The 43,462-nt window shown below is 58.3% G+C and carries 40 protein-coding genes, 1 tRNA gene and 1 pseudogene (1 of these 42 only partly in view); 23 read left to right on the top strand and 19 right to left on the bottom strand.

Features of this window, described 5'->3' with window-relative positions; translation table 11 throughout:
- The 6 genes from BLT54_RS14625 to BLT54_RS14600 all read right to left on the bottom strand — a co-directional run.
- Positions 1-722 (bottom strand): AMP-binding protein (locus tag BLT54_RS14625; protein WP_143026828.1); only part of this gene is annotated, 722 nt, incomplete at its 3' end.
- A gap of 92 nt (positions 723-814) precedes the next feature.
- On the bottom strand, positions 815-1,564 hold the full coding sequence (locus BLT54_RS14620; protein ID WP_074646033.1) for an ABC transporter ATP-binding protein: 750 nt from the start codon (positions 1,562-1,564) through the stop codon (positions 815-817).
- Positions 1,565-1,575: 11 nt separating this feature from the next.
- Positions 1,576-2,337: an ABC transporter ATP-binding protein gene (locus BLT54_RS14615; protein WP_074646032.1), complete on the bottom strand. Its 762-nt coding sequence runs from the start codon at positions 2,335-2,337 to the stop codon at positions 1,576-1,578.
- 2 nt (positions 2,338-2,339) lie between these two features.
- Positions 2,340-3,569, bottom strand: coding sequence for a branched-chain amino acid ABC transporter permease (locus tag BLT54_RS14610; protein WP_074646031.1), 1,230 nt, complete (start codon positions 3,567-3,569; stop codon positions 2,340-2,342).
- A 4-nt stretch (positions 3,570-3,573) separates the two neighbouring features.
- Positions 3,574-4,605, bottom strand: coding sequence for a branched-chain amino acid ABC transporter permease (locus tag BLT54_RS14605; RefSeq protein ID WP_074646030.1), 1,032 nt, complete (start codon positions 4,603-4,605; stop codon positions 3,574-3,576).
- 173 nt (positions 4,606-4,778) lie between these two features.
- A complete protein-coding gene (locus BLT54_RS14600; protein WP_074646029.1) occupies positions 4,779-6,131 on the bottom strand; it encodes a substrate-binding protein in 1,353 nt (450 codons plus the stop codon).
- Positions 6,132-6,424: 293 nt separating this feature from the next.
- Here BLT54_RS14600 and BLT54_RS14595 point away from each other — a divergent pair, with 293 nt between their 5' ends.
- The 12 genes from BLT54_RS14595 (at position 6,425) to BLT54_RS14535 (ending at position 20,458) form a co-directional block, all read left to right on the top strand.
- Positions 6,425-7,777, top strand: coding sequence for a helix-turn-helix domain-containing protein (locus BLT54_RS14595; protein WP_074646028.1), 1,353 nt, complete (start codon positions 6,425-6,427; stop codon positions 7,775-7,777).
- A gap of 278 nt (positions 7,778-8,055) precedes the next feature.
- Positions 8,056-8,451, top strand: coding sequence for a response regulator transcription factor (locus BLT54_RS14585; protein WP_074646026.1), 396 nt, complete (start codon positions 8,056-8,058; stop codon positions 8,449-8,451).
- Positions 8,444-8,848 (top strand): hypothetical protein, encoded by a 405-nt coding sequence (locus BLT54_RS22590; RefSeq protein WP_074646025.1) that lies wholly within the window; start codon positions 8,444-8,446, stop codon positions 8,846-8,848. The genes BLT54_RS14585 and BLT54_RS22590 overlap by 8 nt, the downstream gene beginning before the upstream one ends.
- Positions 8,849-11,548 (top strand): ATP-binding protein, encoded by a 2,700-nt coding sequence (locus BLT54_RS14575; protein WP_074646024.1) that lies wholly within the window; start codon positions 8,849-8,851, stop codon positions 11,546-11,548.
- 122 nt (positions 11,549-11,670) lie between these two features.
- A complete protein-coding gene (locus BLT54_RS14570) occupies positions 11,671-12,831 on the top strand; it encodes a FliM/FliN family flagellar motor switch protein (RefSeq protein ID WP_074646023.1) in 1,161 nt (386 codons plus the stop codon).
- A gap of 71 nt (positions 12,832-12,902) precedes the next feature.
- Positions 12,903-13,238: a TraR/DksA family transcriptional regulator gene (locus BLT54_RS14565; protein WP_074646049.1), complete on the top strand. Its 336-nt coding sequence runs from the start codon at positions 12,903-12,905 to the stop codon at positions 13,236-13,238.
- Between the two features lie 89 nt (positions 13,239-13,327).
- A complete protein-coding gene (locus BLT54_RS14560) occupies positions 13,328-13,519 on the top strand; it encodes a hypothetical protein (RefSeq protein ID WP_074646022.1) in 192 nt (63 codons plus the stop codon).
- Between the two features lie 38 nt (positions 13,520-13,557).
- Entirely contained in the window at positions 13,558-13,782 is a 225-nt protein-coding gene (locus BLT54_RS14555; protein ID WP_074646021.1) for a hypothetical protein, read from the top strand.
- A gap of 242 nt (positions 13,783-14,024) precedes the next feature.
- The gene (locus BLT54_RS14550; protein ID WP_074646020.1) at positions 14,025-16,109 is read left to right on the top strand and encodes an enoyl-CoA hydratase-related protein; all 2,085 of its coding nucleotides are present in this window, start codon (positions 14,025-14,027) and stop codon (positions 16,107-16,109) included.
- A 463-nt stretch (positions 16,110-16,572) separates the two neighbouring features.
- Entirely contained in the window at positions 16,573-17,571 is a 999-nt protein-coding gene (locus BLT54_RS14545; RefSeq protein WP_074646019.1) for an XdhC family protein, read from the top strand.
- Entirely contained in the window at positions 17,568-18,539 is a 972-nt protein-coding gene (locus BLT54_RS14540) for a molybdopterin-binding protein (protein WP_074646018.1), read from the top strand. Before BLT54_RS14545 ends, BLT54_RS14540 begins: the two co-directional genes overlap by 4 nt.
- A gap of 236 nt (positions 18,540-18,775) precedes the next feature.
- On the top strand, positions 18,776-20,458 hold the full coding sequence (locus tag BLT54_RS14535) for a putative transporter (RefSeq protein ID WP_074646017.1): 1,683 nt from the start codon (positions 18,776-18,778) through the stop codon (positions 20,456-20,458).
- On the opposite strand, the gene BLT54_RS14530 is transcribed toward BLT54_RS14535, so the two are convergent.
- On the bottom strand, positions 20,455-21,063 hold the full coding sequence (locus tag BLT54_RS14530; RefSeq protein ID WP_074646016.1) for an SAM-dependent methyltransferase: 609 nt from the start codon (positions 21,061-21,063) through the stop codon (positions 20,455-20,457). The genes BLT54_RS14535 and BLT54_RS14530 overlap by 4 nt on opposite strands.
- A 78-nt stretch (positions 21,064-21,141) precedes the next feature.
- A complete protein-coding gene (gene infC, locus BLT54_RS14525) occupies positions 21,142-21,636 on the bottom strand; it encodes a translation initiation factor IF-3 (RefSeq protein ID WP_226946198.1) in 495 nt (164 codons plus the stop codon).
- 268 nt (positions 21,637-21,904) lie between these two features.
- On the opposite strand from infC, the gene BLT54_RS22215 reads away from it, so the two are divergent.
- A complete protein-coding gene (locus BLT54_RS22215; RefSeq protein WP_074646014.1) occupies positions 21,905-22,675 on the top strand; it encodes a hypothetical protein in 771 nt (256 codons plus the stop codon).
- 140 nt (positions 22,676-22,815) lie between these two features.
- Here BLT54_RS22215 and BLT54_RS14515 read toward each other — a convergent pair whose 3' ends face one another.
- The 5 genes from BLT54_RS14515 to BLT54_RS14495 form a co-directional block, all read right to left on the bottom strand.
- A complete protein-coding gene (locus tag BLT54_RS14515; protein WP_245708010.1) occupies positions 22,816-23,709 on the bottom strand; it encodes a ferredoxin--NADP reductase in 894 nt (297 codons plus the stop codon).
- Positions 23,710-23,801: 92 nt separating this feature from the next.
- On the bottom strand, positions 23,802-24,176 hold the full coding sequence (locus tag BLT54_RS14510; protein WP_074646013.1) for a DUF934 domain-containing protein: 375 nt from the start codon (positions 24,174-24,176) through the stop codon (positions 23,802-23,804).
- Complete coding sequence (locus BLT54_RS14505; RefSeq protein WP_074646012.1) at positions 24,173-24,940, bottom strand: phosphoadenylyl-sulfate reductase; 768 nt, start codon at positions 24,938-24,940, stop codon at positions 24,173-24,175. The genes BLT54_RS14510 and BLT54_RS14505 overlap by 4 nt, the downstream gene beginning before the upstream one ends.
- The gene (locus BLT54_RS14500) at positions 24,930-26,600 is read right to left on the bottom strand and encodes a nitrite/sulfite reductase (RefSeq protein ID WP_074646011.1); all 1,671 of its coding nucleotides are present in this window, start codon (positions 26,598-26,600) and stop codon (positions 24,930-24,932) included. Before BLT54_RS14500 ends, BLT54_RS14505 begins: the two co-directional genes overlap by 11 nt.
- Positions 26,593-26,904: a DUF2849 domain-containing protein gene (locus tag BLT54_RS14495; RefSeq protein WP_074646010.1), complete on the bottom strand. Its 312-nt coding sequence runs from the start codon at positions 26,902-26,904 to the stop codon at positions 26,593-26,595. Before BLT54_RS14495 ends, BLT54_RS14500 begins: the two co-directional genes overlap by 8 nt.
- A gap of 173 nt (positions 26,905-27,077) precedes the next feature.
- Between BLT54_RS14495 and BLT54_RS14490 the strand changes: the two genes are divergently transcribed.
- The gene (locus tag BLT54_RS14490; protein WP_074646009.1) at positions 27,078-27,539 is read left to right on the top strand and encodes an Lrp/AsnC family transcriptional regulator; all 462 of its coding nucleotides are present in this window, start codon (positions 27,078-27,080) and stop codon (positions 27,537-27,539) included.
- A gap of 66 nt (positions 27,540-27,605) precedes the next feature.
- Here the strand turns inward: BLT54_RS14490 and trpE are convergent, their stop codons facing one another.
- The 3 genes from trpE to BLT54_RS14475 all read right to left on the bottom strand — a co-directional run bounded on the left by trpE (position 27,606) and on the right by BLT54_RS14475 (position 32,318).
- Positions 27,606-29,120, bottom strand: coding sequence for an anthranilate synthase component I (gene trpE / locus BLT54_RS14485; RefSeq protein ID WP_074646008.1), 1,515 nt, complete (start codon positions 29,118-29,120; stop codon positions 27,606-27,608).
- Between the two features lie 53 nt (positions 29,121-29,173).
- Positions 29,174-31,039: a SurA N-terminal domain-containing protein gene (locus BLT54_RS14480; RefSeq protein ID WP_074646007.1), complete on the bottom strand. Its 1,866-nt coding sequence runs from the start codon at positions 31,037-31,039 to the stop codon at positions 29,174-29,176.
- A gap of 88 nt (positions 31,040-31,127) precedes the next feature.
- Entirely contained in the window at positions 31,128-32,318 is a 1,191-nt protein-coding gene (locus tag BLT54_RS14475; protein WP_074646006.1) for an aminotransferase, read from the bottom strand.
- A 342-nt stretch (positions 32,319-32,660) separates the two neighbouring features.
- On the opposite strand from BLT54_RS14475, the gene BLT54_RS14470 reads away from it, so the two are divergent.
- On the top strand, positions 32,661-32,948 hold the full coding sequence (locus BLT54_RS14470) for a hypothetical protein (RefSeq protein WP_074646005.1): 288 nt from the start codon (positions 32,661-32,663) through the stop codon (positions 32,946-32,948).
- A 13-nt stretch (positions 32,949-32,961) separates the two neighbouring features.
- Here BLT54_RS14470 and gpt read toward each other — a convergent pair whose 3' ends face one another.
- Both gpt and fabI read right to left on the bottom strand, forming a co-directional pair.
- Positions 32,962-33,465 (bottom strand): xanthine phosphoribosyltransferase, encoded by a 504-nt coding sequence (gpt, locus tag BLT54_RS14465; protein ID WP_074646004.1) that lies wholly within the window; start codon positions 33,463-33,465, stop codon positions 32,962-32,964.
- 209 nt (positions 33,466-33,674) lie between these two features.
- Positions 33,675-34,478, bottom strand: coding sequence for an enoyl-ACP reductase FabI (gene fabI, locus BLT54_RS14460; RefSeq protein ID WP_074646003.1), 804 nt, complete (start codon positions 34,476-34,478; stop codon positions 33,675-33,677).
- Positions 34,479-34,681: 203 nt separating this feature from the next.
- Here fabI and pdxH point away from each other — a divergent pair, with 203 nt between their 5' ends.
- From pdxH to BLT54_RS14415, 8 genes are all read left to right on the top strand, one after another.
- Positions 34,682-35,287 (top strand): pyridoxamine 5'-phosphate oxidase, encoded by a 606-nt coding sequence (pdxH, locus tag BLT54_RS14455; protein WP_074646002.1) that lies wholly within the window; start codon positions 34,682-34,684, stop codon positions 35,285-35,287.
- 169 nt (positions 35,288-35,456) lie between these two features.
- Positions 35,457-36,008 (top strand): cold-shock protein, encoded by a 552-nt coding sequence (locus BLT54_RS14450; protein WP_009573467.1) that lies wholly within the window; start codon positions 35,457-35,459, stop codon positions 36,006-36,008.
- Between the two features lie 43 nt (positions 36,009-36,051).
- Positions 36,052-36,510 (top strand): DUF192 domain-containing protein, encoded by a 459-nt coding sequence (locus BLT54_RS14445; protein ID WP_074646001.1) that lies wholly within the window; start codon positions 36,052-36,054, stop codon positions 36,508-36,510.
- A 94-nt stretch (positions 36,511-36,604) separates the two neighbouring features.
- A tRNA-Pro gene (locus tag BLT54_RS14440) sits at positions 36,605-36,681 on the top strand.
- A gap of 1,056 nt (positions 36,682-37,737) precedes the next feature.
- Complete coding sequence (locus tag BLT54_RS14430; RefSeq protein WP_074645999.1) at positions 37,738-41,436, top strand: vitamin B12-dependent ribonucleotide reductase; 3,699 nt, start codon at positions 37,738-37,740, stop codon at positions 41,434-41,436.
- Positions 41,437-41,450: 14 nt separating this feature from the next.
- Positions 41,451-41,702: a hypothetical protein gene (locus BLT54_RS14425; protein WP_074645998.1), complete on the top strand. Its 252-nt coding sequence runs from the start codon at positions 41,451-41,453 to the stop codon at positions 41,700-41,702.
- Between the two features lie 580 nt (positions 41,703-42,282).
- The gene (locus BLT54_RS14420) at positions 42,283-42,573 is read left to right on the top strand and encodes a hypothetical protein (protein ID WP_143026826.1); all 291 of its coding nucleotides are present in this window, start codon (positions 42,283-42,285) and stop codon (positions 42,571-42,573) included.
- Between the two features lie 31 nt (positions 42,574-42,604).
- Positions 42,605-43,111 (top strand): hypothetical protein, encoded by a 507-nt coding sequence (locus BLT54_RS14415; protein ID WP_074645996.1) that lies wholly within the window; start codon positions 42,605-42,607, stop codon positions 43,109-43,111.
- 350 nt (positions 43,112-43,461) lie between these two features.
- Here BLT54_RS14415 and BLT54_RS14405 read toward each other — a convergent pair.
- Position 43,462, bottom strand: a pseudogene (locus BLT54_RS14405) (transposase) (its annotated part continues 233 nt past the right edge of the window); the annotation flags it as partial.

Raw genomic sequence — 43,462 nt, 5'->3', positions numbered from 1 at the left:
TGTTCCATCAGATATTTGACGTCGACATCGCGGCCCTGGATCCAGGTGATCTGATCGCCGGTGTGTTTGACGACGAGGCAGCGGACCTTATCCGAGCAGTGCAGCAGGGCGGCGTCGGTGTTGGCCTTGAGCGGCGTGCGCTTGCCACCGCGGGGCGCGGTGTCGGAGGTGATGACGAGCTTGGCGCCGCAATCGTTGATGCGGTTGGCCAGGGCGTCGGGGGAAAAGCCCGCGAAAACAATGGAGTGGATCGCGCCGATGCGGGCGCAGGCGAGCATGGCATAAGCGGCCTCTGGGATCATCGGCAGGTAAATCACCACACGATCGCCGCGCATGACGCCCTGAGAGAGCAGCACGTTGGCAAAGCGGTTCACCTTGTCAGACAGCTCTTTGTAGGTGATGTGCTGGGCGTCGGCCTCGGGATCATCGGGTTCGAAAATAATTGCGGTTTGCAGGGATTTTTTCGGCAAATGGCGGTCGATACAGTTGGCCGAGACGTTCAAAACGCCATCCGAATACCATTTGATGTCAACGCGCCCGAACTCAAAACAGGTCTTTTTGACCTGCGTGTAGGGTTCCATCCAATCCAGGATCTTCCCCTGCTCCGCCCAAAACGAAACCGGATCGCTCACCGAGCGCGCGTACATGTCGGTGTATTTTTCTTTGGATATCAGAGCATTGGCGGCGAAGTCGTCGCTTGGCGGGTAGATGGGGTTCGTCATAGTGCCTCCTCCCGAGAGTGCATTTGGCCCGCGCCGGGTGTCCGGCGCAGGCGGCCCCTTACCGAGACGCGGGAGGTCAAGGCGGAGCAGATTCAGATGGCCAGATATTCGGTTCTTAGCGCTTCGTTCTCAAGTACTTCTTTAGCACTACCATCATAAACCACCCGACCGGTATCAAGAATGACGGCGCGGTCGGCCAAATTGAGCGCGCGCACGGCGTTTTGTTCGACCAGAACGGTGGTGATGCCCTGTGCTTTGATGATTTTGAGCGTCTTTTCAATCTCATCCACGATGACAGGGGCGAGGCCTTCGTAAGGCTCATCAAGCAACAACACTTTGATGTCGCGGGCCAAAGCGCGGGCAATGGCGAGCATTTGTTGTTCGCCGCCCGACAGGGTGATGCCCTCTTGTTTGCGCCGTTCGCGCAGGCGCGGGAACAGGTCGTACAGTCGATCCAGCGACCAGCCCACGGGTTCCACAATCTGCGCCAGTTGCAGGTTTTCCTCAACGGTCAGGCCGGGGATGATCCGGCGATCTTCGGGGACCAAAGAAATGCCGCGCACCGCCGCCTCATAAGAGGTTTTGTCGTGCAGGCGTTCGTGGTCGAGCCAGATTTCGCCATGGGTGACCTGCGGGCTATCCAGACGGGCCAACGCGCGCAGGGTCGAGGTTTTGCCCGCGCCATTGCGGCCCAAAAGGGCCAAAATCTCGCCCTCGTGGATGTTAAAGGACACGCCTTGGACGATGTAGCTTTCACCGTAATAGGCGTGAATATCCCATGCGGAAAAGAACGCAGGTGCGGTTTCGGCATGATTGGCGTTTGGATTGAACTCTTGTGTCATGATGCCGCCCTTTAAACCTGTTGCGTCTCACCCAAATAGGCCTCTTTGACCTTTGGGTGACCTTTGATGTTGTCCGGCGTGTCTTCGACCAAGGGGGTGCCTTGGGCCAAAACCGTGATCCGGTCGGCGAGCGAAAACACCACATGCATGTCGTGTTCGATGATGGCGATGGTTATGTCGCGTTCGGCTTTGATTTGTTTCAAAAGGTCGATGGTGTTGTTGGTGTCGGCGCGTGCCATGCCCGCCGTGGGTTCGTCCAACAGCAAAAGTTTCGGCTCCTGCACCAGACACATCGCAATCTCAAGTCGGCGTTTGTCGCCGCGCGACATGGAGGATGCCACCATCTCGCGCTTTTCCAACATGCCGACGTCGGAGAGCATCTTTTCGGCCTTGGCGATCAAATCGCCCTCCTGTGCCATGCTTTCAAACGCATGCATCCGAAAGGCCCCATCGCGTTTGGCAAAACACGGGATCATCATGTTTTCCATCACCGTGAGATCGCCAAAAATCTCAGGGGTTTGGAACACGCGGGAGATGCCCATTTGGTTGATTTCATGGGGTTTGCGCCCCAAGACCGATTGGCCATCGAACATGACCGATCCGGTGTCTGGCATGAGTTTGCCGACCAGACAGTTCAAGAGCGTGGATTTGCCCGCGCCGTTGGGGCCGATGATGGCGTGGACTGTGTTCTCGTGGATCGACAGATTGACATTACCCAGAGCTTGCAGACCGCCGAACCGTTTGCCCACGCCTTTGACTTCAAGAATTCCCATGTTCATTCTCCTGCAACGCGTTTTGTGGGGGCGGGGTGATGGTCCGGGTCGGGATCATCGTATTTGTCGCGTTTCTTTTTACCGTTCTTGAACCGATCCCGAATGTGTCCAAGGCCTTGGATCAAACCACCGGGCAAGAAGGTCACGACCAACATGAAGGTCACACCAAGGGTGAGGTGCCAGCCTTCGCCGGTGAAGCGGGCAAAGACCCAGACCACGACATCTTCGATCCCGTCGGGCAGCCAATGGAACCAGCTGTGCAGCACGGTTTCGTTGATTTTGGAGAAGATATTTTCAAGATACTTGATCACCCCCGCGCCCAAAACCGGACCCATCAAGGTGCCAGCCCCACCCAAGATGGTCATGATGACGACCTCGCCAGAGGCGGTCCAAAGCATCCGATCCGCGCCCGCCAAAGGGTCCATCGCCGCCAAAAGCCCGCCGGCAAGACCCGCATACATGCCGGAGATCACAAAGGCCGCCAGAGTGTAGGGTTTTGGGTCAAGCCCGGTGTAATTCATCCGGTGTTGGTTCGATTTCACCGCGCGCAGCATCATGCCAAAAGGCGAGCGGAACAGCCGGATGGCGACGTAAAAGGCCAGGATCGCAATGACGGCACAAAAGTAAAAGCCAACGCTGAAGGTGAACACATGGTTCATGACTTCGAGTTTGTAGGTGCTGTTCATCGCCAGGCCGAAGATATTGGTGACGGGCAGGGACGAGCCCTCGATCGCCTTGTCCAAAATCCGCGGATCATCCAGCGCCAATTGCAGGCCGGTTTCGCCATTGGTCAGCGGTGTGAGCACGGAATAGGCCATTTTGTAGCACATCTGCGCGAAGGCCAATGTGAGGATCGAAAAGTAAATCCCGGAACGCCGCAGGGACACATAGCCGATGGCGGCGGCAAAGAGGCCGGAGACGATCATGGCCAAAAGGATGCCGGGAATGACGTTCATCGTCAGCAGTTTGAACATCCAGACGGCGGAGTATGACCCGATGCCAAGGAAGGCGGCATGACCAAAGGACAGGTATCCGGTGAGGCCAAAGAGGATGTTGAACCCGACCGCAAAGATGCCGAAAATGGCGACTTTTTGCATCAAGTCGGGGTAGCCGCCGTTGAATTGTGCCAGCCCCGAGCCCTCGGCGAACGGTTGCATCAGGATCGGCGTGAACAGGGTCAACCCGATGACGATCAGTAAGAAGGTGGTGTCTTTTTTATTCAGTCCGAACATGGCTTTAGTCCTCCATCACGCCTTTTTTGCCCATCAAGCCGCGTGGACGGGTCAACAGGATGATGATGGCGACGACATAGATGATGATCTGGTCGATGCCGGGGATGATTGATTTGATTTCGTTCATCGACGAGAAGCTCTCCAAGATGCCCAAGAGAAAGCCTGCGGCGACCGCACCGGGCAACGAGCCCATGCCGCCCACAACCACGACCACGAAGGACAGCACCAAAAAGTCCATGCCCATGTGATAGTTCGGTGACAGGATCGGCGCGTACATCACGCCCGCCATGCCCGCGACGGCGGCGGCGAGGCCGAACATGATGGTGAATTTGCGGTCGATGTTGATGCCCAAAAGTCCCACGGTTTCCCGGTCCGCCATGCCCGCGCGCACGACCATCCCGAAGGTGGTAAAGCGCAAAAACGAAAACACCGCCCCGATGACCACAGCGGCAAAGCCGAAATAGATCAAACGCCAGTAGGGGTAGATGATGACATTCGGATCAAAACCCAGAGCGGCACCAAAATCGAACGAGCCGCGGAACGCGTCGGGGGCCGGGGTGGAGATCGGGTTGGCACCGTAGAAATATTTGATGATCTCTTGCAGCACGATGGCGAGGCCAAAGGTCACAAGGATCTGATCGGCGTGGGGGCGTTTGTAGAAATGCTTGATCAAGCCGCGTTCCATGGCCCATCCCACCGCGATCATGATCGGGATGGAGAACAAGATCGCCAAAGGCACCGCCCAGTCGATCATCCACGCACCCGCGTCCGCGCCAAACCACGCCTCGACATAGGGGGTTTTGATTTTGGCCGGGTTGCCGAGGAAATCGAGTTTGGTCGGATCGACGGTTTCAAACGAGATTGAGAAGATGCGCGACAATGTCACCGCGCAAAACGCCCCGATCATGAAAATCGCGCCATGGGCAAAATTGACCACGCCCAGCGTGCCGAAAATCAATGTAAGCCCAAGCGCGATCAACGCATAGGCCGAGCCTTTATCGAGCCCGTTGAGCAATTGCAGAAGGATTGTTTCCATGGTCCCCACCTGTTGGGTTGAGCGTGTCGGTTGACCAAAATCCACCTGTCCCGGCGCCACGTTTGGGCCGGGGTGGCGGAGGCCGGAGCCGCGATATGCGGTCCGGCCCACTTGGGTTTGGAAGAGGCGAGGGACCGCCGCTGTTGCGGTTCAGCCCCTCTTTGAGGGCGCGATCAGCCCGCGTTACAGTCGCCCAATGCGCCGCCTGCGAACATCGGATGATCGACCGGGTAGGTGACCTGAGCCGCCGGAGTGATTTCGACAACTTCGAGAAGGTCGAATTCGGAGGTTGGGTTCTCTTTCCCGCGCACCACCAAAACATCTTTGAAACACTGGTGATCTTCGGCACGATAGAGCGTTGGACCATTGCCCAAACCGTCAAATTCAAAGCCTTCAAGCGCTTCGACAACGGCGCAGGGGTTGAACGATCCGGCGCGGGCCACGGCATCGGCGTACAGAAGGCTCTGCACATAACAGGTGTGTGCAGCCTGCGATGGCGGGAAGCCATATTTGGTGCCGAAGGATTTCACAAAGGCTTGCGAGCCTTCATCGCTCAGCGACCAGTGCCAGTTGGTGGAGCCAAGGATGCCCTTGATGTTTTCGCCCGCACCGCGCGCCATCAGACGCGAGAACAGTGGCACAACGATTTCGAATTGCTTGCCATTGACCATCTTGTCGCGCAGACCGAATTGCACCGCGTTGGTCAGCGAGTTGACCATGTCTCCGCCGTAGTGGTTCAGGATCAGCACATCCGCGTCCGTTTGCAGAACCGGGGTGATGTAGGAGGAGAAATCGCCTGCGCCAAGCGGTGTGCGCACCTTGTTCACGGTTTCCCAGCCAAGCGCCTCAGTGGCGGCGGCAATGGATTCCTCCTGGGTCCAGCCCCAGGTGTAATCGGCCGTCAAGTGATAGGCCTTGCGATCCGCACCATAGCGGGCCGCCAACACCGGAGCGAGTGCTGCACCGGACATATAGGCGTTAAAGAAGTGACGGAATCCGTTGGCTTTTTTGTCTTTGCCCGTGGTGTCGTTGGAATGGGTCAGACCGGCCATGAAGATCACGCCCGCTTCCTGGCACAGGCCCTGAACAGCCACGGCCACGCCCGAAGACGAGCCGCCGGTGATCATCACCGCACCGTCTTTTTCGATCATGGATTTGGCAGAGGCGCGCGCCGCATCCGATTTGGTTTGGGTGTCGCCGGTGACAAAACCAACCTTTTTGCCAAGGATGCCATTGCCCTCAAGAACCTTGGAGCTGAAGGTGTTCAGCATGCCGCCGTCGCCTTCGCCGTTCAGATGCTCGACCGCCAGTTGATAGGCGCGCAACTCATCCGCGCCCTCATCGGCATAGGCACCTGATTGGGGCACGTTAAAGCCGAGGGTGACCGTGCCGCCCGTTGGTTCGTTGGTAAAGGCGCGGGCGCCTGAGGTGAAGATCGTCGGCAGCGCGAGACCAGCGCCAGCAATGGCCCCGGTTTTGATCACGCCGCGACGCGAAACGCGTCGTGTCAGATCGGTTTTGGACATGTATATTCCTCCCTAGAATTTGTCAGGCTCGCCCGGACTTCCTCCCCGAAGCCCAGGCGGCGCGCAGATCCCGTCTCCGAGCAATCGGTGTAAACGAGATGGGGTAATACTGAGTGCCATGAGAAAATTCATCAACAAGTGCTTTATTGTTAACGATTTTTTTGTTAATAAATATACAATGCCATGGTATGCATTGTAAATCTATTTTCGCGCAAGCGCAGCATAAGGCCCTTCGCCTCCGCAGAAAGAGACTGAAATCATTCGCGTTTAGAGGTCGCAGTTGAGGAAAGACGATGCCCAGATCCGCCCTGACAGGCACACGAATCCGTGAACGGCGCTCTTTAGAGGGGCTCAAACAGGCCGATTTGGCCCGTGATGTGGGCATTTCGCCGTCTTATTTGAATTTGATCGAACACAACCGCCGCAGAATCGGTGGGAAATTACTGGTCGATCTGGCGCGCGCCTTGGGGGTTGAACCCTCCGCGCTGACCGAAGGCGCACAAGCGCCTTTGATGGAAGGGCTGCAAGATGCGGCCAGCAACGCCGCGCCGGGGCCGCGCCGTGGTGGGGCCAAAGGCACAACAGATCCGGAAACCGCGCGGGCCGAAGAATTTGCCGGACGTTTTCCGGGCTGGGCCGCTTTGGTGGTGGCGCAGCGCGATCGGATCACCGCGCTTGAACGCAGAGTAGAAGCGCTCAATGACCGTTTGGCCCATGACCCGTTCCTTTCTGACAGTCTGCACGAAGTCCTCTCGACCGTGACCGCGATCCGTTCGACGGCGGGAATTTTGAACAACGCAGGCGACATTGACCGCGACTGGCAGGCCCGGTTTCACCGCAACCTTTATGAGGACAGCCAACGTCTGGCCGATGGCTCGCAGGCGTTGGTGAGTTATCTTGATACGGTGGGCAAATCCGAGGACACGCTATCGGCCCCCTTGGATGAGGTCGAAGCGTGGTTGGCGCAGCGCGACTTTACCATCCCCGAGCTTGAGTGCGGGTTGATGCCGGATTTGATCGGGGATGAGGGGCTGCGTTCGCCTGCCGCGCAAAGTTTGGCGCGCAAATGGGTGTTGCGGGCGCGGGCCGAGGCGGAAAAAATGCCGGTGTCCTTGGTCGAGGATGTGATCGCCGCGCATGGGCCCGATCCGGCGGCTTTGGCGCAGGAAACCGGCGTGGATCTGGCCGCTGCGATGCGCCGTCTGGCCGCCTTGCCTCCGAAAGAAGGCCGTCCGCCGATGGGCCTTGTGATCTGTGACGGCTCCGGTGCGCTGACTTTTCGCAAGCCGCTCGACGGTTTTGCTCCGCCGCGCTTTGGCGCCGCCTGTGCGCTCTGGCCGCTGTATCAGGCCTTGCTCAGACCGATGGTGCCGATCCGCCGCGTGGTCGAACAACAGGGCCAACCGGCGCGGCGCTATCTGGCCTATGCGATCTGTCAGCCGCGCGTGCCCAAAAGTTTCGACGCCCCTGAGGTGGTCGAGGTGACGATGTTGTTTTTGCCGCTGGATCGGCTCGATGGTCTGGGCCATGTCCCGCGCGACGCCGAGGTCTTGGGCGTGGGCACAAGCTGCCGCGTCTGCGCCCGAATGAATTGCGTGGCCCGCCGTGAACCGTCGATGGTCTTGGAGGATGTGGAAGAGGGGTAAGGGCGCGTGATAAGAGACAGTGCCTGTGAGGTGGTTACAGGCCATTTTTGCCAGACGCATGACGTTCGATAAATCTCACACCGGCGTGAGAAGTTTTGACATGAGTGCTTTGAAACGCCATAAGGCTAGGCAGTTAACGCGTTCTGAATTCTATCTTTGGGAGGAGGGGGGATTCAAAATGCACCGGGCATGGAACGGATGCGCGCGGATGTATGCGATTTTCTATATCTTCGGATGAGGGATTGGAAAAAACGCCTTTGGGAGAGAGGGTCTGTCAGATGGGCAAGCGTGTGTTGCTGATCGAAGACGAGCCAAACATAATTGAAGCGATCCGGTTTATTCTGTCGCGGGACGGCTGGACCGTGGAAACACATTCGGACGGGGCGACGGCAGTGGCAGCGGTGGCGGCCAAACGGCCCGATATTGTGATTTTGGACGTGATGTTGCCGAACAAATCCGGTTTTGACATCCTGCGCGATCTGCGCGGCATGGCAGAGCATGCGACGCGGCCGATTTTGATGCTGACCGCGCGGGGACAAAAGAAAGATCGCGATATGGCCGAGGCGGCGGGCGTGTCGCATTTCATGACCAAACCGTTTTCCAATTCCGAAATGTTAGAGGCCGTGCGCAGTTTGGCCGGGCCGGATCGGGCGCAGGCGCGCAGCGATGGCTGAGGGGCGCGCCCCGGTCTATCTGGCGCGCGCGTCTTATCGGCGCAGACGCTTGATTGATGCGCAACGGCTCTTGCCCTTTTTGTTGCTTTGCCTGTGGCTTTTGCCGCTTTTGTGGGGCGGCGAGGGCACGGATCAGCCCTTGGGCGCTGGATCACGGTCTTTCGTGCATGTGTTTGTGGTCTGGGCGCTTGGGATTTTGGCGGCGGGGTGGTTGGCGTTTTTGCTGGCCCATGGTGCGGCGCGCACCGAAGAGCTTTTGACCTCGCAAAGCCGATCTGAGGGCGCGTTGGGCGATCTGCCGACCTCCGAAGGTTGGGGTGAGGATCACACCGCCAAAGACCGGGCCGAAAACCAGACCGAAAACCAGACCGAAGACCGGGCCGGGGACCGCCGCTGAATGTTCCATTTCAACATCCTTGTTCTGGCCTGTGTGAGCTATGCCACATTCCTGTTCGTGGTGGCGTTTTGGGCGGAAAAGCGGGCGGAGGCCGGACGGCTGGGCTGGCTGCGCTCGCCTTGGGTCTACACGCTCTCACTCTCTATATACTGTACGGCATGGACGTTTTACGGCGCGGTCGGCTATGCGGCGCGCTCGGGCCTTGAGTATCTGACGATCTATCTTGGACCGTCTTTGGTGATGATCGGCTGGTGGTGGATTTTACGCAAACTTGTGCGCATTGGCCGAACCCAGCGGATCACCTCGGTCGCCGATTTGATCTCTTCGCGCTACGGCAAATCGACCACTTTGGGCGTTTTGGTGACGCTTTTGGCGGTGATCGGCACCACGCCCTATATCGCGCTGCAATTGCAATCCGTGGCGCTGTCTTTCGCAGTCTTTGGCCTCAATGATCCCTCCGGCATGGTGGTGCCCGATCTGGACAAAACCGCGCTTTGGGTCGCCGCCGGATTGGCGTTGTTCACCATCCTCTTTGGTACGCGCAACCTCGATGCCAATGAGCGCCACCACGGGGTCGTGACCGCGATCGCCTTGGAAGCGGTGGTCAAATTCGTGGCGCTTGTCGGTGTCGGGATATTCGTCGTCTGGGGCCTGTCCGATGGGATGGGCGATATGATGACGCGCATTGATGCCTCGCCTGTCGCCCAGCATTCCATTCACGGCACGCGCTGGATCACGCTGACCTTGTTGTCAGGCGCGGCGCTGATCACTCTGCCGCGGATGTTTCAGGTCATCGTGGTTGAGAACGTCGACGAAAATCATTTGTTTACGGCGGGTTGGGCCTTTCCGCTCTACCTGTTTGGCATGTCTTTGTTTGTCATCCCCATCGCTGTTGTGGGGTTGGACGTGTTGCCCCAGGGCTCGAACCCGGACATGTTTGTCCTCACTTTGCCGCTGCATTATGATCAACGCATCTTGGCCACCCTGTCGTTTTTGGGCGGGTTTTCTTCGGCCACGTCGATGGTCATCGTCGCCTCGATTGCGCTCTCCACCATGGTGTCCAACCACATCGTCATGCCGATCTGGCTCAGTTCGCGCACGGGCGGCGCCACCATGTCGGGCGATGTGCGCAGTCTTGTGCTCTCTGCCCGCCGCTTGTCGATTTTTGGCGTCTTGGCTCTGGGCTATCTCTATTTCCATTTTTCCGGCGGCTCAGAGGCCTTGGCCTCCATCGGCATGATCTCGTTTTCTGGCGTCGCACAGGTGCTGCCGGCGCTGTTGGGCGGGATATTCTGGCGCGGAGCCACGCGGATCGGCGCGATTGCCGGGGTTGTGCTGGGCTTTTGCGTCTGGGCCTATTCGATGTTCTTGCCCTCCTTTGGCGCGGCGGCGGGATATACGCAGGCGTTTCTCGACAATGGCCCCTTTGGCATCGCCCTGTTGCGGCCCCAGGCGCTGTTTGGCGTCGAAGGTGTCGACCCTGTGGTGCATGCCGTGGTCTGGTCCATCGCGCTCAACACATTGGTGTTTATTTTGGGTTCTCTGATGTCCTTTCCGCGCCCCGTTGAACGGCTTCAGGGCGCGCAATTCGTCAGTGTGTTTGAACACACCGGATCGACGCGCGGCTGGTCACATGGTTTTGCCGAGGCCGAAGATCTTTTGGTCATGGCACAGCGGATTTTGGGGCCAGCGGAGGCGCAAAACCTGTTTCAAGCCGAGGCGGAAGCGCAGGGCAAACAGGGCTATCTACCGGATGCAACATCGGAATTTATCGAACGTCTGGAACGTGAATTGGCGGGGTCGGTGGGGGCGGCGACGGCCCATGCGATGTTGGGGCAAATCGCCGGTGGCGTGTTGGTGTCGGTCGAGGATTTGATGGCCGTGGCCGATGAAACCGCGCAGATGTTGGAATATTCGACCCAGCTTGAGCATAAATCCGAAGAGCTTGCCCGCACCGCGCGGCAATTGCGCGAGGCCAACGCGAAACTGACCGCCTTGTCGATCCAAAAGGATGCGTTTCTGTCGCAAATCTCGCATGAATTGCGCACGCCGATGACCTCGATCCGGGCCTTTTCCGAAATCCTGCGCGAGGCGGGGCAGACGGGCGAGATGGATGGCGAAAGTCTGGCGCGGTTCTCCGGCATCATCCATGACGAGGCCCAGCGGCTGACCCGGCTTTTGGACGATCTTTTGGACCTCTCGGTGTTGGAAAACGGCTCGGTGACGCTCAACTGGACCCGCACCAATTTGCATGACGTGATCGAACGCGCGGTTCAGGCCAGTTCCGGCGGGGCGGCGGGTGCGATCACCATTCGGCGGCATGTCCTGTCCGAACATATCGCGATTGAAACCGACCCGGACCGGTTGGCGCAGGTGTTTATCAACCTGATCACCAATGCCCGAAAATATTGCGATGCGCCTCAGCCGGAGTTGAAAATCTACGCCCGCAGGATCGGAGATGACGCGATTCAGATTGATTTCATCGACAATGGTTCGGGCATTGCCAAGGACAAACAAGCGGTGATTTTTGAAAAATTCTCACGGCTCACCGATCATGCAAAAGCGGGTGGAGCGGGGCTTGGATTGGCGATTTGCCGTGAAATCATGGTCAATCTGGGCGGCACGATCTCCTATCTGCCGGGGCAGGGCGGGGCGGCATTTCGGGTTGATCTGGCGCGGGTGCGGGCGCGGTCGGGGTGAAATCTGCCCTCTGCGGGGTGAAAACGCGATTTGAGGCGAAAAGATTAACGGAATAAACCCTTTGTTTACCGTGCCCATGCACAACTGATGCGGATTGAAACCGGGACATTTGATGCACCACCATGTCTGACGCAGACATCATTTCCGCGATGCGCCGCAAAGCGGGCGTTGGCCGCCCGCCGCCGGACGTTCAGCCGATGTCGCCCGCAAAGGCGCTGCGCCTTGCTGCGGCGAAGGCCGCGGAGGATTCGATCGGGTTGGTGATGCAGGTGACACATGTGGCCGAGGAGCGCAGTTCGATTTTGCGCCTGCCGGAGCAATTGCCCGACGATGCGCTTTTGTCGCTCTTGGAGGGGCCGGACAACGCCTATGGCTTGGCGGTGTTTGACCGCAATGTGATCTCCGCCGTGGTCGAACAACAAACCACCGGCAAGGTGTTGAAACTGCCGCCCGAAGAGCGCGCGCCCACCGCGACGGATGCGGTGATGTGTGCGGAAATCACCGATCATATTCTGTCCCTGTTCGAAACCAACGTCGCCGAGGTCGCTGACCCGCCCCATGTCGAGGGCTTTCGTGTTGCCGCGCACTTGCGCGAGGCGCGTTCCATTTCGATTGCCTTCGATGATGTGCCGTACCGGGTGTACCGCCTGTCCGTGTCGCTTGGGCGCGGTGTGCGCGAGGGCGAAATCCTGTTGGTTTTTCCCTATGCCCGCGCCACGCCCAAACCCGTCCCCGGCGCGCCCAACAATTTTGGCCGCGATTTTCAGGCGGTTGTCATGACATCGGAGGCCCGCCTTGACACGGTCTTGCACCGCATTCGCATGCCCTTGGCCGATGTGATGTCGCTTGAGGCGGGGATGGTCTTGTCGATCCCGCGCTCTGCGGTGTCCAAGGTGGAATTGCGTGCCGATGATCGCCTCGTCAGCCGGGCGCAATTGGGCCAAATCAATGGCAAACGCGCGGTTCGCCTGATTTTTGTGACCGAGGATGACGATCCTTTGGACGCCTCTTATGGACCGGACGAGGGCGGGTTTGGCGATATGGGGGCACTCTCGGGTGGCTCCGCCGTCCCGGCGCTCTCAAATGGGATGGGTGATCTGCCCCCGATGGGGGATTTCCCCGCCATGGGTGATATGGGCGATATGGGTGATCTGCCTCCCCTTGGGGCGTTTCCGGCCATGGGGGATATGGCGGGGGATATGGGGGGAGATATGGCGGAAGATATGGGTGATCTGCCCGATTTGGGGCATTTCCCGGCAATGGGAGATCTCCCATCGCTTTAATATTCTGTTGATGTACATCAATGCATGTGATGCGGTTTGAGTGGATGCTGTTTTTCCAAGGAGGAATGTTCATGCTAGACCTTGTTCAAAGAAAAACGCAATTGCTGCAACGCAAAGCGGAATTGACGCTGAGACTGCGCAACATTGAAACCGAACTGGACGCTCATCAGTCAAAAGACTGGGCCGAACTGGCCACCGAACGCGAGAGCGATGAGGTGCTTGAGGGCATGGGGGTGGCCGGGAAACTCGAACTGGCGATGATAGAAGCGGCACTTCAGCGCATTTCTGCCGGGGAATACGGATTTTGCGCCGCCTGCGGCGAAGAAATCAGCGCAAAACGTTTGGATGTGCTACCCTATACACCAGTGTGTAAAGACTGCGCCGCACGCAACGCCGAACACAAATGATCCGCCGCATCGCGCGCGCCTGAGGAGGGCGCGAGGTGTGAATTTTAGCAAACACGCCTACAAGCACGCCTATATGAGGAGGACAGCCTATGCCCAATTCACCAAAATATGACATCGAAATTGACCGCATCGTGGATGATCTGGTCAAAGACGAAGACACCGCAGCCGTGTTGAAAGACAAGTTGCATAAATCCTTTTCCGAACCGGCCGCGACAGCCTATGTGAGCGCGGAGGCGAGTGCAGAGGACGATGACGATATATGGGACAATCTGCCGGTCTAAGAGATCGGTTTTTCGCCCTGTCGAGAAAGGACACGCCGATGGCATTCGAAGCCCTCAAAGCCCAAGCCTATATGATTTTGAACGAAATTTCGGCCCAGCCTGAGGATCGTCATGTGCTGCAAGAGCGGTTGCGTGAAACGCTGTCGGAACTGTCGGCGCTTGGCCTGCCTTTGCCCGACGATTTGGTGCGATTGGAGGCCGATCTGGAGGACAGCTCTGCCGACGATTTTTATCCCACGCGTGACGAAACCGCAGACAGCTAAAGCCTTTGCGCAGGCTGGCGGCGCAGGAACAGCCCCCGCCCGTGACCCGCACCATGCCCCGCAAGAGCCCGAAACAAAAGGGTTCTTGCTTTCTCACCCCGCTCTCCGCCATTATGATCCCAAACTGTGGATAAGCTGTGGATAAATGATCCGCAGCGGCCAAACAGTGGCTTTTGTCGCCGTTTCTTTTGCCGGAACTGGCGGCTTTGGGCGTTCGATGTGAGGCGTAAGGGGGGCGTGTGATGCGAGTGGGGCAAAATGTGAAGGCGGCGCAGGGCGAAACCCCCGAGCAAGATTTGGTACAGTCCAGTCGCGAAGGCGCGTTGGCCGTGCTGCGCCTGTCGTGCCCGCCCGTCAACACCCTCACCGATGCATTGCGCTTGGCGCTGTTCAAAGCCATCGAGGACGCGGACAATGACTCCGATGTGCGCGCCATTGTTGTGGCGGGCGAAGGCGCGTCTTTTTGTACCGGCTATGCCCCTGACGCCCTGTCGCTCACCGAGGCCGCGCCGACGTTAAACTCCCTGTGTGACCGGATCGAGGCCTGTGGCAAACCGGTGGTGGCCGCCCTTCATGGCGCGACGCTTGAGGCCGGATTGGCCTTGGCTTTGGCGGCGCATTACCGGGTGATGGGACGGGCGGCGCGATTGGGCGCGCCCGAGGTGTCCTTTGGCCTTGTCCCCGGCGGCGGCGTGACCCAGCGCTTGCCCCGATTGGTCGGTGCGGACGCAGCGCTTGCGCTCCTGCTGTCGGGCCGCCCGATAGAGGGTGTCCAAGCGCAAAAACTCGGCCTCGTTGATCAATTGGTGCAAAAAAAGGTCGGTGATGAGGCTTTGGCCTTTGCCCGCCACTTGGTTGAGAGCCAAAAGGGGCCACGTCCGAGCCGCGATGCCACCCGTGGTCTGGCCGATGGCGCGCGCTACATGTCGGAGATCGCGGCGCGACGGACGGAAATTCGCGGGGCGCGCATTGAGGCACCAAAACATATCATCGACTGCGTCGAGGCGGCGTTGATGATGCCCTTTGATGCGGGTGTCTGGCGCGAACAGGCGGCGCGCGAGGACTGTTTTGCCTCGCCGCAATCCAACGCCCTCCGGCACGCTTATTTGGCTGAAAGACAGGCGGCGCGACTGACCGGGGTGGACGGCGTTGAGCCTGCCGAGGTCATCACCCTTGGGATTGTCGGCACTGGCACATTGGCGCTTGGGATTGCCGTTGCGGCCTTGGATCATGGGTTTCATGTTCGTCTTTTGGGCAATGGTGCCGATCAATTGGTCGTTGTTCAAAACCGGATCGAAGCCGCCTACACCCGCGCCGCGCAACAGGGCCAGATCAGCCCCGAGCTGCGCGATGCCAGAGTGGCCGCCTTCACCGCCAGCGCCCGCGTCGATAGCCTTGCCGCCGCCGATCTGGTGATCGAAGCGACCCAAGGCAATGCGGCGGCGCGCGGACGTCTTTTGGCACGGGTCGAAGAATTTTTATCCGAAGAGGTGGTTTTGGCCACGGTCGCGGATCGCGGGTTTGACGAGATGGCCCGTGATTTGGCCCATCCCGAACGGTTTTTGGGTCTGCATTTCTTTGCCCCGGCACAGATGATCCGCGTGGTCGAATTGGCCCATTCCGACGATGTGTCTCCCAAGGCTTTGGTGACGGCCCATGCGTTTTTGTGCCGCCTTGGCAAAATCCCGGTGACGGTGTCGGCCACGGATGGTTTGATTGCCAATGTGGTGCAAGAGGCCGGATGGGCCGCCGTTGATGTGCTGTTGCTGATGGGGGCGCGTCCGGCACAGATTGATCAGGTCATGCGGGAGTACGGTTTTCCCGCCGGGCCTTGCGAGGCCATGGACGCGCTGGGACTGGGCTATATGAGTGGCGCTGTGGCGCAATATCTGGCCGGAAAAGGGCGCGCAGGCAAAGCCAAGGGAGCCGGATTTTACGATTATGTTGACGGGGCCGGACCGGATGACAGCGCGGCAGAGGCGCTTTTGGCCGAATTGAGAGCGGACGGCGGCATCGCGGCCTTGGTCTTGAGCGACACGGATATTGTCGAGCGGATCATTTTGGCCGAAGCCAATGCAGGTGCGCGGCTGTTGGAGCGCGGCGTGGTGTCCCGTCCGGTGGACATCGACGTGGTGATGATGATCGCGAAAGGCTATCCGCGCTGGCGCGGCGGACCGATGGAATCGGCAGATGCGATGGGCATTGTGACGGCGGAAAAACGGCTCTTGGCCTTTGCCAAGGCGGCACCTGACATTTGGGAGCCTGCGACACTCTGGCGCGCATTGTTTAAAAATGGCGATTGTTTCGAAAAATTAAACCGAATCTGAGGCTTGAATGTCTATTTTTCAGGAAATTCCATGGGTTTTTTGTCCGGTGGGATCGTGTTTGCGTCGATCTGCGCGAGGTCAATATCGGGCCGAAAATCGCACTTGATGCAGATCAAAGTTTTCGCAATCCCGCTGTCCTATCACATTTTCGAGCGCAGAGGTTCACGTCCGCAGTCAGACAGTTGGGCCCCTGCATTCCTCCCGCGGACTCTCCTTCCGATCGTCCGCGCTGTATCCTGCCTTTTGTGCGTGGGCAGAATACTTTACTGGCGTCGCAGGGATGCGTTTCTCCTGCGACGCCTCTTTTTCTTTCAGCCAGCCGTCCGTCCAGGCCCCTCGCATTCAAACGGCCCGGATCAGCGCGCGGTTAGGCATTTGGCATCACCCATCTGGACACTGGCCCCGGCGGCGTTAGAGTCATCTCCATGATCCCCGTTTTTATCACCACGTTGAGGAGCCACGTTTGACCAAGCCCTTTGATCCCGCCACAGCAGAACCCGCCTTTGATGCGGTCTGTGAGTGGGCGCTTTCGTGGCACCGGGGCGGGTTTGGCGCAGTTTTGGCCACGGTGATTGACACCTGGGGCAGTGCGCCGCGTCCGGTCGGCAGTCAACTTGTCGTCTCGGGCAGGGGCGAGATCGTCGGCTCGGTGTCGGGCGGCTGTGTCGAAGGGGCGGTGGTGACCGAGGCCTTGGAGTTGCTCGAAGCGCCCGCTTTTAAACTCCTTGAGTTTGGCGTCAGTGACGATACGGCCTTTGCCGTTGGATTGGCCTGCGGTGGGACGATCCGGGTGTTGCTTGAACCCGTAGGCGCGGTGTTCCCCGTGGAGATTTTGGCTGAGGTGGTCACAGCGCGCGCGGCACGCAGGTCCATTGGCGTTGTCACCGATCTGGTGCACGGCACGCATGATCTTGTCGGCCCTTCGGCCTTCCCCGACCGCTTTGCTGCCGACCGATCGGGCATCGAGGCGGATGGGCCGCGGTTTGTTTCGGTCCACATGCCGCCCGCACGCTTGGCCGTGATCGGCGCGGTGCATATCGCACAGGCGTTTTTGCCGATGGCGCGGCTGGCGGGGTTTGACGTGACATTGATTGACCCGCGCGGCGCCTTTGCCAGCGACACCCGCTTTCCGGGCGAAAGCATCGGGGACGATTGGCCGGACGCCGCGCTTTTGGCGCATGGGTTGGACGAGCGCACCGGGGTGATCACGCTCACCCATGATGCCAAACTCGATGATCCGGCGCTGATCACCGCACTGCGCTCGGACGCGTTTTATATCGGCGCTTTGGGATCGATCCGGACCCATGCCAAACGTGTGGCGCGGTTGCAGGAGGCGGGGCTGAGTTCCGATCAGATCGCCCGTCTGCACGCCCCTGTCGGCCTTGATATCCGCGCCCAAAACCCGGCCGAGATCGCCGTCTCGATCCTCGCGCAGGTGATCCAGGTGATGAGGCGGCCATGATGTATGGACGCCGCCCGGTGCGCGAGGCCAAGGGCACGATTTTGACCCAATCTGTGGCGTTTAAGGCTGGGGGGCGATTGGAGGCGGGGTGCACGCTTGGCCCGTCAGAGATTGCGGCACTGGTCATGGCCGGAGTGGGCGAGGTCCGCGTCGCGGAGCTAGACCCGCATGACGTGGCGCAAGACGAGGCAGCGCGCCGGGTCAGCGCGGCGATGGTGCCCGTGCCCAGTGATGCCAATCTGGACGTCGGGCGGGTCATGGCGGGGGCGGTGCATATTACGGCGACCTGCGCCGGGGTTGTCGGGCTTGATACCGCCGGACTCACCCGGATGAACCGGGTCGATGAGGGCGTGGCCATCGCCACCCGCCCGCAGTTCCACCGGGTCGCCAAAGGCGATGTCGTGGCGACAGTGCGGGTCTTGCCGTATGGCGTCAAACGCTCGGTGCTCTCAAAGGTGATTGAGGACGCGCATGACACGATCCGGGTGCGTGCCGTGCTGGCCGAAACGGCGAGCCTCATTCAAACCGTGATCGGTGGCGATGGGGGGACAGCCAAAGGCGAGGCGTTTGTGCGGGCGCGATTGGACCGATTGGGCGTGCGCCTGGTCGAAACCTTGGTGGTGCCGCACCGTGAAGAGGCGCTGGCTGAGGCGTTATTGAGCGCGCGCGGCGAGGTTGTGTTTGTCTTGACGGCTGTGGAGACGATAGATCGCGGCGATGTGGCCCCTGAGGCGGTGCGACAGGCGGGCGGGGTGATCACCCGTTTTGGTCTGCCCCTGGACCCCGGCTCGCGGTTTTTCGCGGGCGGGCTTGGGGCGGTGCCGATTTTGGGCTTGCCGGGATGCGCGCGCGGGTCTGCACCGACCGGGGTGGATTGGCTGGTGGATCGGTTGCTGTGTGGCGTGAGCATCACCGATGATGACATCGCGCAGATGGGGGTGGGCGGGCTGTTGTCGCCGGAGGCTTAAAGGGCAAACTGAAGAGATAAAAGCGCAGAAAATGGCAGGCTGCGGCTGAATACGCCTTAAAAACGCCCACTAAAAATATCCGTTGAGAGCGCAGGCGTGGCATGGTGCACGTGGCATGGTGCACAAGGCCGTTATGCGTTTGCAGAAAATTGATACATATCACTTACAAGTGACCCAGCGCGGTGCAGTGTCGCGGCCAAGCCGCGTTCACACCGTTTGATCCAGAAAGTAGGCACATGACCTTCCCGCTCTCAGATGTCGCCCTCACCACCCTTGCTCTGGCCGTGGCCGGGGCGTTGGGTTTGCTCTTTGGCAAACTTCAGTTCCGCAAGATCGGGTTGGGCATCGGTGGGGTGTTGTTTTCGGGCATTCTGGTCGGTCATTTCGCCGCGAAAGCCGGGATCACCTTTGACAGTGATGTCATGCATTTCGTGCGCGAATTGGGGCTGATCCTGTTCGTGTACACCATCGGCATTCAGGTCGGCCCAAGCTTTTTTGCCTCTTTCGCCAAATCCGGCCTGCGTTTTAACCTTGCTGCCATTGGCATCGTTTTAGGCGGGGTGGCGGTGACCTTGGCGATTTATGCGCTCACGGACCTGCCGCTTCCGGTCCTGATGGGGGTGATGTCGGGGGCTGTGACCAACACGCCGGGGCTGGGTGCGGCGCAACAGGCGCTTGGCGAATTGGGCTTGCCCGCCTCTGAGGTTGGCTTTGCCGGTATGGGCTATGCGATGACCTATCCGTTTGGGATCATTGGTATTTTAATTTCTATGTTTGCGGTGCGAGTCCTGTTTGGGATCACGATCGAGCGCGAAGAAGAGGCCTATAAGTTGGAAACCAAAAGTGGTGAGGCGGCCTTGCCCGCACTCAATCTTGAGGTGACCAACCAGAACCTTGACGGTGTCCGTCTGGGGGATGTGCCCGACCTGTTTGACCATGGGGTTGTCGCGTCGCGGATGAAATCGGGCGGCGAATTGATCGTGCCGACGCGTGACACCATGCTGCATCTGGGCGATAGCCTGCATATGGTGGGCCCTGCCGAGAAATTGGCGGCGATGAAGCTGATCATGGGACGTGAAATCGACACGCCGCTGACCACCAAGGGCACCAAGCTGACCTGGGCGCGCATCGTCGTGACCAAGGACAAAATCCTCGGCAAACCCTTGCGCGAATTGGCCCTCGTCGAAGCGCGCGGTGTGACCGTGTCGCGGATCAACCGTGCAGGCGTCGAACTTCCGGCGCAGGCGTCCTCTTCGCTGGCCTTTGGCGATATTGTCACCGTCGTCGGGTCAAAACCCGACATTGACGCGGTGGCTTTGGAGCTGGGCAATGAACATGCGCGGCTGCAAGAGGTGCAATTCCCGGCGCTGTTTTTCGGCATCGCTTTGGGGGTGATTTTGGGGTCCATCCCGCTCGCTGTGCCGGGCCTGTCGGCACCGCTGAAACTTGGGCTTGCGGGCGGGCCGTTGATGGCCGCGATTGTTTTGGGGCGGTTGGGTCATTGGGGACCGTTCACATGGTACATGCCGCCCGCCGCCAACCATGCGCTGCGCGAATTTGGCATCGTGTTGTTTTTGGCCGTGGTCGGTATCGTCGCGGGGGATCGGTTCTTTGACACGCTGTTGCATGGCGGCGGCATCGTGTGGATGGGCTATGGCATCCTCATCACGCTCCTGCCGCTGCTGATCGTTGGCGTCATCGCGCGGGTCTTTGGCAAGTTCAATTACCTCAGCCTCTGTGGCGTCTTGGCCGGGTCGATGACCGATCCGCCCGCCTTGGCCTTTGCCGTGTCTATGAGCAAAACCGGGGCGGCGTCGGTGGCCTATGTGTCGGTCTACCCGTTGGTGATGTTCCTGCGCATTTTGGCACCGCAGATCCTGATCTTGATCTTGGCGGGGGCAGGCGCGGGGGCGTTTTAACCCGCAACCTTTGGTTTTTGCGCAATAAAATCAATGAGGGCCGAGTGACCGATATGGCCGTGGCCCTCATTGACATGCATCTCAAAGGCGCGATTCTCAATGATGTCATAGCCGTCAAAAGCCGCCGCCAACATCGCCTCGGTGTACATGTTTTCCACCTTGCCGGGACCGCCCGTGCCGTAGTCGACCTGTTTGGGTGTATAGCCGTGGATCATCACCCGGCCACCGGGGGCAAGGGCGCGATCGAACTGTTGAAACAACGCGGCGCGCGCGTCTGGTCCGATGAATTGAATGTAAATCGCCACGATCAGATCAAAAGGGCGGTCCCAATCCCAATCCTCGATCCCGGCTTGATGATAGTCCACCGCAACCCCGCGCGCCTGCGCCAGTTTGTGCGCCTTGGTCAAAGCCGGGACGGAGGGGTCAAACGCTGTCACATCCAAACCCTGTTCGGCCAGCCAGACCGAATTGCGGCCCTCACCATCCGCGACGCAGAGCACGCGGGCCTTTTGGGGCAACTCCGCCAGATGACGCGGTAAAAACGCGGCGGGTTCGGTGCCAAATACATAGTCCGGTCGGTCGTAACGCTGATCCCAAAAGCTCATGATATTTCTCAATCTCCATAAAAAATCCCCCGATGTTTTCACAGCGGGGGCTTCATCATTCACGTCAGACGCAACGCCTCACTTCGGCAGCGGGCCGATCATCATGACCATTTGGCGACCTTCAAGCTTTGGCATGCTTTCGATTTTGCCGATGGCTTTGGTGTCTTCTGCCACGCGTTCCAAAAGCACACGCCCCAAATCCTGGTGCGCCATCTCGCGGCCCCGAAAGCGCAACGTCACTTTGACCTTGTCGCCATTTTCAAGGAACTTGACGACATTGCGCATTTTGACTTCGTAGTCATGCACATCGGTGCCGGGACGGAATTTGACTTCCTTGATCTCGATGATCTTTTGCTTTTTGCGCGCTTCAGATTCACGTTTCTGCTGTTCATATTTGAACTTGCCGAAATCCATGATCTTACAAACCGGCGGTTCCGCGTTTGGCGAAATTTCCACGAGGTCAAGACCGGCCTCGATCGCCATTTCAAGTGCACGGGACGGTGTGACGACACCAACGTTTTCACCCTCAGCGCCGATCAGGCGGATTTCCGGCGACCGGATGCGTTCGTTGATACGAGGTCCGGTGTCACGGGTCGGCGGGGCGTTATGCGGTCTGCGGGCTATGGTAAGCTCCTATAAGTCGTTACAATTCATGTCGCGCGAAAATAAGGCGAAACCTTGCCATATTCAACCCAATATCGGCGTCTTCTTGCACAGAAGGCGACATGGGGCATCCATGGGGAAAAACCGGGGATCTGGCCCCTTTTCTTTGCATCTACGTCATGTCATACGCCACCTATCCGGGAAACCGTAATTCCCCGTTAATGGTGAGGACTACTCTATGACCAATCGTTTTGTAACCGGCGCGCTGATCACTGGCTTGGCCCTGTCTCTTGCAGCTTGTAAAGAAGAAGAGAAAGCGGCAGAAACCACGACCGAGAGCACCAGCTCCGTTGTTGAACAGGTCTCCGACGCCGCCTCTGACGCTGCCGATGCAACCACCGAAGCCGCCTCTGACGCGGCTGATGCGGTGTCCGATGCGGCTGATGCCGCTGTCGATGCGGCCACGGACGCCGTTGACGCGGCCACTGACGCAGCCGAAGCAGCAGGAGAAGGCGCGGCAGACGCAGCCTCCGAAGCCGCAACCGCTGCGATGGACGCCGCTCAAGATGCCAAAGACATGGCGACCGAAGCCGCAGAAGGTGCCAAAGATATGGCAACGGATGCTGTTGAAGGCGCGAAAGATATGGTTGCCGGTGGCACGGACGAAGCCGCTGAGACCGCCGCAGATGCCGCAGACACAGCCGAAACTGCCGTTGACACGGCAAATGAGGCGGCCGCCGATGCGGTTGAATCCGCGGCAGACACGGCAGAGACCGCAGGCGATGCTGTTGAAACCGCGACCGACGACATCGCGACCGACGACATGGCGACCCCTGAGGCGCTGACCGTTGAGGGCTTCGATCTTGAAAAAGCCAAAGCTCTGGTCAACGAATCGTCGCTTGATGCAACTGCCAAAGCCACCATCACCACGGCGATGACCCAAGCGCAAAACAACCCCGAGCTTCTGGGGGCGATTTTGGAAAAAGCGCGCACGCTGCTTGGCATGTAAGCCAGACGTGATCTGATCACAGGGCCGCGCAGGGGAGACCTTGCGCGGCTTTTCTATGTCCAATCGCGGGGCACCCGCGCATGAAAAAGCCCGCACTCATCGCTGAGGCGGGCTTTCGCATTTGGATCGCTTGGCGTGGATCAGTCGACAAAGGCCTTTTCGACCACATATTCTTTCGGCTCGGAATTGGCGCCTTCGCGCAGGCCAAAGCCATCAAGGATTTTCATGATGTCTTTGTTAAACGCCAAGTTGCCACAGACCATGCCACGGTCGTTTTCCGGGCAAAGTGGCGGGATACCGAGGTCCTCGAACACTTTGCCAGAGGCCAGATTGTCGGTGACGCGGCCCATGTGATGAAACGCTTCACGGGTCGTCGTCGGGTAATAGCGCAGCTTGCCGTCTTCGATCTCGGAAAGGATTTCATCCGTTTTGATATGTTCGACAAGCTGGCGACCATATTCCAACTCAGACACCTCGCGGCAGGTGTGCATCAAGATGACTTCTTCAAACTTTTCATAAACTTCCGGTTCGCGCATCAAGGACGCAAACGGCGCAATCCCGGTGCCTGTGGCGAACATCCACAACCGCTTGCCGGGCAAAAGCGCGTCCACAACGAGGGTGCCAACGGGTTTCGGGCGCAGGATGATCTCATCGCCGGGCTGGATATGTTGTAAACGCGAGGTCAGCGGGCCGTCTTGCACCTTGATCGAATAGAATTCCAATTCCTCATCCCAAGACGGCGAGGCGATGGAATAGGCGCGCAGCAGCGGCTTTTGCTTGCCGGTCTTCGGGTCGGGGTCGTTCATCAGCCCGATCATCACGAATTCGCCGGACCGGAACCGCAGCGTTTGCGGCCGCTCGACCTTAAAGGAGAACAGGCGGTCGTTCCAATGTTTGACCTCGGTCACCTTGGCGGCGTCGGGCAGGGTGGGAACGGCTTTGGTTTTTACGTCGGTCGCGGCTTGGGGCGCTGCGGTAGGGGTCGCGGATGTGTCTGTCACTGGTGTGTCTGCCACTTGCATTTGCTCGGTCATGTCTGTCTCTCGCACCGTCTTAACGGATATCGTGGATGTCACTTTGATCCACATCAGATGAACGGGGCGAAACTCAGCCCCCTTTTGGCCCTTTACGCCCGCCCGCGCAAGCGCGTCTGGTAATCGCCAGCCTGCCAATCGGCGCGGGCCAGCCATTGTGCCTCGTCTTGGCGGGCGGCCAGATCGTCGGAAATCGCCACCTCGTCAAAGCCCGCGCGCCGTGCCATGGCATATTGATCGGCAATCACATGACCTGCCGCGCGCAGCCGCCCGGTGAAACCTTTAAGCCGCAACAGCCGAGCAAGCGTAAAGCCGCGCCCGTCTGAAAAGCTCGGAAAATCAATGCGGATCGCTTCCGCCCCGGCATATTGCGCGAGCGTCTCAGGCGCTGTGTCGGAAGCCAGGTCAAGCCAGTCCCCGGTGAAATCCTCGGCCACAAAGCCGCTGTCTTGGACGAGTTGCGTCATGCTGCATCTCCTTTAAGCGGCACGCGCACGAATTTTCCGTCCACGAAATGGATCCCGCATTCTGTTTTCTCTTCATCGCGCCAGCGCCCGGCGCGCGGATCTTCGCCCTCTTTGACCGGCGATGTGCAGGGCGCACAGCCAATCGAGGGATAGCCTTTCGCCACCAACGGGTGACGCGGCAGGCGGTTGTTGACCATGTAATCCTGCAAATCGCTTGGCGCCCAATAGGCCAGCGGATTGATTTTGATCCGCGTGTCCAACTCGTTTTCAAAGAAATCGAGACTGGCCCGTGTGGCGCCTTGAAACCGTTTGCGCCCGGTGATCCACGCGTCAAATCCCCCCAGCGCCTCTTGCAGCGGTTGAGTTTTGCGCAGATCACAGCAGGCGTCCTTGTCGCTTTGATGCAGAAGGCCTTCGGGGTCATGGGCGTCCAATTTGGCGCGAGACGGGCGAATGCGCCGCACATCGCGCAGATCGAGCCGCTCGATCAGGTCGAGTTGGTAGTCGATGGTTTCCTGAAACAACATTTCCGTGTCGATGAACACCACCGGCGTGTCCGGTTTCATCACCGAAATCATGTGTAACAACACCACCGACTCGGCACCAAAAGATGACACAAGCGCGATCCGCCCCAGCTCACGATCCCGCAGCGCCAGCTCCAACACCGAGGTCGCCGAATGGTGTTTGTAGCGCGCGTTCAGGCGCTCGACACGGGTGTCCACCGTGCCGAATTCCTGTTTCAAAAGCGTGGCCTCATGCGGCATTGGCTTTTTCCTCTTTGGCCGGATAGAGCGCCGCTTTGAACGGAGCCAGCCCGAGACGACGGTAGGTCGCAAGGAAGGTTTCCTCAGGCCCGTCGCGCAGATCGAGATAGCTCAGCAAGATGCGCTCAATCGCCGGCACGATTTCATCATAGGCAAAGCCCGGCCCCGTGCGATCACCGATCACCATGTCTTCGGTGCCGTCGCCGCCGAGAGTGATTTGATAATTTTCAACACCGGCGCGGTCCAACCCAAGGATGCCGATATGGCCGACGTGGTGGTGGCCACAGGCGTTGATGCAGCCGGAGATCTTGATCTTCAGCGCGCCAATGTCATGTTCGAGTTTCAGCTCTTCAAACCGGGTCGCGATGCCTTGGGCCACGGGGATTGAACGGGCGGTTGCCAGCGCGCAATAATCCATGCCGGGGCAGGCGATGATGTCGCTGACCAGCCCGACATTGGCCGAGGCCAGATCAAAGGCTTTGAGGGCTGCGTGCAGCGCGGGCAGGTTGGATTTATGGACATGCGGCAGGATGACGTTTTGCTCATGCGAAATGCGCAGCTCGTCATGGGCGTAATCACGGGCAATCTGCGCCAAGGCGCGCATTTGCTCTGCTGTGGCATCCCCCGGCGTTTGGCCCGGTTTTTTCAATGAGACGGTGACGATGGCGTAGCCTTCGGCCTTATGTGCCGCCAAATTGGTATCGGCCCAAGCGCGGAACACCGGGTCGGCCTCATAGGCGCGGGTATAGGCATCGACGGGTTTGTCGGCAAAGATCGGCGGCACAAAATGCCCCTCAATCTCGCGCAACATCTCCATGTCCACACCGCCAAATGTCGGCTTGATCGCGGCAAAACGGTCTTCAACGCGGGCGCGGATGTCGTCGATCCCGTGTTCATGCACGGTGATTTTAATCCGGGCTTTATATTTGTTGTCGCGCCGCCCCAAAAGGTTCCAAACCGACACGGTCGCTTCCAAATAGGGCAGCAGATCGTCAAAGGTCACAAACTCTTTCAAGGTCTTGCCCACCATCGGCGTCCGCCCCAGCCCGCCACCGACGATGATTTCCGCGCCCAACACGCCGTCCTGACGTTTGAGCACCAGCCCGATGTCATGGGCGCGCACCACGGCGCGATCTGCCGCGGCCCCGGTGACCGCGACTTTGAATTTGCGCGGCAGGAATTGGAATTCCGGGTGATCGGTTGACCATTGGCGAATGAGTTCCGCGACGGGGCGCGGATCGGCCACCTCATCGGCGGCTGCACCGGCGAAATGATCGGCGGTGACATTGCGGATGGTGTTGCCGGAGGTCTGAATCGCGTGCATTTCAACATCCGCGAGATCCGAGAGGATCGCGGGCACATCCGGCAATTTCGGCCAGTTGTACTGGATGTTTTGCCGCGTGGTGAAATGGCCGTAACCGCGATCATAGGTCTCGGCGATATGGGCGAGCTGGTCCATTTGATCCGGGTTCAACGTCCCGTAGGGGATTGCCACGCGCAGCATATAGGCATGCAGTTGCAGGTAGAGCCCGTTCATCAGGCGCAGCGGGCGGAATTCCTCCTCAGAAAGGCTCCCATCGATCCGGCGAGCGACCTGGGCGGAGAATTGTGCCACACGGTTGCGCACAAAGCTTTCGTCAAAATCGTTGTACTTATACATTTGCCCGCGCTCCTGTTTCTTGCTTGCCGTGGGGGTAGTTCGAGGGGCCTGTGCGGCGGAACTCTTCGCGAAAATGGGTCGGTTCCGGGCCATGTTTGCCCTCTGCCGCATCCGTCAGATAGGCGCCCACGACCATCCCGTCCTTTTGCGCCTCGGTCAAAAGCGCCTCTGCCCGCGCGGCGTCAAAGATCAATGCCGCCTCATGGAGGGCGCGCACCCAGATGCCGCTTTCAGAGAGGTAAATCACATCCCCTTGCAAAAGCGCGTTGGCGGTGATGACTTTGGGCGTGAACGGGCGCGACATGGGACATTCCTTGCGAGACGGTTGGCGAGGGCATTGGTTTCGGCTTGCGATTTCTGTCTCTATATTTAGAACATTGTCCTAAGTTTATGCTATGGTGTGACGTCAATAAGGATGTTTGTTCCAAGATGAGACCCGCGCCGGGTCGTCATTCCAAGATTGAGAGGAAAACCGAAATGCCAGTCCAACTCGACGCGATGGATCGGAAAATCCTGAGCGAACTGCAACAGGATGCCAGCCAGTCTTTGGACGAAATCGCCCGAAAAGTCGGCTCCTCCAAGACGCCGGTGTGGAATCGCATCCGCAAAATGCGCGAAGGCGGTGTGATCGGTCAGCAGACCGTGATCCTCGACCCGGAGAGTCTTGGGCTTGAGGCCTGTTTCTTTGTGCTGGTCAAAACCAACGCCCATGAAGCCGGGTGGCAGGAGGTGTTTTTACAGGTGCTCAAACGCCGCCCCGAAGTCTTGGAGGCGCATCGTTTGGCGGGGGAGATTGATTACATCCTCAAAGTCCGGGTGAAAAACGCCAAGGCCTATGATGAGTTCTATCAGGCGCTGATCCAAGAGGTCTCGATCTACAATGTCACGGCGCTCTTATCGATGGAAGAGATCAAATCGACGACCGAGCTGCCGCTCTGATGCCTTTACCGTGGCTTAAATACTCAAACGTTGCCCGCATGAGTATTTAAGCCACGGTAAAGAGGGTCAGCGGTTGCCGGAGCTTGTGAACATCCCGGCGTCTTCGGCCGCTTTGCGCAGGGCATTGGATTTATTGACGGTTTCTTGATATTCGCCCTCAGGATCGGAGTCGTAGACCACGCCACCACCGGCCTGGATATAGAGCTTTTCGTCCTTCAAGACGGCCGTGCGCAGCGCGATGCACATGTCCATGTCGCCGCCTGCGGAGAAATAGCCGACGCCGCCGCCATAGACGCCGCGTTTTTCCGGTTCCAACTCGTCGATGATCTCCATCGCCCGGACTTTCGGTGCGCCGGACACGGTGCCTGCGGGCAGGCCCGCGAGCAAAGCAGAGAGCGCGTCTTCGTCCTCGCGCAGCTCGCCGACGACGTTGGAGACGATGTGCATGACGTGGGAATAGCGTTCGATGATGAATTCTTCGGTCGGGCGCACCGTGCCGATTTTCGACACTTTGCCGGTGTCATTGCGGCCCAGATCCAACAGCATCAAATGCTCGGCCAGCTCTTTTTGATCGGAGAGCAAATCAAGTTCCAGTGCCTTGTCTTCTTCGGGTGTCGCGCCGCGTTTGCGGGTGCCGGCGATCGGGCGGATTGTGACCTCGCCGTCAAAGACGCGGACCAGAATTTCGGGCGACGCGCCGATGATCTGAAAGCCGCCAAAGTTGAAAAAGAACATGAAAGGCGAGGGGTTGGTGCGGCGCAACGAGCGGTAAAGCGAGAAGGGCGGCAGCGGGAAATCCTGGGTCCAGCGCTGTGCGGGCACGACTTGGAAGATGTCGCCTGCGGTGATGTAGTCTTTTGCCTTTTCAACGGCTTGTTTGTAGCCCTCATGGGTGAAATTTGAGACGGGGGCGGGGGCTGCGAAGCTTTCGCCCAGATCATGGCTGGTCTCAGACGGCGCGCGTTCGAGATCGCGCAGCGCGTCCATCACCCGTTCGGCGGCCTGCGCATAGGCGGCTTTGGCGGATTGGCCTGTGCCGACCCAGGCGGGTGACACCACGGTGACCTCGCCTTTGACCCCGTCCAACACGGCCACCACAGAAGGGCGCATCAACACCGCATCGGGCAGGCCGATCGGGTCGGGGTTCACATGGGGCAGATGTTCGACCAGACGGATCATGTCATAGCCGAGATAGCCGAAAAGACCCGCAGCCGAGGCAGGCAGTTCGGCGGGCATGTCGATTTTGCTCTCCGCGATCAGCGCTCGCAACGAGGCCAGCGGATCGAGATCCGACGTGGTGTAGCTGTCGGGGTCAAAACGCGCATTGCGGTTGAGTGCAGCTTTGGTGCCCTCGCATTTCCAGATCAGATCGGGTTTCAGGCCGATGATGGAATAGCGCCCGCGGACCTCGCCGCCGGTCACAGATTCAAGGATGAAACTGTCGGTGCGCGCGCCCGCGAGTTTGAGCATGATCGACACGGGCGTGTCGAGATCGGCGGCCACTTTGGCGTACACCACCTGATTGAGGCCGGCGTCATAGGCGGTCTCAAAGGTGGAGAAGGCGGGGATAAGCGTGGCCATGTCTGTCGTCTTTCTCGTCTGTGTCTTCCCGCCGTCTTGTGATCAAACGGCGCTTATTGGATTTGGCTGTGCACTGCGTTCAGGGCGGGTTCATTGACGGTCACGCCTTCGCGCAGGCGCAGGGCATTGGAGAAGGCGGCAATCACGTCTTGCGCCGCGCCTTGGGCGGCGGAGGTGATGTAGCCATCGGCAATGGCACTGTTTTCGTCCGTCTTGGCGGGGGCATCGACCTTGTCGATTTTGGCGATGACCACGCGGCCTTGGCCGGGGATCAAGGTGGTGCCGCCGAGCGTCAGACCGGGGGCAAACACCGCGTCGATAAAGCCCGCAGGCATGGAGGCGATGTTGCCCTGACGGGTGATCGCTTCAAAGCTCTCGGAGGCCAGACCCAGCTCGGTGATCGGGGTGCCCGCCGCCACATCGGTTTCAAGCGCTTCGGCGCGGGTGGTCAGAAGGGTTGCGATGGCATCGCGCTCCCAATCGGCAGAGACCTGATCACGAACCTCGTCGAGCGGACGCACAGCGGAGGGGACAATCGCGTCCAGACGCATGGCAAACACGCCACCATCGCCCAGTTCCATGATTGCCGGGTAATCGTCGGGGCTCAGCGTTGCAACCGCGTCTTTGAACGCGGTATAGGCGGCGATGCCGCCTTCGCTCTCGGGCGTCCAATCCATCGTGCCCAGTTCCATCTGTGTGGCCTCGGCCAGATTTTCAAGCGTCATGCCGTCGGCCAGATCATTGTCAAAGGTTTCGATCTGATCGGCAATCAGGCGCGCCGCCGCGTCTGCGGCCATCTCCACCGCCAAATCATCGCGCGCCTCTTCAAAGGAAATCTCCGTCCCGGCCAATGTGCCGTTGACCCGATACAAAGCCGGACCCAGATCGGACATCACCGGACCGACAACGCCCGTGCCCTCAAGAGCAAACACGACGGTGGCGGCGTCAGAGGACAGATCATCGGCGGAGACATCGCCCATATCGACGTCAATCAAATCAAGGCCGCGGGTGGTGACTTCGTCCTCAAAGGAGGTTTCACCCGAAGTGATGCGCTCAGCCGCGGCTTTGGCATCCTCTTCCGAGCCATAGACCAGACGCTCGACAAGGCGGCGTTCGGGTTGGACATAGGAGGTGATATTGTCGTTATAGAGCTTGCGCAGGGCGGTCTCATCAAGTTCCACCTCATCGGTCAGCATCGCTGGCGTCAACCACGCATAGGTGACTTTGCGGGCTTCGGGGGCGGTATAGGCGTCCGGGTGGGCGTCATACCACGCTTGGATGTCGGCATCAGAGGCAATCGGTGTGCCGGTTTCAAGGTCAGCAACCGTGAGGGTCGCGACCGAAATGGTGCGCCGTTCGCCAAGCCAATCGACCACGACCTGACCGTAGGAGGGCGGCATGGTGATGCCCGTGGCCAAAGCGCCGGTGAGAATGGCGCGCGCCGCATCTTTGCGCAGACCTGCCTCGAAGGTTTTGCCATCAAGATTGTTGCGCGCCAGCATGTCTTTGTAGGTTTCGGTGCTGAATGTGCCGTCAAACCCTTTGAACGCGTCCATCGCCAAAAGTTCCCGGCGCACCGCATCATCTCCGACCGAAATGCCGATTTTCGCGGTCTCATTGTCAAGCGCGGCCTGATCCAACAATTGGCCCAACACTTGTTGTGACAGACCAAAAGACAGGGCCTGCTGCACGGTGATGTCTTGGCCGGTTTGGCTTTCGATTGCGCGAATTTGGGTTTGCAGCGCATTGGCATAGGCGGTGGGCGTGATGTCCTCATCGCCAACACGGGCCACACGGGTGACGCCGCCGCCGAAATTTGCGGTGCCAAATCCACCCAAACCGATGATCAGAAGGCCCAAAATCCCCCAAACCACCATTTTCGTGCCAGATTGCTTACCGGTGCCTTTGCCGTGCGCCATATGCGTTTTTCTCCCTTAAAGGTTGGCAAAGTGTCTAGGCGCTCACGACAGGCTTCGCAAGCCGGATCACGCCGAAATGTATCACCCGTCAGGGGGCGATTTGGGCCAATCTGTCAAAAAGCGTCTGAATGCCGGCACGGTCGATATTGGCAAAGGCGATGCGCAATTGGCGTTCGGCGCGTGCGTCGCCTGCGGGCATGAAGCTGGCACCGGGCAGCAACAGAATCGATGCGTGTTTGACCAACCAAGGCGCAAGCTCTGAGGAGGGCATGGCAAACGGGTGTTCGACATAGGCGAAAAAGGCGCCACATCCCAAGAGGTTCCAACCCTTTGCCGCAAGTGCCGGGAAGCCTTCGTAAATCGCGGCGCGGCGGTCGAGAATCTCGGCGCGTTCACCCGCGACCCATTGGCTGAGGTTCTGCATCCCCCAAAGGGCTGCGCGCTGGCCGATTTGGTTTGGGCAAATCGCAACGGTATCGAGATATTTTTCAACCTGCGTCAGACGGTCTGGCGCGGCAATCAGTGCGCCAACGCGGTGGCCGGTGAGGCGGAAGGCTTTGGAGAACGAATAGAGATGCACCAAGGTGTCGTGCCAATCCGGTTGGCGGAACAGGTGATGCGGCACCTCCGAGCGGCTGTCAAAATCGCGATAGGTCTCATCGAGCACCAAAGATATGCGATGTTCGCGGGCGAGGGCATAGAATTTGGTCAGCAACTCGGCCGGGTATTCGACGCCGCCGGGATTGTTGGGCGTGATCAACACGATGGCACGGGTGCGCGGGGTGATCAGCCGGGCAGCGGCCTCCAAATCCGGCAAAAGGTCGTCGCCCGTGGACAGGGGCACGGCATGGACCCCCGACATGTCGCACCACATTTTATGGTTGAAATACCATGGCGTTGGCAGGATGACCTCATCGCCCGGCGCCGCGATGGTCGACATGACGGCGGTGAAGGCCTGATTGCAGCCGGAGGTGATGGCGACCTCGGAGGGCGCAATCCGGGCATGATAGGCGGCGGACCATTGGCTGGCGATTTCGGAGCGCAGCGCGGGCAGGCCCAACACGGGCCCGTAAATATGCGCCTCAATATCCTCAACCGCCATCCGCGCGATCTCCTGGCGCAGCGCCAACGGGGGTGCGGCGATCGGGGCGGCTTGCGAGACGTTGATCAGCGGGCGATCTGCGGGAAAGCTGACGCCCTCGACCCACTCTTTGGCTGCAATGATCGGCGAACGAAAGGTGCGGGCCATGGCGGCAGCAAGGGGCAGGGGAAGGGGCATCGCGGTTTATCCTGAGTGAGGGGTGTCAGCCCGTCAAAGCTAGGCAGGTTCCAAACGCACTGCAATTGCAGAAACGCACACATCTGGGGGGCGCGAGGGAAACGCGCGCAGTGGGGTGTTGTTTTTGTGACCTCAAATGCGACAAGATGCTGAAAAAAAAGGCTTTCACCAAGGCGTGATGTTCAGAATGGCGGGTTTTCATCTGCCGTTAACCAAATCGCCCTTTTGAGTGTTTCAATGGGGGCAGAGAGCCCGCAGAGAGCCCATGTGAAAAAGCACGTGGATAAGGCGGTAACGCCAGGGGCCGAATGAGGTCGATGTCGAGAAGGTGAGGTTTTCCCAATGGAGAAGATGAAAAATCAGGCGCTGATTGCGGATTTAAAAGCGGCGCTTTTGATTGCCCAAGAGGGCCAAGCGGCGCGCGCGGAGGCGATGACGGATCACATCCGCGAGCGGTCCTATGAGGTCGAGCTGCGGTTGGCGGGCTATATGACCCGCTCCGCCTGTGGTGCGATTGACGGGGTTTCGCGCAGCATGGACTTTGACAACAGCGTGGCGTTTGCCCGCCATGAGATTGAAAAGCTGGAGCGTTTGGTGCAACAGCTTTCACCTCAGCCCTACGCCGCGTGAGTGTGACTAAGCTTTAGTCCCGCCCGCGGTAAGGCTGAACATATTGCAGTGCCATATCCCATGGGAAGAAAATCCATGTGTCTTGCGACACTTCAGTGATGAATGTGTCAACCTGTGGTCGCCCTGCGGGTTTGGCATAAACGGTGGCAAAATGCGCGTTCGGATAGAGGTCGCGCACCAGTTTCAGGGTTTTGCCGCTGTCGACCAGATCGTCGATGATCAAAATCCCGGTGCCATCGCCCATCATATCCTTGTCGGGGGCTTTCAGCACAATCGCTTCGGATTGATCTTGGTGATCATAAGATTTGACCGAGATCGTATCGACCGTGCGAATGTCCAATTCACGCGCGATGATCATCGCCGGGGCCATGCCGCCACGGGTGATCGCCACAACGGCCCGCCATGCACCATCGTCCGGCCCTTTGCCATCCAACCGCCACGCCAGCGCCCGGCTGTCGCGATGGATCTGGTCCCAGCTGATGTGAAACCCTTTTTCATGCGGCAAACGGTCGGACATTTCAAAATCCTTTGATGAGGACGGTGTTGATGGGGTGGTGTTTAGATTGGCGTCTTTTTTGCCGCGAAAATCGCGCCACCACAATCTCTTACAGCGCGGTTTCTTAAAAAACTGCGAAAAAGATCGGGGAATCCTGTCGTCATATACCCGGGTATAACGCGAAACGGAGGCCGAAGCCCCCGTTTGCTCATCTGTCTATATGAGGCGGTTTAGCCTTTGGTGATGTCCGGCGCATCCACCGCCTTCATCCCAACCACATGATAGCCGGCATCAACGTGGTGGGTTTCGCCGGTCACGCCCGAAGACAGGTCCGACAAAAGGTAAAGCGCGGAGCCGCCGACATCATCAATGGTCACATTGCGACGCAGCGGCGAATTGTATTCGTTCCACTTCATGATGTAGCGGAAATCGCCAATGCCCGAGGCGGCCAGCGTTTTGATCGGCCCGGCGGAGATCGAATTGACCCGGATGCCGTCTTTGCCCAGATCTTCGGCCAGATACCGCACCGAGGCCTCAAGGGCGGCTTTGGCCACGCCCATCACATTATAATGCGGCATGACGCGTTCGGCGCCATAATAGGTCATGGTCAACATCGACCCGCCATCCACCATCAGTTTCGCGGCGCGTTGGGCCACGGCAGTGAAGGAATAGACGGAAATATCCATGGTCAGGTTGAAATTGGCGCGGGTGGTGTCGACGTAGCGGCCCCGCAATTCGGCCTTGTCGGAAAAGCCAATGGCGTGGACAATGAAATCCATCTTGCCCCATTTCGCCTCGATGGCGGCAAACAACGCATCAACAGAGGCCTCGTCGGAGACATCGCATTCGACGACGAAATCCGAGCCCAACCGTTCAGCCAGCGGATCGACCCGCTTTTTCAACTGTTCGCCTTGATAGGAAAAGCACAGCTCGGCGCCATGGTTCGCCAATGCCTGTGCGATGCCCCAGGCGATCGACTTGTCATTGGCAAGCCCCATGATCAGGCCCCGCTTTCCATCCATCAGTTTGGTCATATTTGGCCCTCACCTGTGTAGAATGTGTAGAATTCATGTTGAAAAGTGCTTTAGGGCTTTTGCGCAAACCTAGCAAGTCTGGGGGGCGTAAATTCGTGACGCGGTGTCAAAATCTGCCCAAGATGATGCTGGGGCTTGCTTTGGTGCGGGCCTTGTTGTGCCGCTCACAAAGGGCTATCCACAAGGCAAAGAGGAGGTGAGCCATGCTGTCGCGTAAAGGTATTTTTGCAGGGGACGATCCGTTCGAGATTGCCCGCCAATGGCTCAAATCGGCTGAGGCAACAGAGGTCAATGACCCCAATGCCATCGCCATGGCCACGGTCGATTCCGATGGGTTGCCCAATGTGCGTATGGTGTTGCTCAAAGACATCGCGGATGATGCGTTCGTGTTTTTCACCAATTATGAAAGCGCCAAAGGTCAGGAAATCGAGAGCTCTGGCAAGGCCGCTTTTGTCATGCACTGGAAAAGCTTGCGTCGACAAGTTCGTGTGCGCGGACTGGTGACACGCGAAAGTGACGCGGCCTCTGACGCCTATTATACATCGCGGGCCTTGGGGTCACGGATTGGCGCATGGGCGTCAAAACAGTCACGGCCCCTGGCGTCCAAAACGGCGCTGATGGAAGCGGTCGCCAAAGCGGGGCTGAAACACGGACCAAATCCGAAACGTCCCCCGTTTTGGGGCGGTTACCGGATCACCCCGCTTGAAATCGAGTTTTGGGCCGATGGCGAGTTTCGCCTTCACGACCGATTTAAATGGACCCGTGCGACTGTGACGGAGGCTTGGACGATTGAGCGTCTAAATCCCTGATAAGACGGAGGGTTGACCTTGCGGCAACATGCAATTGGTCAAAAAGACAGGTCAAGCAGGTCTTGAACCTTTGTCTTCTTTGACGCAGGGTCTGCCGCAGGGATGAGGGGCGAAAGCCCCGCTAATTGCGGGTTGGTGCGTAGGCGCCGCCCCTTTTGAGTGTGGAAATATGAACGATACAGGCTTGGAAAAGGTTGTATCGGGCCATGTCAAATGGTTCGATCCAACGCGTGGTTTTGGTTTTGTGGTCTCCGACGAAGGTGGACCCGATATTTTGTTGCACGCAAATGTATTGCGCAATTTCGGCCAAAGTTCGGTTGCGGATGCCGCCTTGATCCGCTTGTCGGTGCAAGAAACCGATCGTGGGGTTCAGGCGATTGAGGTTTTGGGGATTGAACCCCCGGTTCAGTCCGATGGCCCTATGCTCGAAGATCTCGAACAGGTGGACGGGGGCGGGCTTGATCTGCCGCTGGAACCGGCGCGGGTGAAATGGTTTGATAAGGGCAAGGGCTTTGGCTTTGCCAATGTGTTTGGTCGCCCCGAAGATGTGTTTGTGCATATCGAGGTGCTGCGTCGCTCCGGTCTTGCCGATCTGATGCCCGGTGAGGCCATTGGCCTTCGGGTGATCGAGGGACGGCGGGGCCGCATGGCGGCGCATGTGACGGCCTGGGATCATGCAGTGGAAGAGGCGCATGCAGAGACGTTGGACAGTGATTCCTAATCGATGTGCGACCTTATCTAAGGTCGCGATTTGCCTTTATGTGATGGCGCTTTCGGGCGCAGCACAGGCGCAGGCAACACCTGCGTCTCCCCCCCATGCCTGTCGCATGGATGAGGTGGTTTTATCTGGCCCCTCTGTTTCGGCGCGCTTTAGCGTCGAACTGGCCGATGATGCTGGTGAGCGTGCGCTGGGGTTGATGAACCGGCCTGAGATGGCGCGGTCTCACGGCATGCTCTTTGTTTATGACACACCCGGTCCCGCGGCGTTTTGGATGGCCAATACGCTGATCCCTTTGGATATGATCTTTGTCGATCGCCGTGGCGTGATCACAAAGGTGCATGAGCGCGCCGTGCCGCTGGATCGCACGCCGATCTCCGGCGGAAATGCGGTCTTTGCTGTGCTTGAGATCAACGGCGGGCTGGCTGGCGCGATGGGGATCTCGGTGGGGGATGTTTTGCGTCATCCGGCCTTTGGGCCAGAGGCCGCTGATCCCTGTGACTGAGTGGCGAATGCAGGAGAGAATGCATAAAGGTTTCACTTTGCGCAGAAAACGTCTTTTCATCGGGCGCAGAGCAGGGTAGGAACCGCAGCACGGTCGGGGCGTGGCGCAGCCTGGTAGCGCACCTGTTTTGGGTACAGGGGGTCGGAAGTTCGAATCTTCTCGCCCCGACCATTTTCTCTCAGAGACATTGCCCGTTGGGGTGCTATTGCGGTGTGGCTGGTTTTAGCGAGAGTTTGGGGCGCATCTGCGCTCCTTTTTCGTTTAAAGCGTCATGCTTTTAACTTGAGACAGGGGAAAGGCGGAACGCTTTAGGTGTCCTTTGTCATATGCCGCGTTCATGCGCTGCGTTCATGCGCCGTGTCTCTGCAACGGCTGTGGTCGATCTCTTCGCCTTTGAAGGACGTGCCACGATATTTGATTCGAATGCTGTTTGGCGGCGAAGTTTCAACCTGACGATGATTTTTCGACGGGCTGTGACCCGTTAAAGCTGCATATTTCCCTTGAAATTATCATGAATGGGCCCTTTCTGCGCCTGCGAAAAGGCGAGGTGAGCACAATATGTTGTGTGTCGACCGTTTGGGCAAATTGCTTAGGCTGTGCGCGTATGACTATTTTTTTTGCACCTGGCACTTATCCACAATTGCTCGCGCAATTGGTTAATGTATTTGGCGAAACCTATGGGAAACAAAGGAAAATTTATTAACGCCGAGATATTCGAATCGCGCCTGCCTGTGGGCAATTTTCGTCAACCGATTTTTTGGTTTACGAAGCCTTAAAATGACATTGACCTGAGGGGCAAACACGCTGCACATTGTGTGAGCTGGTTGACGGAACACTACATTTAGTTGTTGTCAGGCGGTGAGGGACAAGAGTCGCGGGGAAGTGATCCAACGAATGACCGCCGGGGAACCGATCTGAAACATGCGTTTTAGGTAGGGAATTGCGGATTATTTCGTTTGATCGGCCACCAAGACCAGACCGAAGACATGAGAGACTCACCTGACGGACCGAACGCGATGCGCGGCTTCGGAGGGAGGAGAATTTTGCTCTGCGGTTGGGATGTCGCTCACAGGCTTGAACACAAGATGTAGATGGGCATGCGGCGGGCGATGAGTTGAGACATGCGGCGGATTTGAATCTGTGTTTGAAGCCGCAGCGGATCTGAAAAACAACGGGCTTTGACGGGCTGAATCAGGTTGAGGCCTGATAAAATGAGGCGGGCATAAGATGAAGATCGAACGTAAATTCACCACAGCAGGCCAAGACGCATATGCGGAGTTGGAGTTCACCACGACCACATCCGAGATTCGCAATCCGGACGGCACCGTGGTGTTTAAACTTGATGATTGTGAAATCCCGGCGCGGTGGTCACAGGTCGCGTCCGATGTCATCGCTCAAAAATATTTCCGCAAGGCCGGTGTCCCGGCCGCGTTGAAAAAAGTCCGTGAAAAAGGCGTTCCGTCGTTTTTGTGGCGCTCTGTTCCCGACGAAGATGCTTTGGCGAAACTGCCTGAGGACGCGCGCTTTGGTGGCGAGAGCTCGGCAAAACAAGTGTTTGACCGTTTGGCTGGCGCTTGGGCCTATTGGGGCTGGAAGGGCGGTTATTTCACCTCTGAGGACGACGCCCGCGCCTATTACGATGACATGCGCTTTACCTTGGCGGCGCAAATGGGCGCGCCGAACAGCCCGCAGTGGTTCAACACCGGTCTGCATTGGGCTTACGGCATCGACGGTCCGGGGCAGGGGCATTATTATGTCGATTACAAATCTGGCGAGCTGACCCGTTCGACCTCCGCCTATGAGCACCCGCAGCCCCACGCCTGTTTCATCCAATCGGTGAAGGATGATCTGGTGTCTGACGGCGGCATCATGGACCTTTGGGTCCGCGAAGCGCGGCTGTTCAAATACGGCTCCGGCACGGGCACCAATTTCTCGTCCCTGCGCGCCGCCAATGAGGCGCTGTCGGGCGGTGGCAAATCCTCCGGTCTCATGGGCTTTCTGAAAATCGGTGACCGGGCGGCGGGCGCGATCAAATCGGGGGGCACCACGCGCCGTGCTGCGAAAATGGTGATCTGTGACATGGATCACCCGGATATCGAAGAATTCATCAACTGGAAGGTGATCGAAGAGCAAAAAGTGGCGTCCATTGTCGCGGGCTCGAAGATGCACGAACGCCAGTTGAACCAGATTTTTGACGCCATCGGCACATGGGACGGCAAAGAGGATGACGCGTTCGATCCGGCCAAAAACGTGGCACTGAAAGCGGCGATCAAATCGGCGAAACAGGTCTGCATCCCGGAAACCTATGTCAAACGCGTGCTCGATTACGCGAAACAGGGCTATTCCTCGATCGAATTCCCGACCTATGACACCGATTGGGACTCTGAGGCCTATGCGTCTGTGTCGGGCCAAAACTCCAACAACTCCGTGCGCGTCACCGACGCTTTCCTCAAGGCCGTCAAAGACGACGCCGAATGGGAGCTTTTGCGTCGCACCGATGGCAAGGTCGCCAAGACCGTCAATGCCCGTGATCTGTGGCAAGATGTGGGTCACGCCGCTTGGGCCTGTGCCGATCCGGGCATCCAGTTCCACGACACGATCAATGCCTGGCACACCTGCCCAGAAGACGGTCAAATCCGCGGCTCGAACCCCTGTTCCGAGTATATGTTCCTCGATGACACGGCCTGTAACCTCGCCTCGATGAACTTGCTGACCTTCCTCAAAGACGGGCGGTTTGACGCCGAAGCCTATATGCACGCCACCCGGATATGGACGCTGACGCTTGAGATTTCGGTGATGATGGCGCAGTTCCCGTCAAAAGAAATCGCGCAGCGCTCCTATGACTTCCGCACGCTGGGCCTTGGCTATGCCAACATCGGCGGGCTGTTGATGAACATGGGCTTTGGCTATGACTCGGACGAGGGCCGGGCATTGGCGGGCGCTTTGACCGCGATCATGACCGGGGTGTCCTATGCCACATCCGCCGAGATTGCCGGCGAATTGGGCGCGTTCTCGCGCTATGAGGCCAACCGCGACCACATGCTCCGTGTCATCCGCAACCACCGCACCGCAGCCTATGGCAAATCCACCGGCTATGACGCGCTTGAGGTCAAACCGGTGGCATTGGATCACGCCAATTGCCCGGACGCGCATTTGGTCGAACTGGCCAAAACCGCATGGGATGAGGCGCTGAGCCTTGGCGAGAAAAACGGCTTTCGCAACGCGCAGGTTTCCGTGATTGCGCCGACCGGCACCATCGGTTTGGTGATGGATTGCGACACCACCGGGATTGAGCCGGATTTCGCGCTGGTGAAATTCAAGAAACTCGCAGGCGGCGGCTATTTCAAAATCATCAACCGCTCGGTGCCCGCAGCACTGGAAAAACTCGGCTACCCCTCAAGCGAGATCGAAGAGATCATCTCCTATGCGGTCGGTCATGGGTCCATCGGCAATGCGCCGGGGATCAACCACACCGCGCTGATCGGTCACGGCTTTGGCTCGGCCCAGATCGAGAAAATCGAAGCCGCGCTGCCCTCTGCTTTCGACATCCGTTTCGTGTTCAACCAATGGACACTGGGCGAAGATTTCTGCACCGGCACTTTGGGCATTCCAAAGGCCAAGCTCAACGATCCGTCCTTTGATTTGCTGCGCTCCTTGGGCTTTACCAAGGCCGACATCGACGCCGCCAATGATCACGTTTGCGGCACAATGACGCTCGAAGGCGCGCCTTTCCTCAAAGAAGAGCATTATTCGGTGTTCGATTGCGCCAATGCCTGTGGCAAAAAAGGCAAGCGTTACCTGTCGGTCAACAGCCACATCACCATGATGGCCGCTGCTCAGTCGTTTATCTCCGGCGCGATCTCGAAAACCATCAACATGCCGAATGACGCCACCATCGAGGATTGCCTGGCCTCCTATGAGCTGTCTTGGTCTTTGGGGGTGAAAGCCAATGCGCTTTACCGCGATGGCTCGAAACTGTCGCAGCCTTTGGCGAGCGCTTTGATCGACGATGATGACGAGGCCGAGGAAATCCTCGCCACCGGCACGCCGCAGGAAAAAGCCGCCGTTCTGGCCGAGAAGATCGTTGAAAAGGTGATCATCAAAGAAGTGGCGCGGGGCCGTGAAAAACTTCCCAGCCGTCGCAAAGGCTACACCCAGAAATCGGTCGTCGGCGGGCATAAGGTCTATTTGCGCACCGGCGAATATGAGGATGGCACTCTGGGTGAGATTTTCATCGACATGCACAAAGAGGGTGCTGGCTTCCGGGCGATGATGAACAATTTCGCCATCGCAATCTCGGTCGGTCTGCAATATGGCGTGCCGCTCGAAGAGTTTGTCGATGCCTTCACCTTCACCAAATTCGAGCCCTCGGGCATGGTGCAGGGCAATGACTCGATCAAAAACGCCACCTCGATCCTGGATTACATCTTCCGTGAATTGGCCGTGTCCTATCTGGACCGTACCGATTTGGCTCATGTGAAACCGGCGGGTCATGCTTTTGACGATCTGGGGCGCGGCGAAGAAGAGGGCGTGGCCAATGTGCAAAAACCGTCTGAAGCCGCCTCTGCCAAATCCATCGAAGTGCTGAAACAAATCTCTTCGACCGGCTATCTGCGCAAACGGATGCCGCAGGAATTGATCGTGCTTCAGGGCGGGATGCAAAGCGGGATCGTGGCGCTTGATAGCTCGATTGACGCCGAGGTGGCGCTGCAAACACTGGTGCCAGAGGTGAAATCCGGCACCACAAGTGGCACTGCGATCTCCTCGGTCACCGTGTCTTCGTCCATGTCGATGGACGCGCGCACCAAGGCGAAGATGCAGGGCTATGAGGGCGATCCCTGTGGCGAATGCGGCAACTACACGCTGGTGCGCAACGGCACCTGCATGAAATGCAACACCTGCGGCGGCACGTCGGGCTGTAGCTGAGGGGCATGGGACAGATGGATATGGTCTTCACCATTGCCGGTCACGCGCTCACCGCAGAGCGTTTGACGATGCGCGGCAATACGATCGAGGTCGATTTTGCGCCGGAGGCCGCCGGGCCTTTGGCCGAGGCCTATGGCGGCAGCCAATCCGTCTGTGTCGCCAATTTTCCTGTGACCTATTCGGTGCAGGATTATCGTACGGAAGGGGCCAAAGGCTGTCGTGCGATCTTGTTGGTCAACAGCTCTGCGGGGCGTGTGTTGCACTAAGGAGAATACAGTTCTGGAGCGGATGCGTTCGCTCCCGACGCGGATCAGGCCGCAGGCAAAATAACTTACCGGGCGGTATCAAATATGAGCCTGATCAGCGAACCTAGGGGGGCCAGTTTGGTCCCCCTTTTTTTGACCGGCGCTGCATTTGACTAAGCAAGCTGGAGGTGTGTGCGCAATCGTGGATGCTGGGTTAAAACTGTCCCGAGAACCGAATATGCCGCTAGTATCTGCCAAATTTCATGATGATGAATTGTTTGTCAGCTTCTTGAGTAGACGCGCTCGGGCATTGGGCGTGAGCGGCGTGTTTGATCTATTGCTCGATGTCTCATTGCCTCGCAGAGGCGTTCTAAACGGTGCGGCTGAAGCGAGCGCGGATAGATTTATCTCTTCGGAGGAGCGCTTTACGCGTCGGGATCACAACAAACCCGATCTCCCCACACGTTTAACTCTCACCAATCACCCCATTGCCGCAAAGCTCTCACATTTTTAACCAACTGATCTATTTGGTTAAAAATGATTGACCTGTGGGCTTGGCGTTCCTTACCGAGAGATCAACTTACTATGTTGTCATTAAAGAATGAGCATTGGTGCAGGCTTTGTCGGACGACCGTCTTTTGATTTCGAGGGTCGTAAAGCGCGACCAGGATGCCGCGCGGGCGTTCGCCAAGGCGGCGCATCAGGAGAGCATCTTCGGGCAAATTCAGTGTGGAAGGCAGATAGTGTCCTACGTTTTTCGATATTGCTCTATCTTGTACGGGAAATCATGTCCCCGAAGAGAAAAACAGAGTGTTTTATGACCAAAGAAAACACTGCGCTGGCCTTGGCAAATAAAGAGTCGCCCTATTATTTATTGCGTCTCAAAGGATGAGACGCCGGAGCTGCGCGCGGCATTCGACCGAATGAAGCCGATATTCTATCTCGTGTTGGCCCTCTATGTCGCCGTGCCCTATGCGATTTGTAAGCTTGGTGGGCCGACCGTCATATCAACGATCAGACGCAGCATTTCTTGGGCACCTATGCCGCTTGAACTCTTCAATCGGTTCGAAGCCACCCGGCAATATGCCGGATGTCACCTGTTTATCATGACGGCAATGGTATTTGTCACGGCCCCCGCTCAAGTCTTGCTCTACTACCGGGTTTTCGTGGAGAAGGTGGTGAAGACTGGCAAGTCGCTGCCTCTTGGTCCCCTATGGCTGAGCGGGTATTGGAGACAAGTTCGAGGGACGCTACTGATCTTTATTTTAGTCCTCCTAGCCCCCTATGTTTTTTTGTTGAGTGAGGAAAGACCACCTGTCATCTTCCTTTGGCCATGGGTTGCGGCCATGATGTTCGGATCTCACCTCTTTGGTTTCACGCCTATTTATCTCCTTTTGGTCATCTCTAAAAAACGGAACATGAATCTCTAATGGCTTTACCCAACAATAATTGTCTCTCCGCATCTGATTACGCCAATATCGGTGTTGATTTACGTTGAGAACTGACCCGGTAGGCCCCAAAATTTTCACTGAGAAGTGACCCATGTGAACACATTGCCCTGACGGTTTTGTTCAGGGAGATATGGAGTGATCGACATGGGATTTTTGAGTGTCATTCGACGTTGGGCATTGCGTGATAAAATGCCAATTCGCGAAATTTCCCGCCGCACGGAGCTGTCTCTGGCGCCATCAGCATGTCAAAGGCGGAGCGCCACCTGCGTCACTGTCGCCCCGCCAATCCCAACCGACAGGACAATCTCGAGCTTGTCCTCATCACGCCAA

It is taken from the genome of Celeribacter baekdonensis (genome assembly GCF_900102315.1).
Lineage (GTDB): Bacteria > Pseudomonadota > Alphaproteobacteria > Rhodobacterales > Rhodobacteraceae > Celeribacter > Celeribacter baekdonensis.
Note: the sequence above shows the minus strand (reverse complement) of the source record. Positions and strands in the feature narration are given on the sequence as shown.

What these genes read in the sequence shown, in the direction of transcription:
- BLT54_RS14620 (WP_074646033.1), bottom strand. Translation starts at nt 1,564, where the DNA reads ATGACACAAGAGTTCAATCCAAACGCCAATCATGCCGAAACCGCACCT.
- BLT54_RS14615 (WP_074646032.1), bottom strand. Translation starts at nt 2,337, where the DNA reads ATGGGAATTCTTGAAGTCAAAGGCGTGGGCAAACGGTTCGGCGGTCTG.
- BLT54_RS14610 (WP_074646031.1), bottom strand. Translation starts at nt 3,569, where the DNA reads ATGTTCGGACTGAATAAAAAAGACACCACCTTCTTACTGATCGTCATC.
- BLT54_RS14605 (WP_074646030.1), bottom strand. Translation starts at nt 4,605, where the DNA reads ATGGAAACAATCCTTCTGCAATTGCTCAACGGGCTCGATAAAGGCTCG.
- BLT54_RS14600 (WP_074646029.1), bottom strand. Translation starts at nt 6,131, where the DNA reads ATGTCCAAAACCGATCTGACACGACGCGTTTCGCGTCGCGGCGTGATC.
- BLT54_RS14595 (WP_074646028.1), top strand. Translation starts at nt 6,425, where the DNA reads ATGCCCAGATCCGCCCTGACAGGCACACGAATCCGTGAACGGCGCTCT.
- BLT54_RS14585 (WP_074646026.1), top strand. Translation starts at nt 8,056, where the DNA reads ATGGGCAAGCGTGTGTTGCTGATCGAAGACGAGCCAAACATAATTGAA.
- BLT54_RS22590 (WP_074646025.1), top strand. Translation starts at nt 8,444, where the DNA reads ATGGCTGAGGGGCGCGCCCCGGTCTATCTGGCGCGCGCGTCTTATCGG.
- BLT54_RS14575 (WP_074646024.1), top strand. Translation starts at nt 8,849, where the DNA reads ATGTTCCATTTCAACATCCTTGTTCTGGCCTGTGTGAGCTATGCCACA.
- BLT54_RS14570 (WP_074646023.1), top strand. Translation starts at nt 11,671, where the DNA reads ATGTCTGACGCAGACATCATTTCCGCGATGCGCCGCAAAGCGGGCGTT.
- BLT54_RS14565 (WP_074646049.1), top strand. Translation starts at nt 12,903, where the DNA reads ATGCTAGACCTTGTTCAAAGAAAAACGCAATTGCTGCAACGCAAAGCG.
- BLT54_RS14560 (WP_074646022.1), top strand. Translation starts at nt 13,328, where the DNA reads ATGCCCAATTCACCAAAATATGACATCGAAATTGACCGCATCGTGGAT.
- BLT54_RS14555 (WP_074646021.1), top strand. Translation starts at nt 13,558, where the DNA reads ATGGCATTCGAAGCCCTCAAAGCCCAAGCCTATATGATTTTGAACGAA.
- BLT54_RS14550 (WP_074646020.1), top strand. Translation starts at nt 14,025, where the DNA reads ATGCGAGTGGGGCAAAATGTGAAGGCGGCGCAGGGCGAAACCCCCGAG.
- BLT54_RS14540 (WP_074646018.1), top strand. Translation starts at nt 17,568, where the DNA reads ATGATGTATGGACGCCGCCCGGTGCGCGAGGCCAAGGGCACGATTTTG.
- BLT54_RS14535 (WP_074646017.1), top strand. Translation starts at nt 18,776, where the DNA reads ATGACCTTCCCGCTCTCAGATGTCGCCCTCACCACCCTTGCTCTGGCC.
- BLT54_RS14530 (WP_074646016.1), bottom strand. Translation starts at nt 21,063, where the DNA reads ATGAGCTTTTGGGATCAGCGTTACGACCGACCGGACTATGTATTTGGC.
- BLT54_RS22215 (WP_074646014.1), top strand. Translation starts at nt 21,905, where the DNA reads ATGACCAATCGTTTTGTAACCGGCGCGCTGATCACTGGCTTGGCCCTG.
- BLT54_RS14515 (WP_245708010.1), bottom strand. Translation starts at nt 23,709, where the DNA reads ATGACCGAGCAAATGCAAGTGGCAGACACACCAGTGACAGACACATCC.
- BLT54_RS14510 (WP_074646013.1), bottom strand. Translation starts at nt 24,176, where the DNA reads ATGACGCAACTCGTCCAAGACAGCGGCTTTGTGGCCGAGGATTTCACC.
- BLT54_RS14505 (WP_074646012.1), bottom strand. Translation starts at nt 24,940, where the DNA reads ATGCCGCATGAGGCCACGCTTTTGAAACAGGAATTCGGCACGGTGGAC.
- BLT54_RS14500 (WP_074646011.1), bottom strand. Translation starts at nt 26,600, where the DNA reads ATGTATAAGTACAACGATTTTGACGAAAGCTTTGTGCGCAACCGTGTG.
- BLT54_RS14495 (WP_074646010.1), bottom strand. Translation starts at nt 26,904, where the DNA reads ATGTCGCGCCCGTTCACGCCCAAAGTCATCACCGCCAACGCGCTTTTG.
- BLT54_RS14490 (WP_074646009.1), top strand. Translation starts at nt 27,078, where the DNA reads ATGCCAGTCCAACTCGACGCGATGGATCGGAAAATCCTGAGCGAACTG.
- trpE (WP_074646008.1), bottom strand. Translation starts at nt 29,120, where the DNA reads ATGGCCACGCTTATCCCCGCCTTCTCCACCTTTGAGACCGCCTATGAC.
- BLT54_RS14480 (WP_074646007.1), bottom strand. Translation starts at nt 31,039, where the DNA reads ATGGCGCACGGCAAAGGCACCGGTAAGCAATCTGGCACGAAAATGGTG.
- BLT54_RS14475 (WP_074646006.1), bottom strand. Translation starts at nt 32,318, where the DNA reads ATGCCCCTTCCCCTGCCCCTTGCTGCCGCCATGGCCCGCACCTTTCGT.
- BLT54_RS14470 (WP_074646005.1), top strand. Translation starts at nt 32,661, where the DNA reads ATGGAGAAGATGAAAAATCAGGCGCTGATTGCGGATTTAAAAGCGGCG.
- gpt (WP_074646004.1), bottom strand. Translation starts at nt 33,465, where the DNA reads ATGTCCGACCGTTTGCCGCATGAAAAAGGGTTTCACATCAGCTGGGAC.
- fabI (WP_074646003.1), bottom strand. Translation starts at nt 34,478, where the DNA reads ATGACCAAACTGATGGATGGAAAGCGGGGCCTGATCATGGGGCTTGCC.
- pdxH (WP_074646002.1), top strand. Translation starts at nt 34,682, where the DNA reads ATGCTGTCGCGTAAAGGTATTTTTGCAGGGGACGATCCGTTCGAGATT.
- BLT54_RS14450 (WP_009573467.1), top strand. Translation starts at nt 35,457, where the DNA reads ATGAACGATACAGGCTTGGAAAAGGTTGTATCGGGCCATGTCAAATGG.
- BLT54_RS14445 (WP_074646001.1), top strand. Translation starts at nt 36,052, where the DNA reads ATGGCGCTTTCGGGCGCAGCACAGGCGCAGGCAACACCTGCGTCTCCC.
- BLT54_RS14430 (WP_074645999.1), top strand. Translation starts at nt 37,738, where the DNA reads ATGAAGATCGAACGTAAATTCACCACAGCAGGCCAAGACGCATATGCG.
- BLT54_RS14425 (WP_074645998.1), top strand. Translation starts at nt 41,451, where the DNA reads ATGGATATGGTCTTCACCATTGCCGGTCACGCGCTCACCGCAGAGCGT.
- BLT54_RS14420 (WP_143026826.1), top strand. Translation starts at nt 42,283, where the DNA reads ATGAGCATTGGTGCAGGCTTTGTCGGACGACCGTCTTTTGATTTCGAG.
- BLT54_RS14415 (WP_074645996.1), top strand. Translation starts at nt 42,605, where the DNA reads ATGAAGCCGATATTCTATCTCGTGTTGGCCCTCTATGTCGCCGTGCCC.